43 protein-coding genes are annotated in these 40429 nt (G+C 66.5%); 18 read left to right on the top strand and 25 right to left on the bottom strand.

Annotation, left to right across the window (positions count from 1 at the left end; genetic code table 11):
• Positions 1-146 precede the first annotated feature (146 nt).
• The 6 genes from AC6EI8_RS06900 to AC6EI8_RS06925 form a co-directional block, all read right to left on the bottom strand.
• Positions 147-617 (bottom strand): VOC family protein, encoded by a 471-nt coding sequence (locus AC6EI8_RS06900; RefSeq protein WP_149320214.1) that lies wholly within the window; start codon positions 615-617, stop codon positions 147-149.
• Between the two features lie 117 nt (positions 618-734).
• On the bottom strand, positions 735-1169 hold the full coding sequence (locus AC6EI8_RS06905; RefSeq protein ID WP_149320215.1) for a YciI family protein: 435 nt from the start codon (positions 1167-1169) through the stop codon (positions 735-737).
• 46 nt (positions 1170-1215) lie between these two features.
• The gene (locus tag AC6EI8_RS06910) at positions 1216-1662 is read right to left on the bottom strand and encodes a YybH family protein (protein WP_226109573.1); all 447 of its coding nucleotides are present in this window, start codon (positions 1660-1662) and stop codon (positions 1216-1218) included.
• Positions 1663-1729: 67 nt separating this feature from the next.
• The gene (locus AC6EI8_RS06915) at positions 1730-2104 is read right to left on the bottom strand and encodes a YciI family protein (RefSeq protein WP_150084083.1); all 375 of its coding nucleotides are present in this window, start codon (positions 2102-2104) and stop codon (positions 1730-1732) included.
• 92 nt (positions 2105-2196) lie between these two features.
• Positions 2197-2562, bottom strand: coding sequence for a YciI family protein (locus AC6EI8_RS06920; protein WP_226109574.1), 366 nt, complete (start codon positions 2560-2562; stop codon positions 2197-2199).
• Between the two features lie 290 nt (positions 2563-2852).
• The gene (locus tag AC6EI8_RS06925) at positions 2853-4166 is read right to left on the bottom strand and encodes an RNA polymerase sigma factor (RefSeq protein WP_149320219.1); all 1314 of its coding nucleotides are present in this window, start codon (positions 4164-4166) and stop codon (positions 2853-2855) included.
• A 457-nt stretch (positions 4167-4623) separates the two neighbouring features.
• On the opposite strand from AC6EI8_RS06925, the gene AC6EI8_RS06930 reads away from it, so the two are divergent.
• Positions 4624-5949, top strand: coding sequence for an Nramp family divalent metal transporter (locus AC6EI8_RS06930; protein WP_265632474.1), 1326 nt, complete (start codon positions 4624-4626; stop codon positions 5947-5949).
• Between the two features lie 108 nt (positions 5950-6057).
• On the opposite strand, the gene AC6EI8_RS06935 is transcribed toward AC6EI8_RS06930, so the two are convergent.
• Together AC6EI8_RS06935 and AC6EI8_RS06940 are read right to left on the bottom strand one after the other, a co-directional pair.
• Positions 6058-7008: a manganese catalase family protein gene (locus tag AC6EI8_RS06935; RefSeq protein WP_149320221.1), complete on the bottom strand. Its 951-nt coding sequence runs from the start codon at positions 7006-7008 to the stop codon at positions 6058-6060.
• A gap of 338 nt (positions 7009-7346) precedes the next feature.
• Complete coding sequence (locus AC6EI8_RS06940; protein WP_498381583.1) at positions 7347-8240, bottom strand: c-type cytochrome; 894 nt, start codon at positions 8238-8240, stop codon at positions 7347-7349.
• A gap of 205 nt (positions 8241-8445) precedes the next feature.
• On the opposite strand from AC6EI8_RS06940, the gene AC6EI8_RS06945 reads away from it, so the two are divergent.
• Positions 8446-9234 carry a hypothetical protein gene (locus AC6EI8_RS06945; RefSeq protein ID WP_498381584.1) on the top strand — a complete coding sequence of 263 codons (789 nt, stop codon included), beginning with the start codon at positions 8446-8448 and terminating at the stop codon, positions 9232-9234.
• A 235-nt stretch (positions 9235-9469) separates the two neighbouring features.
• Here AC6EI8_RS06945 and AC6EI8_RS06950 read toward each other — a convergent pair whose 3' ends face one another.
• The 4 genes from AC6EI8_RS06950 to pdxR all read right to left on the bottom strand — a co-directional run bounded on the left by AC6EI8_RS06950 (position 9470) and on the right by pdxR (position 15940).
• Positions 9470-10444 (bottom strand): Bug family tripartite tricarboxylate transporter substrate binding protein, encoded by a 975-nt coding sequence (locus AC6EI8_RS06950; RefSeq protein WP_498381585.1) that lies wholly within the window; start codon positions 10442-10444, stop codon positions 9470-9472.
• Positions 10445-10624: 180 nt separating this feature from the next.
• Positions 10625-11548, bottom strand: coding sequence for an alpha/beta fold hydrolase (locus tag AC6EI8_RS06955; protein ID WP_226109579.1), 924 nt, complete (start codon positions 11546-11548; stop codon positions 10625-10627).
• 231 nt (positions 11549-11779) lie between these two features.
• Positions 11780-14209, bottom strand: a complete 2430-nt coding sequence (locus AC6EI8_RS06960; protein WP_498381586.1) for a DUF3772 domain-containing protein — start codon at positions 14207-14209, stop codon at positions 11780-11782.
• 315 nt (positions 14210-14524) lie between these two features.
• A complete protein-coding gene (pdxR, locus tag AC6EI8_RS06965) occupies positions 14525-15940 on the bottom strand; it encodes a MocR-like pyridoxine biosynthesis transcription factor PdxR (protein WP_498381587.1) in 1416 nt (471 codons plus the stop codon).
• 141 nt (positions 15941-16081) lie between these two features.
• Here pdxR and AC6EI8_RS06970 point away from each other — a divergent pair, with 141 nt between their 5' ends.
• Genes AC6EI8_RS06970 through AC6EI8_RS06980 form a run of 3 tightly spaced genes read left to right on the top strand, consistent with a single transcriptional unit; the run spans position 16082 to position 17679 of the window.
• Entirely contained in the window at positions 16082-16537 is a 456-nt protein-coding gene (locus AC6EI8_RS06970; protein ID WP_498381588.1) for a cupin domain-containing protein, read from the top strand.
• Positions 16534-16989, top strand: a complete 456-nt coding sequence (locus AC6EI8_RS06975; protein ID WP_149320229.1) for a carboxymuconolactone decarboxylase family protein — start codon at positions 16534-16536, stop codon at positions 16987-16989. The genes AC6EI8_RS06970 and AC6EI8_RS06975 overlap by 4 nt, the downstream gene beginning before the upstream one ends.
• Positions 16990-17034: 45 nt before the next feature.
• Entirely contained in the window at positions 17035-17679 is a 645-nt protein-coding gene (locus AC6EI8_RS06980; RefSeq protein ID WP_226109584.1) for an HD domain-containing protein, read from the top strand.
• Between the two features lie 74 nt (positions 17680-17753).
• Here the strand turns inward: AC6EI8_RS06980 and arsH are convergent, their stop codons facing one another.
• From arsH to AC6EI8_RS07010, 6 genes are all read right to left on the bottom strand, one after another.
• The gene (arsH, locus tag AC6EI8_RS06985) at positions 17754-18518 is read right to left on the bottom strand and encodes an arsenical resistance protein ArsH (RefSeq protein ID WP_226109586.1); all 765 of its coding nucleotides are present in this window, start codon (positions 18516-18518) and stop codon (positions 17754-17756) included.
• Positions 18515-18943 (bottom strand): arsenate reductase (glutaredoxin), encoded by a 429-nt coding sequence (gene arsC, locus AC6EI8_RS06990; RefSeq protein ID WP_226109633.1) that lies wholly within the window; start codon positions 18941-18943, stop codon positions 18515-18517. The genes arsH and arsC overlap by 4 nt, the downstream gene beginning before the upstream one ends.
• A gap of 20 nt (positions 18944-18963) precedes the next feature.
• Positions 18964-20040 carry an ACR3 family arsenite efflux transporter gene (arsB, locus tag AC6EI8_RS06995; protein WP_226109588.1) on the bottom strand — a complete coding sequence of 359 codons (1077 nt, stop codon included), beginning with the start codon at positions 20038-20040 and terminating at the stop codon, positions 18964-18966.
• Positions 20037-20549 carry an arsenate reductase ArsC gene (locus AC6EI8_RS07000; RefSeq protein ID WP_226109591.1) on the bottom strand — a complete coding sequence of 171 codons (513 nt, stop codon included), beginning with the start codon at positions 20547-20549 and terminating at the stop codon, positions 20037-20039. The genes arsB and AC6EI8_RS07000 overlap by 4 nt, the downstream gene beginning before the upstream one ends.
• 133 nt (positions 20550-20682) lie before the next feature.
• Positions 20683-21018 carry an ArsR/SmtB family transcription factor gene (locus tag AC6EI8_RS07005; protein WP_226109593.1) on the bottom strand — a complete coding sequence of 112 codons (336 nt, stop codon included), beginning with the start codon at positions 21016-21018 and terminating at the stop codon, positions 20683-20685.
• A gap of 71 nt (positions 21019-21089) precedes the next feature.
• On the bottom strand, positions 21090-21599 hold the full coding sequence (locus AC6EI8_RS07010) for a hemerythrin domain-containing protein (RefSeq protein WP_498381589.1): 510 nt from the start codon (positions 21597-21599) through the stop codon (positions 21090-21092).
• Between AC6EI8_RS07010 and AC6EI8_RS07015 the strand changes: the two genes are divergently transcribed.
• Positions 21586-21984: a hypothetical protein gene (locus AC6EI8_RS07015; RefSeq protein WP_149320234.1), complete on the top strand. Its 399-nt coding sequence runs from the start codon at positions 21586-21588 to the stop codon at positions 21982-21984. The two genes, AC6EI8_RS07010 and AC6EI8_RS07015, sit on opposite strands and share 14 nt — an antisense overlap.
• A gap of 167 nt (positions 21985-22151) precedes the next feature.
• Entirely contained in the window at positions 22152-22532 is a 381-nt protein-coding gene (locus AC6EI8_RS07020) for a hypothetical protein (RefSeq protein ID WP_498381590.1), read from the top strand.
• A 22-nt stretch (positions 22533-22554) separates the two neighbouring features.
• Here AC6EI8_RS07020 and AC6EI8_RS07025 read toward each other — a convergent pair whose 3' ends face one another.
• A complete protein-coding gene (locus tag AC6EI8_RS07025) occupies positions 22555-22704 on the bottom strand; it encodes a hypothetical protein (RefSeq protein WP_226109604.1) in 150 nt (49 codons plus the stop codon).
• On the bottom strand, positions 22704-23720 hold the full coding sequence (gene trpS / locus AC6EI8_RS07030) for a tryptophan--tRNA ligase (RefSeq protein ID WP_226109608.1): 1017 nt from the start codon (positions 23718-23720) through the stop codon (positions 22704-22706). Before trpS ends, AC6EI8_RS07025 begins: the two co-directional genes overlap by 1 nt.
• Positions 23721-24091: 371 nt before the next feature.
• On the opposite strand from trpS, the gene AC6EI8_RS07035 reads away from it, so the two are divergent.
• Positions 24092-25057 carry a Bug family tripartite tricarboxylate transporter substrate binding protein gene (locus AC6EI8_RS07035; protein WP_265632461.1) on the top strand — a complete coding sequence of 322 codons (966 nt, stop codon included), beginning with the start codon at positions 24092-24094 and terminating at the stop codon, positions 25055-25057.
• A gap of 11 nt (positions 25058-25068) precedes the next feature.
• Positions 25069-26526 carry an N-acyl-D-amino-acid deacylase family protein gene (locus tag AC6EI8_RS07040; RefSeq protein ID WP_498381591.1) on the top strand — a complete coding sequence of 486 codons (1458 nt, stop codon included), beginning with the start codon at positions 25069-25071 and terminating at the stop codon, positions 26524-26526.
• A gap of 11 nt (positions 26527-26537) precedes the next feature.
• Here the strand turns inward: AC6EI8_RS07040 and AC6EI8_RS07045 are convergent, their stop codons facing one another.
• Positions 26538-27443, bottom strand: coding sequence for a LysR substrate-binding domain-containing protein (locus AC6EI8_RS07045; protein WP_226109615.1), 906 nt, complete (start codon positions 27441-27443; stop codon positions 26538-26540).
• A 97-nt stretch (positions 27444-27540) separates the two neighbouring features.
• Here AC6EI8_RS07045 and AC6EI8_RS07050 point away from each other — a divergent pair, with 97 nt between their 5' ends.
• Positions 27541-29079: an amidase gene (locus AC6EI8_RS07050; RefSeq protein WP_498381592.1), complete on the top strand. Its 1539-nt coding sequence runs from the start codon at positions 27541-27543 to the stop codon at positions 29077-29079.
• Positions 29080-29271: 192 nt separating this feature from the next.
• On the opposite strand, the gene AC6EI8_RS07055 is transcribed toward AC6EI8_RS07050, so the two are convergent.
• A complete protein-coding gene (locus tag AC6EI8_RS07055; protein ID WP_226109617.1) occupies positions 29272-30045 on the bottom strand; it encodes an IclR family transcriptional regulator in 774 nt (257 codons plus the stop codon).
• Between the two features lie 92 nt (positions 30046-30137).
• Here AC6EI8_RS07055 and AC6EI8_RS07060 point away from each other — a divergent pair, with 92 nt between their 5' ends.
• From AC6EI8_RS07060 to AC6EI8_RS07090, 7 genes are all read left to right on the top strand, one after another.
• A complete protein-coding gene (locus AC6EI8_RS07060) occupies positions 30138-31106 on the top strand; it encodes a Bug family tripartite tricarboxylate transporter substrate binding protein (RefSeq protein WP_226109619.1) in 969 nt (322 codons plus the stop codon).
• 37 nt (positions 31107-31143) lie between these two features.
• Positions 31144-31827, top strand: coding sequence for an RraA family protein (locus AC6EI8_RS07065; RefSeq protein WP_226109621.1), 684 nt, complete (start codon positions 31144-31146; stop codon positions 31825-31827).
• Entirely contained in the window at positions 31827-32756 is a 930-nt protein-coding gene (locus AC6EI8_RS07070; protein WP_226109622.1) for a hydroxyacid dehydrogenase, read from the top strand. Before AC6EI8_RS07065 ends, AC6EI8_RS07070 begins: the two co-directional genes overlap by 1 nt.
• Before the next feature lie 177 nt (positions 32757-32933).
• Positions 32934-33878, top strand: coding sequence for a Bug family tripartite tricarboxylate transporter substrate binding protein (locus tag AC6EI8_RS07075; protein WP_226109634.1), 945 nt, complete (start codon positions 32934-32936; stop codon positions 33876-33878).
• A gap of 42 nt (positions 33879-33920) precedes the next feature.
• Positions 33921-34856: an SMP-30/gluconolactonase/LRE family protein gene (locus AC6EI8_RS07080; protein ID WP_498381593.1), complete on the top strand. Its 936-nt coding sequence runs from the start codon at positions 33921-33923 to the stop codon at positions 34854-34856.
• Entirely contained in the window at positions 34849-35688 is an 840-nt protein-coding gene (locus tag AC6EI8_RS07085; RefSeq protein WP_226109627.1) for an amidohydrolase family protein, read from the top strand. The genes AC6EI8_RS07080 and AC6EI8_RS07085 overlap by 8 nt, the downstream gene beginning before the upstream one ends.
• 78 nt (positions 35689-35766) lie before the next feature.
• A complete protein-coding gene (locus AC6EI8_RS07090) occupies positions 35767-36771 on the top strand; it encodes a Bug family tripartite tricarboxylate transporter substrate binding protein (protein ID WP_226109629.1) in 1005 nt (334 codons plus the stop codon).
• A gap of 94 nt (positions 36772-36865) precedes the next feature.
• Here the strand turns inward: AC6EI8_RS07090 and AC6EI8_RS07095 are convergent, their stop codons facing one another.
• Complete coding sequence (locus tag AC6EI8_RS07095) at positions 36866-37513, bottom strand: glutathione S-transferase (protein WP_226109635.1); 648 nt, start codon at positions 37511-37513, stop codon at positions 36866-36868.
• A 197-nt stretch (positions 37514-37710) separates the two neighbouring features.
• Between AC6EI8_RS07095 and AC6EI8_RS07100 the strand changes: the two genes are divergently transcribed.
• Positions 37711-38286 carry a TetR/AcrR family transcriptional regulator gene (locus AC6EI8_RS07100; RefSeq protein WP_498381594.1) on the top strand — a complete coding sequence of 192 codons (576 nt, stop codon included), beginning with the start codon at positions 37711-37713 and terminating at the stop codon, positions 38284-38286.
• 313 nt (positions 38287-38599) lie between these two features.
• Here the strand turns inward: AC6EI8_RS07100 and AC6EI8_RS07105 are convergent, their stop codons facing one another.
• Both AC6EI8_RS07105 and AC6EI8_RS07110 read right to left on the bottom strand, forming a co-directional pair.
• On the bottom strand, positions 38600-39907 hold the full coding sequence (locus AC6EI8_RS07105) for a cation:proton antiporter (protein ID WP_498381595.1): 1308 nt from the start codon (positions 39905-39907) through the stop codon (positions 38600-38602).
• A gap of 142 nt (positions 39908-40049) precedes the next feature.
• A partial coding sequence (locus AC6EI8_RS07110; protein WP_498381596.1) for an alpha/beta fold hydrolase occupies positions 40050-40429 on the bottom strand: 380 nt, incomplete at its 5' end.

Raw genomic sequence — 40429 nt, forward strand, 5'->3', positions numbered from 1 at the left:
CCCCAGAACACCCCAGATCTCCCAAGGTCTGGGGTGTTTTGCGTTGCGGCGGCGGCGACGGCTCCGACGAAATTCGCTCCGGGCCGACTTAAAAAGCCATAAAAAAAGCGGCCACACGGGCCGCTTTCATGCCATCTACCGCCTGATCAAGCGCCGCAGCCGTGCTCAGCTGCCTTGGCCAGCTCTTCGGGCGGTACGTCGCGCACATGCGTGGCCACCGACCAGCGATGCCCGTACGGATCTTCGAGCTGGCCGTAGCGGTCGCCCCAGAACATGTCCTGCACCGGCATCGTGACCTTGGCGCCGGCGTCGACGGCCCGAGCCACCGCCGCGTCAACATCCTCGACGTACAGGTGCAGCACCACCGGCGTTCCCTTCAATGCCTTCGGTCCCAGGCTCTGCCATTCGGGCATTTCCTCGGCCATCATCACCGGCGAATTGCCGATGCGCAGCATCGCGTGCATCAGTTGGCCCTGCGGCGTGGTGAGCCGGAATTCCTCGACCGCGCCGAACGCGCGCTTGTAGAACTCGATCGCTTCCAGCGCGTTGGCGCAGACGATATGCGGCGTCAGCGTGGGCATCCCATCGGGAATCGGCTTGACTTGCGTTTGTGCCATCTTGGTTCTCCTGTCTAATCGTATTGCTCGTACTGTTTGAACTCTTCGAACTGTTCCAACTGTCTTCGACCGTCTTTTTGCGCGTGATCGCGTCGTTATTGCATCGTTATTGCATCGTTATTGCGATTGGGACTGCTGTCGCTGCTGGATGGGTTCCAATTCGCGGAAGCGCTCGATGCCCTCGCTCGGCGGAAAGTCCTCGAGGTCGTACAGCTGCCGCACCTCGATCTCGCAGTGGTTATCGTCGGTTTGCGGATTCGGAAAGCGCCGGGTCCATTCGAGCGCTTCCTCGCGCGACTTGACCTGAATGATCGTGTAACCGGCGATCAGCTCCTTGGTCTCCGCGAACGGCCCGTCGGTGACGGTCCGTTGCTGGCCCTGATAGCGAATTCGCCAGCCCTTGGCGCTGGGTTGCAGCCCGGACGCATCGACCAGGACGCCGGCCTTGGCCAGCTCCTCGTGATAGGCGGCCATCTCGCTGATGAGCGCCTCCTCCGGCATCACGCCGCTCTCGGTCTTTTGCGTGGCTCGGACCAGAATCATGAAGCGCATTGCGGTATCTCCTGTCGGTAGATCAGTCTAGGCGTTGCGACGCCGCTCAGGGCTGCAGTTCGAACAGCGCCTTGCCGCTCTCCACGTCGAAGGGCGCCGAGAAATGTTCGTGGGCGATCTTCCAGCCGTCGCCGGTATTGCGCAGCCCGACGGTGACTCGCATCCACGAGCTCTTTTCGGTGCCGTTTTCTTCATGCCCGCAGCGCAGCAGATAGTGGCCGTAGCCAAACTGCTGATCGACGAACAATCGCAGCTGGTTCATCTCGAACACCATCGGCCCGGGGCACATCTCCATGCATGCGGCCCAGTGCTTGCCGTAGGCGTCGACGCCCTTGAACTGCAGCTGCATCACGGCATCGAAGGCGACGATGTCCGGCGTGTAGTGCGACACGATGCGCGGCACGTCGCGGGCGACCGCGGCGTCTCGCCAGGCCGACAGCATGGCGCGGATCTGGGTCTCGGCGGCGGTCTGGGATTGCGGGGCATTGCTCATCTTGAGTCTCCTGAAAGGAAAGGCGGATAGCGGGTTGGAGATGCGAGGTCGTGGTCGGGTCCGGCCGTCACTGCGCGGGCGGCGTACTGCCGACCGCCAGCGACATCACCGGCCGCACTTCGATGCTGCCCAGCCGTGCGGCGGGAATCCCCGCCGCCGCGTGCAGCGCCTCGTGCAGGCCTTCGGCCTCGATCAGATAGAAGCCCGCCAGCTGTTCCTTGGTTTCCGCGAACGGCCCGTCGGTGAACGATACCTTGCCGGCGCGGACCCGCAGCGTGGTGGCCGTCGTCGCGCTTTCCAGCGCTTCGCCGGCCAGGTACATGCCGTCGCGCTCGAGCGTGGCGCGCAAGCGCAGGCACTGTTCCACCAGGCTGCGCCATTCCGGCTCGGGCATCGCTTGCAGGACACGCTCGTCGGTATAGATCAGGCACAGGTATTTCATCGTCGCCGCTCCTCGGATTCGGTGGCTGTTCGGACTTCCTGTTACCTAGTCGTACGGCGAACGCGCCGATCGACAATGCCCCGCAAAAAAATTTACGTCCCGCTTGCGCCAGGCAATTCGCGGATCGGCCGGATCTCGACGCTGCCATGCCGCGCCGGCGGGATCTTCGAGGCGACCTGGATCGCCTCGTTCAGGTCGGCGGCCTCCATCAGATAGAAGCCGGCCAGCTGCTCCTTGGTCTCGGCGAACGGCCCGTCGGTGACGGTCACCTTGCCGTCGCGCACGCGCAGCGTCTTGGCGGTCTCGACCGGCTGCAGCGCCTCGCCGCCGATGTAGTGGCCGCTGCTGCGCACCTTGTCGCCGAAGCGCAGGCATTCGCCGACCAGCGAATCCCATTCTTCGGGCGGCATGCTGTAGACCTGCTTCTCCTGGTAATAGATCAGGCAGAGATATTTCATCTGGGGCTCCTCGGTAGGGTGGTGTTGGCGGGCCAGCAAGCGGCGCGGCAACGAAACAGCAACGAAACAGCAACGAAACAGCAACGAAACAGCAACGAAACGGCACGGAAAATCAGCATAGACGGCGCCGGCGACGACGCCATGACGCCGGCAGGGCCATGGCCCTGTCAGTGGATAGTCGTTCGGGATCGGGCGAAATCGACAGAGGCGTCCGACAGAGGGAATCGAAAGAAACCATCGGCAGAGGCCATCGACGGCAGACGAGCCTGCCGCAGTCGCGCTCGCCCCCTCTATTGCGGCAGCGCAGCAAGCCGGCGTTCGATGAAGCGCCGCTCCGGGCCCTGGCGGACCAGTTCGAGCACGGTCCGATACGCGTCCCGGGCATCGGCGTAGCGGCCCAGGCGCCGGCACAGATCCGCCCGGGCGGCATGGGCCAGGTGGTAATCGCCCAGATCGCCACGGGCCAGGATCGCGTCGACCAGCTGCAGTCCCGCCTCGGGACCGTCCCGCATCGCCACGGCGACCGCACGGTTCAGTTCGACCACGGGCGAGGGTTGCAGCGCCAGCAACACGTCATAGAGCGCGACGATCTGCGGCCAGTCGGTCGACGCAGCGCTGTCCGCTTCGGCGTGTACCGCCGAAATCGCGGCCTGCAGCGAATACGGCCCGAAGCGGCGCGACGACAGCGCCCGCTCGACCAGCGCGGTGCCCTCGGCGATCAGCGCGCGATCCCAGCGGCTGCGGTCCTGCTCGTCGAGCAGCACCAGTTCGCCGTCGGGCGAGGTGCGCGCGGCCCGGCGCGACTCGTGCAGCAGCATCAGCGCCAGCAGTCCCATGACCTCGGGCTCGGGCAGCAGCTCGAGCAGCAGCCGCGCCAGCCGGATCGCCTCGCCGGACAGGTCGTGGCGGGTCAGCTGATCGCCGGAGCTGGCCGAATAGCCCTCGTTGAAGACCAGGTAGACCACGCGCAGCACGCTGTCGAGGCGCTCCGGCAGGTCCTGGCGGTCGGGCACCTGATAGGGAATGCGCGCGTCACGGATCTTGGCCTTGGCGCGCACGATGCGCTGGGCCAGCGTCGACGGCGCGGTCAGGAAGGCGTGGGCGATATCCTCGGTGGTCAGGCCGCAGACCTCGCGCAGCGTCAGGGCGACCTGGGCGTCGGGCGCCAGCGCGGGGTGGCAGCAGGTAAAGATCAGGCGCAGCCGGTCGTCTTCCAGACAGGTGTCGTCGAAGAGCTCGTCGAAGGCGCGCGTCGCGCTCTCGTCGACGATCGCTTCGACCTGTTCGGTGACGTCGTCGAGCGGGCGAAAGCGCGCGTGGCGGCGGATGCCGTCGATGGCCTTGAAGCGGCCCGCCGAGATCAGCCATGCGCAGGGATTGGCGGGCACGCCGTCGCGCGGCCATTGTTCGAGGGCTGCCTTGAAGGCGTCGTGCAGGGCTTCCTCGGCCAGATCGAAGTCGCCCAGCAGGCGGATCAGCGTGGCCAGCACGCGGCGCGATTCGGCGCGATAGATCTCGCCGACGGTGGCCTCCGACGCCGCAGGGGCGTGTTTTTCCGACGGTGTGGCGGGAGTTTCGGACGGTGCGGCGATGGGATCTGGCATCGGTCGTTGTCGGCGAAGCCGCCGCGGACCGCGGCCGGCAGGCGTGCGCTGGCGCACGGGCATGCCGATTCTGCGGCGGATGAGTGCCGATGGCAAGGCGAGCCGGGCCGTTGTAACAAAGTGCCACAGGGCAGGGCGGTGCGCCGGAGAAGCGCCAGTCGAACAAGGCGTGCCGGTGACCCGAATGGAACCGCAATCGGGCTCCATTCGGACGCCTGTCGTGTTCAAACCGCGCGGGCATGGCTCGTGCTTGATATGGCGGCCGCGCGCCGAGCCGAGCGCGCGCGAAAACGAGGAGACGCGAAGCCATGGAACGAATCCGGCGCGACTGGCGTGACCATCCTGTCCGGCTGCTGCTCGGCCTGACCATCAACGGCGGCGGCCTGGCGGTGCTGCTGACCCGGCTGCTTGCCGATGTCTGAGCGGCGGCTCCGGCGCGGCCGGCATGGGGGGCGCCATGCCGCCTGACACGACCCCGCCGCCGGATGCCGGCGCGCAGGCCGCGGGGCCGCTTGGCACCTGGCGCCGCCCCCCGGGCGGCAAGCTGCATTGGCGCCGTCTGCTGGCCTTCCTGGGGCCCGGCTACCTCGTCGCGGTCGGCTATATGGACCCCGGCAACTGGGCCACCGATCTCGCCGCCGGTTCGGGCTACGGCTACGCGCTGCTGTGGATCGTGCTGATGTCCAGCCTGATCGCGATGCTGCTGCAGACGCTGGCGGCGCGGCTCGGCGTGGTGTCCGGCATGGACCTGGCGCAGGCCTGCCGGCAGCATTCGAGCAAGCGCTCGGCGCTGGCGCAATGGCTGCTGTGCGAGCTGGCGATCTGCGCCACCGACCTGGCCGAGGTCATCGGCACCGCGATCGCGCTGAACCTGCTGTTCGGCATTCCGCTGACCTGGGGCGTGGCCGCGACGGTGCTCGACGTGCTGCTGATCCTCGCGCTGCAGCAGCGCGGCTACCGGCAACTGGAAGCGGTGGTCATCGCGCTGCTCGCGGTGGTGTTCCTCTGCTTTGCGATCAACCTGGTACTGGTGCAGCCGCAATGGGGCGACGTCGCGCGCGGCTTCGTGCCGAGCACGCGGGTGCTGACCGACACCAACATGCTGTACATCGCGATCGGCATCGTCGGCGCGACAGTGATGCCGCACAACCTGTATCTGCATTCGTCGATGGTCGGACCGCAGCGGATCCGGCGCGGACACGAGAGTATCGCCACCACGCTCGCCTATTACACGGTCGACATCATGCTGGCGCTGGTGATCGCCTTCTTCATCAACGCCGCCATCCTGGTGACCGCCGGCGCCGTGTTCCATACCGGCGGCATGCACGAGGTCAACGACCTGCGCGCCGCCTACCAGCTGCTCGGGCCGCTGACTGGCACCGCGATCGCCAGCGTGCTGTTCGGGGTCGCGCTGCTCGCGTCGGGACAAAGCTCCGCGGTGACGGCGACGCTGGCCGGGCAGATCGTGATGGAGGGCTTCGTCAAGCTGCGGCTGCCGGCGTGGGCGCGGCGGCTGCTGACGCGCGGCATCGCGGTGGTGCCGGCGATGTTCGTTGCGCTGGCCTATGGCGAAGCGGGCATCGGCCAGCTGCTGGTGCTCAGCCAGGTCATCCTGAGCCTCCAATTGCCGTTCGCGGTGGTGCCGCTGATCTGGCTGACCAGCCGCCGCTCCGTGATGGGCGCCTACGTCAACAAGCCCTGGGTCACGGTATTGGCGGTGATTGCGGTGACGCTGATCATCGGCATGAACGTGACGCTGCTGGCGACGACCGTGTTGCCATAGCCGGCGAGACCAGAGCCGCGCGGTAGCGCCCGCCGCAGCGTCCATAAAAAGAGGCGGCCATTGCGGCCGCCTCGTCCTTCATCGTTAAGCCGTCCGGCGAACCGGCGCTCAAGCCTTGCCCGGCGGCACCTTGGGGGACCCCGGTGCCGCGCCGCCGCTCGCGCCGGGCGCGCCGGGGTCGGTCGGCAGCTCGGCCTCATCGACGCTGCCCAGGTCCGCTCCCGTCACCGGATCGCTGTTGACGTCCGATTCGGTGCGCATCGCCGCCGCTTCCACCGCGCTGGCCTGGTTGGGCTCGAGCTGGACTTCGGGCATGCCGCTGCCGCCATCGACCGCCGGCGTCGGACTCTCGACGAACTCGAAGGTCGAATCCGAATTCCACGGACCGCGCAGCGCGTCGCCCTGCGACATCTTGTAGTAGACGCTGGCGAACTCGGGCATCGGCGGCGCCTTGCCCGGGGGGAAGCTGGGCTGGATCGAATACAGCGCCTTCTCGAACGACTTCTGGTGCGACACCTCGCGCGTCATCAGAAAGCCCAGGGCTTCCTGCACGCCGGGGTCATCGGTAACGTTGATCAGCCGCTCGTAGATGATCTTGGCGCGCGCCTCGGCGGCGATATTGGAGCGCAGGTCCGCGGTGGGCTCGCCGATCGTGTCGATATAGGCCGCGGTCCAGGGCACGCCGCCCGAATTGGTCAGCGGCGGGCCGCCGCCATACAGCAGTTGGGTTACGTGGCTGTCGTTGCCGGGGCCGGACAGCGAGCGATACAGCTCGGCTTCCTGTTCGATGCCCTCGGCAAGCTGGCCCTTGGCCCCCTTGTTGAGCATCGCGACGATCGAGCCGATTACCTCCAGATGGCTCAGTTCCTCGGTTGCGATATCCAGCAGCATGTCCTTGCGGCCCGGATCGTCCTCGGCCAGCGCCTGCGTGAAATAGCGCAGTGCGGCCGCCAATTCGCCCTGCGGACCGCCGAACTGCTCCAGCAGCAGATTGGCCAGACCGGGATCGGGCCGTGATACGCGTACGGTGTACTGCAATCGTTTGTTGTGCATGAACATGGGGATCCTCCGATCTCGGTCAACGGAACTCAAGCAGGGACTCAAGCGGTACTTCACTCCGCATGGGCGTGGGTTGCGCTGCAATGCCCATGCCCGGAGCAAGGATCGGTGGGACGAAACGCGGTCGTGAGTGCCTGCCGCCGGAAGAGGCGGCGCGAGAGCCGGGAAGGAGACGGGGTCTTATCGTAGTCGGCGTGCGGTGAAATTAGGCAAACGTGTAAAACTTTCGCTTATGGCGCCGGACCGGTCGGAGGAATGTCGCAGGCGTGCAACGCGCATCGGGAACCGCGCCGCGCATCGGGCATCGGGCAGTGCCGACCACCGCAACGCCAACCCGCTCACCGCGCGGCCTGCGTCACCGGCAACGCCTTCAGATGGAGATAGAGCGCGGTCAGGTCGGTATCGCTCATCTTGCGCAGGCTTTCGAACGGCATCACCTTGCTGACCTCGGTGCCGTCCGGCCGCACGCCGTTGCGCATCATCTCGATAAAGCGCTCCGGCGTGCGGTAGCGCAGCATCACGGCGCCCGGGCGCAGGTCGGCGGCCGGGGGCCAGTCCGGCGGCGCGCCGGGAATCTTGCCGCCGGCCAGATCGGCGCCGTGGCAGCCGATGCAGGCATTGGCGACATAGGCGCCATAGGCGGCGGTCGGCGCCGGCTGCAGCGGCGGCGACGGCGGGCGGGCGTGGTCGATCTTGGCCGCCGCGTCCTGGATCATGCCGAAGCCGTAGAGTACGCGCGCCATCAGCGGCAGGCGGATCTCGGTCATCCCGCTGAGCAGCGGCGGCAGGCTGCGCATATAGGCGACCAGCGCGGACAGGTCTTCGTCGCTGAGCTGGTTGTAGTCCTCGCTCGGCATGATCATCAGGGGCCGGCCCGATGGCGCGACGCCGTGACGGATCGCCAGGACCCAGTCCCGTTCGCGGTAGCGCGCGATATCGGGATTGCCGGCCGTCACGTTCGGCGTGCGCACGAACATGCCGGACGGGTCGTTGATCATCACGCGGCCGCGGCCGTCGGCGCCGTGGCATTCCATGCAGCCGCGCGACTCGTAGAGATACTTGCCGCGCGCGAGGGCTTGCGCGTCATCGCGATAGGCGACGCGAACCGCGGGCACGTGCACCTGCCGTTGGGCCTTGCGTTCGGCGAGCAGGATGCCGGTCGCCAGGACCAGGCCGGCGGCGACGATCAGCCCGGCGATCGTCCAACCCGCAATACGGATCACGCGCTTCATCGTCGCCCCTGTCGATGCGGAAAAGGCGATTTTGCGGCGATGCCGATGGTGGCGGTATGTGCGTGAGCGCACCGAGAGCGATGCGGGCACGATAGGCCGTGCGGCGCGTGACGTGATGCAAAAGCGAAAACCAGTTGGTTTCAGCGGTAGCGGCTTTGCGGTCAGCGGGCAAAGATGGCAGCCCCCATGACCTCAAGGAGTTGCCATGCCGTTCGTTTCTTTCGTCCCCGCCCAGCGGCCCATCGACATCCCGCCGCCAATGCCGCAGGCGAAGTCCCCCGACCAGCGGTTGTCGATGTCGCCGGAGGATGCCGCCAATGCGCTGCTGATGAACCTGCTGCTCGCTAACCTGAACGCCAACGCCTTCGCGCCGCGGAGATCGGCGCCGCTCCAGATCAATGCGATCGTGCTGGTCGACCGGGCCGGCAGGCTGTCGGCGGCGATCGTGGTGCTGTGGCCGGCGCGCAATCCCGAGCCCGAACCGACGCATCGCGATGATCGGCAAAGCGAGCGCGCCAAACAGCAGCATCATCGGCCCGAGCCGGCGTACAGCGCGCCGCCGCGGCAACGGCCAGAACCCGCGCACAGCGCGCCGCCGCGGCACCGGCCCGAACCCGCATACAGCGCGCCGCCGCAGGGGCCCGAACCCACGTACGGCGCGCCCCCGCCGCCGCGGCCCGAACCCACGTATAGCGCGCCCCCGCCGCATGGCCCGGAATCCACGCACAGCGCGCCGCCGCCGCAGAAACCCGCCGCTTCAGCAAACCCTTACGCGCCCGACGGATGGAGCTATGACCGCCTGCCGCACGAAATCCTGGGGCTGAATGCCGGCGAGACGGATCTGGCGAAGATCGGCAAGGCGTTCCGGGCGGCATCGCTGAAGGCCCATCCCGACAAGGGCGGCAGTCAGGAGGCGATGCAGGCCGTCGGCGCTGCCAGGGAGTTCATGCAGGCTCAGGCCGAACAGGCCACCGCCGGGTCGGCTGCCCACTGAGCTGCCCAGAATGCTGCCCAATAAGTTGCCCAATAAGCAGCCCAATAAGCAGCCCACCAGGCGGTAGAGACCGCAGGCGCCCAGAGGCGCCACCAACTGGCCCGTCCAGCGCGATATGCGGGGCGGGCCGGTTTCCTTTCAGTCCACCTGCGTTTAATGCCCCCGTTTAATCCACCCGTCTAATCCACCCGCTTTAACGTACCCGCTTTAATCCACCCGCTTTAATCCACCTGCTTTAATCCACCTGCGCGCCGGACGACTTGACGATGCGCGCCCACTTGTCGATATCGCCCTTGAGCTGCGTGGCGAACTGCTGCGGCGTGGCCGACAGCGCTTCGGCACCTTGCGCACCGAGCTTCTCGCGCAGCGCAGGGTCGGCCAGCGCGGCCTGCATGGTCTGGGCAAGCTTCTGCGTGATCTCCTTCGGCGTGCCCTTGACCGCGAACAGGCCGACCCACAGATCGCCGCTATAACCCGGCACCGTCTCGCCGATGGCCGGAATGTCCGGCGCGAACGGCGAGCGCCTGGCGGAGCTGACGCCCAGCGCGCGGACCTTGCCCGCCTTGATGTGCGGCAGCACCGAGGGCAGGCTGGCGAACGCCATCGGCACCTGGTTGCCGAGCACGTCATTGAGGGCCGGCGCCACGCCCTTGTACGGGACATGCTCCAGCTGGATGCCGGCCATGCTGTTCAGCATTTCGCCCAGCAGATGGTTCAGCGTGCCGTTGCCGGCCGAGGCAAAGCGATACTGGCCGGGCTTGGCCTTCGCCATTGCGAGCAATTCGGGCAGCGTCTTCGCCGGGAAGGCGGGATTGACCACCAGCACGTTCGGCACGGTCGCGACCAGCGCGATCGGCTCGAAGTCCTTGATCGGATCGAACGGAACCTGGCGGTACAGCGACGGGTTGATCGCCTGCGTGCTGCTGATGGTCATCAGCAGCGTGTAGCCGTTCGGCGTCGCGCGCGCCGCGAACTGCGTGCCGATATTGCCGCCGGCGCCGGGCCGGTTCTCGACCACGACCTGCTGGCCGAGTCGTTGCGACAGGTCGGCTGCCACCAGCCTGGCCACGATATCGTTGGTCCCGCCCGGTGCCTGCGGCACGATCATCTGAATCGGCTTGCTGGGCCAGTTGTCGGCCTTGGCCGGCGTGGCGCCGAGCAATGCCACCGCGGATACGGCGCAGGCCAGGGCCTGGCGAATGCCTTGCATGAGATCTCCTCCTTGTTGTCGCGTTGTTGTCACCCAGGCGGGGCGCGGCGGCAAACGCCGTCGGCCCCGTCCAATGCGCGAGCGACTTTACCGAAAGGAGAACCCCGGCGGGAAATTCAATCTGCGACTACGGCCATAAGCGCCGCTTATCGCAGCATGGCGCAGCATTGGCCGCCGACCTTATTGCTCCAGGAACGGCAGCGCTCGCGCCAACAGAGCGTCAGGCGCTTCCTCGGCAATGTAGTGCCCGCACGGCAACGGCCCGCCATCGACATCCTCCGCCACCCGCTGCCATTCCTGCAGCGGCTGGAAGCAGCGATGGACCACGCCCTGTTCGCCCCACAGCACCAGCAGCGGCATCGTCAGCTGCTTGCCGGCCTCGCGGTCGGCGCGGTCGTGTTCGAGATCGATGCCGGCCGCGGCGCGATAGTCCTCGCAGACGCCATGCGCGGCGCCGGGCAGGGCGGCGCAGCGTTCGTACTCGCGCAGCGCGCGCGGATCGAAGGGGCTCAGTCCCGCGCTGCGGCCGCCCATCAGGTCACGGATATAGCGCGACGGATCGGCCTCGATCAGCCGCTCGGGCAGGGGCGCCGGCTGGATCAGGAAGAACCAGTGCCAGTACGCGCGGGCGAAGGCCTCGGTGGTCTGCTCGTACATGGCCAGCGTCGGCGCGATATCGAGCAGCACCATCCGCTCGACCGCGGCGGGATGGTCCATGCCGAGCCGATGGGCCACGCGCGCGCCACGGTCGTGCGCCAGCACGCGAAAGCGATCGAAGCCCAGCGACTGCATCACGCGCAGCGTGTCGCGCGCCATCGTCCGCTTGCTGTAGTTGCCGTGGTCGCCGGTGCCGGCCGGCTTGGACGAATCGCCATAGCCGCGCAGGTCGCAGGCCACCACGGTGAACCGCTGCGCCAGTGCCGGCGCGACCTTGTGCCAGATCGCATGGGTCTGCGGATGGCCATGCAGCAGCAACAGCGGCGGCCCGTCGCCGCCGACGACGGCATGGATCGTGACCTCGCTGTCGGTCTCGACGTCGATGCTGCGGAATTGCGGAAAGAGGGAAAGGTCCACGGCGCGATCTCCGAACGGGAATCGCGCCATTCTAGTGCGTCGGCACCGGGGCATTGGGCGCCTGCCAGGCAACACAAGGCTAACTGGCAGGAAATAACGGCCGACCCCCGCCGGCATAACGGCGCCGCCGCCCCCCGCCCGGCCGCAGCCGAGCCACAGGCTCAGCCTCAGCGTCAGTCGCAGCCACTGCCGAGCCGCAGCTGCAGCCCTAGCCGCGGGAGCAGCCGCCGCTGCCGCGCGCCAGCCGCCGCAGCCGCGCCATCAGGCCGCCAGCACCTCCGAATTGACCAGCCGCAGCGTCTGCGGATGCGTCAGCGGAATCTCCGCCGCGCGCAGCCGCTTCAGGATGTCGAACAGCAGATCGCTCTTGGTGCCGCCGGCAATGCGCGGGCTGGAGACGAAGCCCGTCACCGTCAGCGTGATGCCGTTCGGCGCCAGTTGGCTGAAGGTCACCGACGGCGCGGGATGGTCGAGGATGGCCTGGTTGTCCGCGTAGGCGGCCAGCAGCATGTCGCACACTTCCTCCGGGTCGATGTTCAGCGGGAAGGTCAGCGTCAGCGAGGCCACGCCGAGCGTGCTGTTGTTCATCGTGACATTGCGCACGCTCTGCGAGATCAGCTGCGAGTTCGGCACGATCATCGTCGAGCGGTCGCCCAGCTGGATCTCGGTGGCGCGCACGCTGATGCGGCGGATATCGCCCTCGACGCCGCCGATATTGACCATGTCGCCGACCTTGACCGGCCGCTCGGTCAGCAGGATCAGCCCCGAGATGAAGTTCTTGACGATCTCCTGCAGGCCGAAGCCGATGCCGACCGACAGCGCGCTGACGATCCAGGCCAGGTTGTCCCAGCGCACGCCCAGCAGCGACAGCGTCATCAGCACCAGCAGCACGTAGCCGATATTGCTGAACAGCGTCACCAGGGAGGCGCGCATGCCCGGCTCCATGCCGGTCTTGGGCAGCAGGTCCGCATCGAGCCAGCGGCGCACCGAGCGCAGGATATAGACGCCCACGCCGGTGGCGATCACGGCATTCAGGATGCGCTCCGGCATGATGTTCATCGCCCGCAGCCGCTCGCCGCCCAGCACCATCAGCAGGCTGTCGAGCAGGTCCTTGGGCGTGGTGCCGAAGCCGCCGGTCAGCAGCGCGATCACGGCCAGCAGCAACAGCAGGCTCGAGCCCAGCCCCGACAGCACGGTCGACACCTGATCGAGATGGCTGTCGCCGAGCCCGAACAGCTGCTTGATGATGCGGCCGCTCGAATAGTGCACCGAGAACAGGCTCTCGCAGGCATCGCGCGTCAGCTTGGTCAGCAGATACAGGCTGCACAGCACGATGTCGAACCAGACGATCTCGTAGGTCAGGAAGCGCGCGAAGGTGATATAGCCGGTCACCAGGGCCACCAGCGTCACCACGATGGTGGCGGTCAGGCCGGCCAGCACGATGCCGGTCAGCGTCGAGCCGCTGCCCGGCCGCTCGCCGGCGGCGACCAGCGCGGCGCGCACGCGGTTGGCCCGCAGCAGCCCGGTGCCGATCGTCAGCGTGACCACCAGCGAGACCAGGCCGCGCCCGAACAGCGTGACCTGGACGCTGGTATCGATGGTCCGGTTCAGCTGCTCGACGGTGCCGGCCAGCAACAGCAGGCCAGCCAGCACGATGGGGAAGGGCCGCAGCGCGCGGGCGATGTCGTCGTGCAGCGACGGCAGGCGCCAGGTCGGATGGCGCGTGCACAGCAGCGCCCGGCCCAGGCCCGCGATCAGCGCGCTGGTCATCGTCAGCTTGATCAGCTCGTCCGCCAGGTCGCGCATCGGCTCGGACAGCTCGTAGTCGCGCGTGAAGGCGAACAGCACGATGCGCACGGCCAGCGCGGTGGTCAGCACCGTGGCCAGCGCGGTCGACAACGCCAGCGCGCTGCGCCGCAGCCGGTGCTCCGGCAGCCGGTGCAGGCAAACCCAGGCCATGCCGCGCTCGATCAGCCGGCGGCCCAGCGACCAGATGGCAAAGGCCAGCGCCAGCAGCATCACCGTGCCGGTCCGGTGCTCGGCGTCCCAGGCCTGTTTCGCCATCGGCGTGACCAGCGAGCGCAGCGATTCGAAGCGCTGGCGGTCCTGCGGGCTCGGGTCGAATGCCGGCATCCAGAAGTCGCCGCTGAGGATGCTGTTGGAGCGCAGGGCGACCTGGTCCTTCAGATGGCCGCGCTGCAGCTTGCCGATCTGATCGGCCAGATTGCCGAGGCTTTCCTTGTCTTCCTCGGCCTTCTTCAACTGCTCGTCGAGCGCCTTGGCGCGTCCGTTCAAGTCTGCGCGCTGGCGGGCGACGGCGGGCGCCTCCGACGCGCTGCCGTCGGCCGGCGGCGGGCCCAGCAGATCGATCTGTGCCTGCACCTTGGCGCGCTCGGCCACCAGCGTGCCGGTCAGCGTGTCGACGTCCGCCAGCAGCCGGTGCACGGCATCGTCGAGCTCGGTCAGCTGGTTGCCGGTGGTGTCCTTGGAGGCCTGCTGCTTGATGCGGTCCTGCTCGGTCTGCAGCCGTTTCAACTCCGCGCTGGCCGCGGCGGCGGAGAACGGGGCGGCGGGCTTGTCCGCGGTCTGGGACGGTTCGTCCGCGCCAAAGGCCGCGGGTGCCGCGGCGGGTAACAGATGCAAAAAGACGATCAGCAGCAGGCTGAACGCCATTCCGGGAAATCGACGCATGAGGGGAGCACCTTTCGAGCCGGCGCCTGCGGGCGCCGGACGTTGCCGTGGAGTCATCCGATGCGTGCCGGGCGTCGCGCCATGCCGCGGGGAAGTGGGCAGGGCCATGACGGGGCGTCGCAGCCAACGCGAGTGGACACCGCCGGCACCGGAAAGCCCGGAATTATACATACGTCGGCGAACACGATTTCAAAAGTGGCTAATTAGCCGCTATCGTGTCGCGACATCGGGCTTGGCGGCCGTCGCCAAATCGCCGTCGCCAATGGCCGTCGCCAATGGCCGTCGCCAATTCGCCGTCGCCGGGTCGCCGTCGCACTATCTCGGCCGGAAGCGCTCCACGACCTCGAGCAGGCGATCGCAGGACGCCGCCACCTGCATCGGCGGCGCGGTCGCAATGCCGAGCAACAATCCGGACTTCGCGCTCGCGGCGGACGCATACCAGACCGACAGCGGCGAGGGCGCGATGCCGAAGCTCGCCGTTTCCTTCACGATCGACACGTCGTCGGTGCCGTCCGGCAGCCGCAGCAGCACCGCCAGCCCGGTCGGATCCGCCGCCGCGCCGACGCGCGGACGCAGGCAGGCCAGCAGCCCATCGCGCTGCGACGCATAGAGCCGCTTGGTGCGCCGCAGGTGCCGCAGGTAATGGCCATCGTGCATGAACTCGGCGGTGGCGAGCTGGATCGACGGGGCCGGGGCGGGCGCGAGGCACGCCGCCATCTCGGCAAACCGGGACACCAGCGATGGGGGCACGACCACGAAGCCCAGGCGCAGCGCCGGGCTGATGGTCTTGCTGAAGGAGCCGATATGGATCACGCGTCCGGCGCGGTCCAGCGAGGCGAGGGCGGGCGCCGCCCGGCCCTCGAGCCGCAGCTCGCTGAGGTAGTCGTCTTCGATGACCCAGGCGCCTTGCGCCGCAGCCCAATCGAGCAGCTGCAGGCGCCGCGGCAGCGACAGCGTGCCGCCGAGCGGAGCCTGTTGCCCGGGCGTCAGCACGACCAGTGCCGCATCGGGGGCGTGCCTCAGGCCGTAGTCGACATCGAGACCGTCGGCGTCCACCGGCACCGGCACCGGCGCCAACCCCGCCAGTTCCAGCCCGCGCCGCGTGTACGGAAAGCCGGGGTCCTCGGTCCATACCTTGCGCCCGTCCGGGCCGAGCGCCCGCAAGGCCAGCCCAAGCCCGCCGGCGAATCCGCCGGTGATCAGGATCTGCGACGGCGAACACTGGATGCCACGCGCGATGGCGAGGTAGGCAGCGATTTCGCGCCGCAGCGCCGGCTCGCCGCGCGGGTCGGGATAGAGCGAGGCGGCGCCGAGTTCCGCGCGGGCCGCGTGGGCGCGCACCCGCGAGAACAGCCTGGCGGGCAGGCTCTCCTGCGCGGGCACGCCCATCTGGAAGATGGCCGGCCCAGCCATGAATTCGAGATACCGGTCCATGAACGAGCCGGGATCGGGCCGCTCGTCGGCGCCGGCGCGCAGCGCGGGACGTTCTGCGACCCGGGTGCCGTTGGCGCGCGATGCCACGACCAGCTGCGCATCGGCCAGCTTTTCATAGGCCGTCTTGACGGTGCCGCGCGCGACGCCGAGCTGGGTGGCAAGGTCCTGCCAGGACGGCAGCCGCGCGCCGGGTGCCAGCACGCCGTTTTCGATGGCGGTGGTGATGCCGCAGCGGATCTGTTCGGCCAGCGGCGTCCGGGCGGTCCGGTCCAGGGAGAGTTGCAGGCGCTGCGTCATGGCTGGGTCATGGTGCGGTCATCGGGCACGGGCACCGGCACGTTAACGCCGGCCGGCCTGGTACATAAAAATCGATGATTCTTGGTTCTTTTATTTGTACCAGCGCAAGACCAGAATGGGAACACCCATCTGGAGAGCCTCATGAACATTCGATCCGTGATTGGCGTCGCCTGCGCCGCCACTTATGCCGCCGCCGCCATCGCCTGGGCCATGCCGGCCTTCGGCCACGCCGCCGGGGAGAAGGTCACCCCCAATTTCAATCAACCGATCCCCAACATTCCGGGCAAGTCGCTGGTTGCCGTCGTGGTCGACTACGCGCCCGGCGCCGCCTCGCCCTCGCATGTGCATGCGAAATCCGCCTTCATCTACGGCTACGTCGTCTCGGGCGCCATCGAGTCGCAAGTCAACGACGGACCGAAACGCGTCTACCGTGCCGGCGAGAGCTTCAGCGAGTCGCCGGGCTCGCGCCATGCGGTCAGCCGCAATGCCAGCACCACCAAGCCGGCCAAGCTGCTGGCCGTGTTCGTCGTCGACACCGACGACAAGGAACTGACCACCCCTGTCCATTCCTCCGCGAAGAAGGAGTCCATGCAATGAGCAAACGTCTCGACTACAACCAGATTGCGCCCGCCGGCATGAAGGCCCTGGGCGGCGCCTATGGCTACGTGATGCAGTCCAACCTGTCGCCGGTGCTGGTCGACCTGGTCTACCTGCGCGTGTCGCAGATCAACAATTGCGCCTACTGCCTCGACATGCATACCCGCGACCTGCTGAAGAAGGGCGTGAAGGTCGAAAAGCTCGCGCTGGTCCAGGCCTGGGCCGAGGCCGGCGATCTGTTCGACGAGCGCGAGCGCGCCGCGCTGGCATGGGCCGAATCGGTGACACGCGTGGCGCAGACCGGCGTGCCGGACGCCGACTACCAGGCGGCGAGGGCGGTGTTCGACGAACGGGAGTTGGTCGACCTGACCATCGCGATCGGCGTGATGAACCTGTACAACCGCATGGCGATCAGCTTCCGCAATACGCCGCAGGCCGCGCTGGCGCAGTAATTGTTTTATCGAGCCACTTCTGGCCTATCCCCGAGGAGTACCGCCATGGCCACCGACGTCATTGCAGGCATCACGATTCCCGACAGCAAGCTGGCCCGCGAGGCCACCGAGCTGATCCGCGATACCGAGAGCGACCTGCTGTATCACCACTCCGTTCGCGTCTATTTCTGGGGCAGTCTGCTCGGACGCCGGCGGCAGCTGCGTTTCGATCCGGAGCTGCTGTACATCGCGTCGATGTTCCACGATCTGGGGCTGACTTCCCGCTATCAGCAGAGTCAGCTGCGCTTCGAGGTCGACGGCGCCAATGCCGCGCGCGACTTCCTGCGCAGCTGCGGCGTGGCCGAGAGCGATATCGCGACGGTGTGGGCCGCCATTGCCTTGCATACGACGCCGGGCATTCCGGAACACATGCATCCGGAGATCGCGCTGATCCAGGCCGGGGCGGGAATGGACGTGGCCGGGCGCGGCTATCAGGACCTCGGCGACGACGAGCGCCAAGCCGTGATCGCCGCCCATCCGCGCGGCCACGACTTCAAGCACGGCATCATCGATGCGTTCTACGAGGGCATGAAGCACCGGCCCGACACCACCTTCGGCACCTTCAACGACGATGTGCTCGCGTTCAAGGATCCGAACTTCAAGCGCGCCGACCTCTGCAGCATCATCCTCGCCTCGCGCTGGCCGGACTGAAACAGGTACCGACACCCCGCATGACGAGCGGCGCGGCCCCAAGGCGCGGCGGCCCGGCCGGGACCGCGCCGCCTCTATTCGACCTCGCCGTCGTCGGTGTCGCCGACCTTGGCGTCCTGCTCGTGGCGCATTGCCGCGGCGGTCAGCGTCGTCGCTACCGGCGGCGCGGACTCCTTGCGCTCGCTGTAGCGGTCGGTCAGGTAGTCCGAGCGGTCGCGCGTCAGCAGCGTGAACTTGACCAGTTCCTCCATCACGTCGACCACGCGGTCGTAATACGACGACGGCTTCATGCGGCCATTCGCGTCGAATTCCTGATACGCCTTCGGTACCGACGACTGGTTCGGGATCGTGATCATCCGCATCCAGCGGCCCAGCACGCGCAGCGCATTGACCGCGTTGAACGACTGCGAGCCGCCGCAGACCTGCATCACCGCCAGCGTGCGTCCCTGGGTCGGGCGAATGCCGCCGCTTTCCAGTGGCAGCCAGTCGATCTGGTTCTTGAAGACCGCGGTGAGCGTGCCATGGCGCTCGGGGCTGCACCAGACCTGTCCCTCGGACCATTCGGACAGCTTGCGCAGCTCGGCGACCTTGGGATGGTTCGCCGGCACGCTGTCGGCGATCGGCAGCGCGTGCGGATCGAACACGCGCGTTTCGGCGCCAAGGCGCTGGAGGATGCGTTCGGCCTCCAGCGTCAGCAGCCGGCTGTACGAGGTCGGGCGCAGCGAGCCGTAGAGCAGCAGGATGCGCGGGGCGTGGGTGCTGGTCTTCGCCGGTTCCAGTTTGCGCAGATCGGGGATGTCGAGCAGCGACGGCACGACGTTGGGCAGCTCGGCGCTCATTGGCCAACCCTCCGGCCGTCGGCATCGATGACCAGCTTGCCGTCTTCCTTGGCAAACGGACCTTGTTGCGGCGACGGCAGGATGTCGAGCACCACCTCGGAGGGCCGGCAAAGCCGAACGCCGAGCGCGGTGACCACGAAGGGGCGATTGATCAGGATCGGGTGCGCCATCATCGCGTCGAGCAGCTGGTCATCGGTCAACGATGGGTCGTCAAGGCCCAGCTCGGCATAGGGCGTGCCGTTTTCGCGAATCGCTTCGCGTACGCGCAAGCCGGCCTGCCGGATCATGCCTTGGAGTTCGCCGCGCGTCGGCGGCGTCTTCAGGTATTCGATCACCGTCGGTTCGATGCCGGCGTTACGGATCATTGCCAGTGTGTTGCGGGACGTGCCGCAGGCGGGGTTGTGATAGATCGTGACAGTGGACATGACAGCGGACATGACGTTTCTCAGCGGGCTTCGTACCAGCGTTGCGAGCGATTGACCACGCCCACCACCAGCAGCATGATCGGCACCTCGATCAGCACGCCGACCACGGTGGCCAGCGCCGCGCCGGATTCGAAGCCGAACAGGCTGATCGCGGTGGCGACGGCCAGCTCGAAGAAGTTGCTGGCGCCGATCAGCGCGGACGGGCCGGCAACGCAATGGGCCACGCCCAGCTTGCGGTTCAGGAAATAGGCCAGGCCCGAGTTCAGCACGACCTGGATCAGGATCGGCACCGCCAGCAGCAGGATGATCAGCGGCTGCTCGACGATCGCATTGCCCTGGAAGCCGAACAGCAGCACCAGCGTCGCCAGCAGCGCGGCGATCGAATACGGGCCCAGCGCGCCGGTTACGCGCCGATACGTCGCTTCGCCGCGCGCCAGCAACAACTTGCGGATGGCCTGGGCGATCACAACCGGGATGACGATGTACAGCACCACCGAGACGATCAGCGTGTCCCATGGCACCGTGATCGACGACAGCCCGAGCAGCAGCCCGACCACCGGCGCGAACGCTACCACCATGATGGCGTCGTTGACAGCGACCTGGGACAGCGTGAAATACGGATCGCCCTTGCACAGCTGCGACCAGACGAAAACCATCGCGGTGCAGGGCGCCGCCGCCAGCAGGATCAGGCCCGCCACATAGCTGTCCAGCTGTTCGGCCGGCAACCAGGGCGCAAAGACATGCCGAACGAAGATCCACGCCAGCAGCGCCATCGAGAACGGCTTGACCAGCCAGTTGACGAACAGCGTCACGCCGATGCCGCGCCAGTGGCCCGCGACCTGGCCCATCGCGCCAAAGTCGATCTTGATCAGCATCGGGATGATCATCACCCAGATCAGCAGCCCGACCGGCAGATTGACCTGCGCGACTTCCATCGCGCCGATTGCCTGGAAGACGCCAGGAAACCACTGGCCGAGCAGGATCCCGGCCACGATGCACAACGCGACCCACAGGGTCAGATAGCGCTCGAAAAAACCGATGCCACTGGCCGGCGATACCGTCGCGGTCTGTTGCGTAGTCCGCTCCGCCGCCGTCATGCCTTCGGCTCCACCGCCTGCCCGCCGATTGCGCGCATTTCCTTCTGAATCGCGTTGCGGTCCAGCACGTGGAGCGGCAGGTTCACGAACTGGCCGACGCGGCCCATGATCTGGCGGAAGACCTTGTCGAACAGCTTGCGTTTCTCCTCGTCCGTTCCTTCGAAGGCGGCCGGGTCCTGGAATCCCCAATGGGCCGTGATGGGCGTGCCCGGCCAGATCGGGCAGACCTCGCCAGCGGCCTGGTCGCACACGGTGATGACGAAGTCCATCTTGGGCGCATCCGCCGCTGCGAATTCGTCCCAGCTCTTGCTGCGCAGCGCCGACACGTCGTAGCCGATCGACTGGCATCGCTCCGCGGCGAACGGGTTGACCTTGCCCGAGGGATGGCTGCCGGCGCTATAGGCCCGGAAGCGGCCCTTGCCGAGCACGTTGAACAGGGCTTCGGCCATGACGCTGCGTGCCGAATTGCCGGTGCACAGCACCAGCACGTTGAAGGTCTTGTCGGACATGGGGAGACTCGGGAAGGAGTGGGGCGCCGGAGCGCAGCCGGCCCGGCGCAAGGTGGAAACGATCAGGTTCGGTCGGGTCGGTCGGGTCGGGTGTCCGCCAGCTCGGCGACGCCGCCGTGGATAAGCACGCGCCTCATCGCGACGACTCCGACACGGTCGAGCAGCCGGACACAGGGGAGCACGGATTGCCGCCGCAGCAGTTCTCCGTCAGATAGCCGAGCAAGGCGTTCATGGTCTCGAAGCGGGCCATGTAGATGATCGAGCGGCCATCCTGGCGGCTGCGCAACAGGCCGGCGCGATGCAGCTCCTTCAGGTGGAAGGACAGCGACGAGGCCGGCATTTCCATCGATTCGGCGATCCGTCCCGCCGGCAGGCCTTCCGGGCCGGCCTGGACGAGCATGCGGAAGACGGCCAGCCGAACCGAATGGGCGAGGGCGGACAGGGCTTCGAGGGCGGTATCGGTTTCCATGTTTCGAATATAGTAGAAACATGGAATTGTGGCAAGCCGGTGTGATATGCGGCTCGAAGGAACGAGGTGCTTCAGGCCCCGCGGCGCTGCGCCATCCGTTGGCCGATGGCCCGCAAGGTCGGCTCGGGCAGGCGGGTCGCGAAGGGAAAGACCTCGCGCTCCTCGCGCTCGACATGCCGCAGGTAGTGCGCGGCGAACTGCGCGAGGGCTTCCGGCGGGGCGTCGGCGGAGCCCTGCTGCACCGCCTCCAGCCATGGCCGGGCCTGCTCCCACAGCGCATCAAGCGTGTCGTGATCGTCCTCCAGGGCCTGCATCGCGGCCGTCAGCGTCTCGTCGCCGAGCGCGCGCAGGGCGGGGAACAGGTCCGCTTCTTCATCCTCGTGATGCAAGGGCGCGGCAATCGTGAAGTACCGCACGATGCCGGCCGCCGCGGTGCGCGCCTGGTCGTCGGCGCCATGCCGGGCGGTGTGTTCGGCGAGGCGGCCGCACAGCGAGGCAAAACGGCGGACCTTGTCGTGGCAGGCGGTCAGCAGTTCGATCGGGGATTCAAAGGAAGGAATGGTGGGCGTGTTGGGCAACATGGCGTGCCCATTATCGCGCGGTCCGCTGGCCCTCGTGATCGAGCGCCATTTTTTGGGGCGGCCGGCAATCTTTACCGCCCTTTATCGCGGTCTGGCGCCAGATCCGGCTCGTGGGGCCGATGTCACCGCATTTCCCGCGATGGCGCAAGGCTTGCTTGGCGTGATTGGATTCCGGTCCATTCCATTGCCTTTGACACCTTCACGGGAGACCAATATGTCCGACGGAAAACTCGGTATTGCCGGTACGACGTTTATCGCCTTTGCCGTGGCAGGAGTGGCCCTGGCCGCCTCGCTCTATCTGGCCTATCTGGCCGCGCCGCCGAAGGGGCGTGCCTTGATCCGGGACGTGCTGGATCACGATTCGGGCTCGGGTCCGCAAGGCTGATCGAGCTGGCGCGGGGCCGGGCCTCGAACTTTGGCGGCAGCTGCAATGTCTATCTGCGACATTGTGGGGCGCTCGCGCCGCCGTCGTTGCGACCACAGCGAATCGGCACATCAGCGCAAGGCCCCATTCTCCAAGGCTGGCCGTATTACCGTACTTTCCCGATCCCGATGAAGGCGTTGCGCAACCCCCGGTGCCTGCTGCTGGAAAGCCGCTGGTTTGTCCCGCGGCATTTCGACGGCATCAGCCTTGGCCCGATCGTGCTGCTTCGACCCGGCGTGTCGGCCGGGCTGATCGCGCATGAACTGGTTCACGTGCGCCAGTTCTGGCGCCGGCCGTTCACGCACGGGCCGCGATATCTGCTGTCGAAGGCCTATCGGCAGGCCTGCGAGGTGGAGGCCTACCGGGCGCAACTCCAAGCCGCGGAAAGCACGCCCGCGCGCATTGCCCATCTGGCGCGCTACCTCGCGACGAAGTATCGCCTCGACATCGACCAGGAGACGGCGGTGCGGCTGCTTTCCGCAGTCTCCACCGACGATTCCCCACGCTGATCCGGTGTGGTCGCCGCAGTCATCAATGCCAGGACGTGCGCTGCGTCATCGTCATCACCATCCGAATCCGCACGTCGCCCGATTTCATTCGCCGATACGCCTGCATCGCATTCTCCAGCGGCATCACCTCGAGCGACGCAGTCGGGATGACGGCCTGGATTGCACCCGCCATCAGTTGCCGAAGTAGTTCAGCCCCAGCGCGCCCTTGACCTCGCTCAGCGTCGCGCCCGCGGTTTCCCGCGCGCGCATCGTTCCTTGCCGGAGAATCTCCAGCACGCCGGCGCGGTCGCGGTCGAATTCGAGGCGCCGTTCACGAATCGGTGCGATCAGCGCCTGCAAGCGCTCGTTGAGCCGGCGCTTGACGATGCTGTCTCCCAGGCCGCCACGGCGATAGTGGGCCTTGAGCTCGTCCACGGCCGCCGTGTCCGGTTCGAAGGCATCGAGGAACATGAACACGACATTACCCTCCACCTGGCCCGGGTCGCTGACGCGCAGATGGTTCGGGTCGGTGTACATCTCGTGGACCGCCTTCGAGATCTCGTCCGGCGTGGCGCCGAGCGAGATCGCGTTGCCGAGCGACTTGCTCATCTTCGCCTTGCCGTCGATGCCAGGCAGGCGCGGCACGTGTGACAGCACCGCTTCGCATTCGACCAGCACCTCGCGCCCGACCGTCAGGTTGAAGCGGCGCACCAGCTCGTTGGTCTGCTCGATCATCGGCTGCTGGTCGTCCCCGACCGGCACCAGCGTCGCCTTGAACGCCGTGATATCGGCGGCCTGGCTCACCGGATAGGTCAGAAAGCCAGCCGGGATGTCGCGCTCGAATCCGCGCAGCCGGATTTCTTCCTTGATGGTCGGATTGCGCTCCAGGCGCGAGACCGTCACCAGGTTCAGCAGGTATTGCGTCAGTTCCGCCAGCTCGGGCACCTGCGACTGGATGAAGATCGTCGACTTGTCCGGGTCGATACCGACGGCGAGATAGTCGAGCGCGACCTCGAGGACGTTCTCGGTGACCTTCTGATGGCGGCCGACGTTGTCGGTCATGGCCTGCGTATCGGCCAGCAGCAGGAATTGCTTCGCTTCGTGTTGCAGCTGCACGCGCGAGCGCAGCGAGCCGATGTAGTGGCCGAGGTGAAGGGGACCGGTGGTGCGGTCGCCGGTCAGGATGATGGGTTGGGTGGCGTGCGTCATGGGATGGTGTTCCGGTGATCTGTTCCGGTTATCGACACCACCAGCCACTGTGCGCAGAAACGAAAATGCCGCCAGGAGGCTGGCGGCATCGCGTTTTCGAGGTGCGTGTGGAAACGGGCCGCCTGGGTCAGGCGCGCCACCAATATTGCCGGGTCGGCGAGTTGGGCTTCGTATCCATGGGGGTGAGTATAGCGCATCGGCTCGGGGTGCATTGCGCCTGAACATGCCGCAGAGCGGACGCGCCGGACCGGGGCGATCCGCCGGCGATACATTCCACGCTGGAATACATCGCCGAAAAATCTTCACGCCGCGCGCGGCGCGGTCCTCCATACTGGCTTCATCATTGAACCGCAGCGATGGGGAGGAGCACCGTGAAACAGGCATTGGCATGGATATTGGTGGCGGGCGCGATCGGCATGGCCATGCCGTCGGCACAGGCGGCGTGGCCGGAAAAGCCGATCAAGCTGATCGTGCCCACGGCGGCCGGAGGCGCGCCCGACATCGTGGCGCGGCTGTTCGGCGATGCGTTGTCCAAACGGCTGGGCCAGGCCATCGTGGTGGAGAACCGGCCCGGCGCCGGCGGCAACATCGGCATGCAGGCATTGCTGCAGGCACCCGCCGATGGCTACACGATCGCCTATGGCAACAACGCGACGCTGGCGACCAACCGGTTCCTCTATAGCCGGCTGCCGTACGACCCGGACAAGCTGGTACCCATCGTGGGGCTGGCGACCACCTTCAACATCCTGGCGGTCAACAACGCGCTGCCGGTCAAGTCGGTGCGCGAACTGATCGCGTACGCGCAGGCCAATCCCGGCAAGCTGTCGATGGGCTCCGCCGGCAACGGCACGACCAGCCATCTAGGCGGCGAGCTGTTCAAGACGCTGGCCCATCTCAATATCGAGCACGTGCCGTACAAGGGAAGCACCCCTGCGCTGCAGGATCTGGTCGGCAACAACGTGCAGCTGATGTTCGACAACGTGCCGTCGATCGGGCCCTACGTCAGCAGCAACAAAGTCCGCGCGCTGGCCGTGACATCGACCCGGCGCTCGCCGCATTTCCCGCAGGTGCCGACCATGGATGAAGCCGGGATCAAGGGCTACGAATTGACCGCGTGGGCCGGGCTGGTCGGCGCACCCGGCATGCCGGCGGAGGTGGTGGACCGGCTCAATCGCGAGGTCAACGCGGTGATCCGCGACCCCGGCTTCCGTGCGCAGCTGGACCGGCTTTCCTTTGAGCCGCTGGGCGGATCGCCGCGCGATTTCCAGGCGCTGGTGACGTCCGAAACCGTGAAGTTCGGCGAGCTGGTGCGCAAGAGCGGCGCCAAGGTCGATTGAGGGCGAAGCGCATGCCATCTCATTTCGATCTGATCATCCGCCACGGCGACCTGATCGACGGCAGCGGCGCGCCGCGGCGCGCTGCCGACGTGGCGGTGCGCGATGGCGTGATCGCCGCCATCGGCATCGGTCCGGATGCCACGGCCGATGAGGTCGTCGATGCCACCGGCATGGTTGTCACGCCAGGATTCATCGACACCCATACGCACGACGACTGGATGGTGTTCCAGTCCCCGCAGATGCTGCCCAAGGTGACGCAGGGGGTCACCACCATCATCGCGGGCAACTGCGGCATCAGCCTGTTCCCGCTCGTGACCGATACCATCCCGCCCGCGCCGCTCGACATCATGCGCGGCGGCTTCGTGTTCGAGTCCGTGCGGGCCTACCGCGACGCATTCGCCGCCAGGCCCGCCACCGTGAACGTATCGGTGCTCGTCGGGCAATCGACGCTGCGCGCGCGCCGCGTCGCGCAGCTCGGACGCCCGGCCAGCGACGGCGAGATCGACAGCATGCGGCGCGACGTGGAGCAGGCCCTGCTGGAAGGCGCCATCGGCGTCTCCACCGGTACCTTCTATCCTCCCTCGGCAGCAGCACCGGAGGAGGAAATCCTGCGCATGTGCGAGCCGATGCAGCGGCTGGGGGGCGTGCTGGTCTCGCATATGCGCGATGAAAGCGACAAGGTCGCCGAGGCGATCGACGAGACTGCGCGCCTGGGCAAGGCGCTCAATGTGCCGACTGTGATTTCGCACCACAAGCTGGTCGGCAAGCGCAACCACGGCCGCAGCCGGGAGACGCTGGCGCAGGTGCGGGAGCTCTCGCGCACCATGCCGCTTTGCATGGACTGCTATCCGTATGCGGCGTCGTCCACCATGCTGCGTCCGGAACGGGTGGACCAGTGCGACCGGATCCTGATCACGTGGTCGGCCTCGCATCCGGAAGCGGCCGGCCGCTATCTGGAAGATCTGGCGCAGGAATGGCAGCGCTCGCGGCGCGAGGTGGCGCAGGCCTTGCTGCCGGGCGGCGCGGTGTACTTCATCATGGACGAGGACGATGTGCGCGACATCCTCGCCTACCCGGACACGATGATCGGCTCCGACGGCATTCCGTCGGACGAAACGCCGCATCCTCGCCTGTGGGGCACTTTTCCGCGCGTGCTGGGCCTGTACTCGCGCGAGCTGGGCCTGTTCCCGCTCGAGCGGGCTGTCCACAAGATGACGGGCCTGCCGGCGCAGCGCTTCGGGCTCGAGGGAAGAGGGCATCTGGCCGTGGGCAAGGTCGCCGACATCACGGTGTTCGACCCGGCGACCATCCGCGATTGCGCCACGTTCGATGCGCCAACACAGCCCTCGGTCGGCGTGCGCGACGTGTTCGTTGCCGGACAGGCTACGCTGCGCGGCGGCACGCCGACGGGCAACCGGCCCGGACGCTTCGTGACGTCGACCCTCGTCAGGTCACGCACGCCGGCATGAGCCCATGCCAGTCAGCCTGCGTCGGCATTGGCGGTTTGCAGCAGCCAGTCGACGAAGGTCACCAGCGTCGGGTTGGCGCGCTTCTCTTCGAGGCAGACGAAGTAATACGACTTCGGCGACAGATAGCTCGTGTCGGACAGCCGCACCAGCCGGCCGGCCCGAAGATCGTCGCCGGCGACATAGTCGGGCAGCAGCGCCACGCCCATGCCGCTGATGGCGGCCTGCAGGCCCATGGTCAGCAGGCCGTAGCGTGGCCCGTCGCCGGGCCTTGCCACCTTGGCGCCAATCTGTGCGAGATAGGCCGGCCACGCGTCCAGCGCCGTCTGTTGATGGAGCAGGGGCAGGTGCCGCAGCGCCTGGGACAGCGTACCGCGGCGCGGCAGCCTGTCCGGGGCGCATACGGGGAACAGCTCGAGCGGCATGACTTCGACGCCGAAGTGTCCCGGCGGCGGCCCGCCGCAGTACATGATGGCGGCGTCCAGGCCGCTGTGGAGCAGGTCGACCGGACCGACTTTGGTCGTGATGTTGAGCTGGATCTGCGGATGCTGCTTGGCAAATTGCAGCATGCGTGGCAGCAGCCAGATATTCCCCAGCGAGACCGGCACCGACACATCGAGGCGGCCGCCGGATGCGCGGCCGGTGAGGACTTCCAGCGTGGCTTCCTCGAGGAGATTCAGTGCCTGCCTGACGCGCTTCAGGTATTCCACGCCGGTCGCCGTCGCGACGACGCCCCCCTTGCGCCGATCCAGCAGCCGCACGCCGAGAAAGGTCTCCAGTTCCGTCAATTGCTTGCTGACGGCGCTCTGCGTCAGGCACAGTTCCTCGGCCGCCTCGGTCAGGCTTCCCTTGCGCACGGTGGCTTCGAGCGCCACCAGGTTGGCAAGGGCGGGCAGGTTCCGGCTGGTGGTGCTTTTCATCGGGACATCCTCGGGCGGTCGGCGGGACTCGGTGCGGTGGCCGCGGGCACTGCGTGCGCCATTGTCGTTCATGTATTCCGTGAGGGAAAGTAACACGATGACTGACGACACGAACCCGCTGGCTGCGCCGGCGTCCCCTGGCAAGCTCGCGCCGGCATGCGATGTGTTCGAACTGCCGATCGCCGAACTGGCGCGCCGCATGGATGCCGGCACGTTGACGGCTGAAGCGCTGGTGGCGGGGCATCTGGCGCGCATCGAGGCGTTCGACCGTTCCGGGCCGTCGATCAACGCGGTCAGCCAGTTGCATCCCGATGCGCTGCATGACGCGGTGCGGCTCGACCGCGAACGCCGGCTGCGGGGGGCGAGGGGCCCGCTGCACGGCATCCCGATGGTGGTCAAGGACAATATCGACACGGTCGGATTGCCGACCACGGCCGGTTGCGCCGCGCTGCGCGACGCGATGCCCGCCGCCGACGCGCCGGTCGTGACGCGGTTGCGCGCCGCGGGTGCGATCGTGCTGGCCAAGGCCAATATGTCGGAGCTCGCCGCGTCCAATGGGCGCTTCGGCTACAGCTCGGCCAGCGGCCTGACCTTGAATCCTTACCGGCTCTCCCGCAATGCCAGCGGGTCCAGCAGCGGCACGGGGGCGGCGGTGGCGGCCGGTTTCGCGGTGTTCGGACTCGGCACCGATTCATTCGGCTCGGTGCGCGGCCCCGCCTGTGTGCATGCCCTGGTCGGGCTCAGGCCGACCCACGGCTTGCTCGAGGCGGACGGCGTGCTGCCCCTGGCGCAGTCCTTCGATACCGTCGGGCCGCTGGCGCGCACGGTGGACGACGCGGCGCTGGTGCTCGCGGCGCTGGCGCCGGGGGCGGGCATCGATAGCCCGATGGAAGGTGTTGCCGGTCGCCGCCTTGGCATCGTGATGGACTTCAACGGTGGCAATGACGAGATCGATGCGCTGTTTTCGCGAGCGTGCATGGATCTGGCCGACGCCGGTGCGCAGACCGTGCCGGTCGCGCTGCCCGCCGATGCGCGGCATCTGTACGAGCGGGTGCTGGGCGATATCGCGCGCAGCGAATGGGCGGTGCAGCTCGACCGCTATCTGGCGGCGATGCCGTCGTCTTGCCCGAGGGATGCCGCAGCGCTATTGGCGCGCATCGATGCGCAAATTGGCGATGGATTGGGCGATGGATTGGGCGATGGATTGGGCGATGGAGCAGGGCGCTCGCCGAACCCGCTGACGATCGCCGCGCTGCGCCATGCGGTGGAAACTCGCGACGAGCCCGCACGCCCGGGCCTGTCCGCGGCCCGCGCGTTCGGCGCCGCGCTTGCCGGCCTGATGCAGGCCAACGGCTGCGCCGCGCTGATTTTTCCCACGCTGGCGTGCCCGGCGTCGCCGCGCTTCGATCTGGACGACCCCAGCTACCGCTGCCGGGTTTCCAATCCTCTGGCGCCGATGCACATGGCGAGCGCCGCCGGTTTTCCGGAGATCAGTGTGCCGATGGGCTGGACCGAGTCCGGCGTGCCTGCGGGACTGTCCTTGCTGGGCCGCCCTGGCGACGAACGCCTATTGCTCGGCATCGCGCGCGACTACGAGGCGGCGACGGGGCATCGTCGTGCGCCGGGGTTGGGGTAGCGGCCGACTGGGTCAGGGCTCCTGCGAACAACAACGGCTGGAGGAACGCGTTTGCGCCTCGCCGCGCGGCGCCAACCCGCGCATCCTGTTTGAAGCGCCGTTCCTGAAGGCGGGAATCCAGGATCTCACTGGTTGTATCGGCGCGGACCGCTACCTGGGCGGTCCTTCACGCGGCCGCTTGGTCGTCAATCGTCACGGATGCCAGGTCGAAGGCCGCTCCATGCGTGCCTCCGGCCACTGACTTCCTGCCATGGCATAGGACAGCCGGTTCGCTGCTTCCACAACCGTCTGCGCCAACTCGAGAAGGCGGGCTTCTCCAAGGCGAGCGGTTGGACCCGATATGCACATCGAGCCCAGCAAGCGCCAATGCAGCCCAAAAACGGGCGCTGCCACACTCGAGACTTCCGGCTCGCGCTCGCCCATGGACAGATGAAAGCCGCGTTGGCGGATCAGTTCGTACGGCTCTCCCGATGCGCCGGAAAAAGCCAGGATGACGCGACCCGGCGCGCCACTGTCCAGCGGCAGCGTCGCACCTATCCGCACATGATGACGGATGGCTTGCGGACCTTCGACGCGCAGCAGACACGTTCTCTCCTGACCCTCGCGCACATAGAAGGACGCGCTTTCGCCAGTCTTGATGGAAAGCTCGCGCAACGTGGGTTCCACGACTTCCTGCACGTTGAAGGTGGCCTGATAGCAGGCGCCCAGCCAACCCGCGGCCCGTCCGAGCCGCCAGTTTCCGTCTTCCTTCTGCACCAGGTAGTTGAACGTGGCGAGCGTCCTCGCAAGACGCAGCACGGTGGTCTTGTGGATGCCTGTGCGCCGGCTGATGTCCGCGAGCGAGAGTTCGGGGTCGGTCACATCGAATGCGCCCAACACCTGGAGTGCCCGTTTGACGGCGATGACGCCCCCACTGCCTTCGTCGCCGCGCGAGCGGGCGGATGTTGGGCCGTTTTCCTGGTTCATGCCTTGAAACGAGTTGCGTGGTGTGAAACGGCATTGTACGGCTTGAAACGATGCACAACAATCCGCTCCACAACAACACTGTGGAGACACCCATGCATCCCCTACGCCGTTTGTCAGCCGTCATCTGCATGGCGGCTGCACCCCTCGCCTTTGCCGCTTCCCCATACCCGGCCAAGCCCATCCGCGTCCTGGTTCCGTTCCCCGCCGGCGGCGGTACCGACATCATTGCGCGGGAAGTCACCAATCGGGTGGCACTGTCGACGGGATGGACCTTCGTCATCGAGAACAAGCCGGGCTCCGGCGGCAATCTCGGTATCGACGCGGTCGCAAAGGCCACCCCTGACGGCTACACGATCGGCATGGGCCAGACGAGCAATCTGGCCATCAATCCCACGCTGTACCCACGTCTGCCGTACGACCCGCTCAAGCATCTGGTCCCCGTCGGCATGGTGGCGAGCGCGCCGCTCGTTCTCGCGACGTCAGTGTCGTCGCCCTACAAATCGCTCGCGGACGTCATCACAGCCGGCCGTGCCAAGCCCGGGACCATCAACTTCGCCTCGCCGGGGAACGGCACCGTCGCGCATTTGGCTGGCGAGCAATTTCAGCGCACGGCTGCGCTCCAGCTGACCCACATTCCTTACAAGGGCGCCGCGCAGGCGGTCAATGACCTTATCGGGGGACAGGTCGACCTCTATATGGCGTCCGTCCCCAGCCTGCTCGGCCATATCCGCAGCGGCAAGTTGCGGGCTCTGGCGGTGTCCTCTGCTGCCCGGGTGTCGGACCTGCCTCAGGTGCCCACCTTCGCCGAATCCGGCGTCAAGGGCTTTGACGCCGCGACATGGTTCGGCTTTGTCGCGCCCGCCGGCACGCCCACGGACATCGTGATGCGCTTGAACGCCGAGTTCAACAAGGCCCTGAAGGTGCCGGAACTGGCCAAAAAACTGAACGACCAGGGCGCCACCGTACTGGCGGGTACGCCCGATCAATTCGGCGCGTTGATCAGACAGGACATCACGCGCTGGTCGGCGGTCATCAAGGCGTCCGGCACCAAGCTGGACTGACTCCACTCCATTCCTTCCCGTCTTTCTGAGCCACATCATGAGCTTGCCCAATATCGTCAAATCGTTCGAACGTGTGCCCGCTGACCTCGTCGCCCGCGCCGCCAAATTCCAGCCTGCCATCCTGGCCGACGTTGCCGGCCGTCGTGGTGCCTTGCATGGCCGTATCAAGGCCCTGCGGCCAAACATGAAGGTGGCTGGACCGGCCTTCACCGTGGAAGTCCGCCCGGGCGACAACCTGATGATCCATGCCGCGCTGGCACTGGCGCAGCCGGGCGATGTGCTGGTCATCGACGGGAAGGGCGATCAAACGTCGGCCCTGATGGGGGCCATCATGATGAATGCGGCGCGACAGCGTGGCCTGGCGGGCGTGGTGATGGACGGGGCCGTGCGCGACAGCCTCGAGATTGAAGAACTCGGCTTTCCCGTGTTCTCCGTCGGTACCAACCCGAACGGTCCCACCAAGGAAGCGGGCGGCCGCCTCGGCCACCCGGTTTCGGTAGGGGGCGTGACGATCAAGCCAGGCGACTATATCTGCGGCGACGCCGATGGCGTGGTCGCGGTCGAGCGCGAGAAGATCGAAGCGTTGTTGCCGCTGGCTGCCCACAAGGAGGAGGCCGAGGCGCGCCGCATCGCCCAGATTCGCGAGGGCAATACCAACGCGCCGTGGCTGCTTGCCTCGCTTGTCACCGCCGGCGTGATCAAAGACGGTGAGGTGCTCTGATGTCCCGGCCCAGCATTCTGGTTACGGCTGCCGACCTCGCACCCCAGGCCGTGGCGCTGCTGCGCGACTATGAAGTGATCTTTGCCGGCAAGACGCCGCAGCCCGATGACCTCATTGCCCTGGCAAAGCAGCACAATCCCGTGGCGATCATTGTTCGATACGGCAAGGTCGGCCCGGAGATCATGGATGCTGCCCCGGCGTTGAAGGTCATCTCCAAGCACGGCAGCGGTATCGACGTCATTGACCAGAAGGCCGCCGCAGCGCGCGGTATCGCCGTCAAGGCGGCAGTGGGCGCAAATGCGGCGGCTGTGGCGGAACACGCGTGGGCCCTGATTCTGGCCTGCGCCAAATCGGTCCCGCAACTGGACGACCGCATGCGGGCCGGCCACTGGGACAAGGCCACTCACAAGGCCATCGAACTGTCAGGCCGCACGCTGGGCGTCGTTGGCCTGGGCGAGATCGGCCGGCGCGTTGCCGTCATCGGCCGGGCAATGGGCATGCGCGTCCTGGGCTTCGATCCGTTTGCCAGCGCCGTCCCCGAGGGAGTTCAGCTGGTGGAGCTGACGCAACTGTTCCGCGACGCGGACGTGGTGTCCCTGCATTGCCCGCTGACCGACGAGAACCGGCGCCTGCTGAACCGCGAAACGATTGCATCCTTCAAGGACGGCGCCATCCTGGTGAACACGGCCCGGGGCGGCCTCATCGACGAAGCTGCTCTCGTCGACGCCATGCGCAGCGGAAAGCTGTATGCCGCTGGCCTGGACAGCTTCGAGAACGAACCGCTCCCTTCGCCTCATCCGTTCCGCGACGTGCCGAACCTGATCCTGTCGCCGCACATTGGCGGTGTCAGTGACGCAGCCTACGTGAACATGGGCTTGGGCGCCGCGAGGAACGTACTGGCCGTGCTGGAGAGCGCGAGCGTCGCCTGAGCCGCCGCCCTCCGATATGCGCGCTGTGCTCTGCATAGACGCGCTTCCGAATTGCCTTCGAATCAATTGCCGCGGCGCGCATGCTGCCCCCGCATGCAGCCCCGTTTACGAGGGGCAGTGAGCCGACCGCTGCCATAGGAGACCGCAGTGAACACCGTTCAATCCCTTGTTGCGACGATGGTCGGCGCACTGGCGTTTGCGATGACGAGCCAGTCGGCCGTTGCAGCCTATCCTGACAAGCCTGTCCGCATCGTCGTGCCGAACCCGCCGGGCGGTGCGGTAGACGTGGTGACGCGCAAGGTCGCGCAACAGCTGTCTATCCAGTTGGGCCAGAGCTTCGTCGTCGAAAACAAGCCCGGTGCGTCGGGAACCATTGGCACGAGTGTGGTCGTCAATGCGCCAGCCGACGGCTATACCTTGCTTGCGAACGATAATTCCTACACGACGCTGCCCTATGTCTTCAAGAAGCTCAACTGGGACCATGCGTCGGCGCTGATTCCCATCGCTCCCTTCGCCTTTTCACCGGTCGTTCTGGGCGTCAAGGCCGACTCGCGTTTCAAGGACCTGGCTTCGCTGGTTGCCTATGCCAAGTCCAATCCCGGCAAGGTCACGTTCGGGACCGGTGGACCCGGCAGTGCGCCTCACTTCGCCACGGAGGCGTTCCAGCAAGCAGCGGGCATCGAGTTGATGCATGTTCCTTACAAGGGGGCAGGCGATGCCGTTGTGGGCTTGCTGTCGGGCAGCGTCGACCTGCTGGTGCTGTCGACGCCCAGTGTGCTGTCACAGGTCAAGGGCAAGCAAATGCGTTTGCTTGGCATCAGCGGCAAGGAGCGGGTTGCGGCGCTGCCGGACGCACCGACATTCGCGGAAGGCGGCGTTCCCAACTTCTCTCTCTTCAACTGGTCCGGACTCGCGGCGCCGAAGGGAACGCCACCGGACGTGGTCCAGAAGCTCCAGCAAGCCGTCAAGAAGGCGTTGGAGTCGCCCGATGTGAAAGCCTTCCTCGAGAACATGGGATCGCAGCCAGGGAAGCTGGACAGCCATGGCTTTGCGCAACTGATCCAGCGTGAAACGGCACAGTGGGCATCGGTGGCACAGAAGGCCAACATCGAAAAGCAATAGTCCAAGCAAGATCCAGGCGCATCCAAACCAGGAGTCGAACCCATGTATCTGTTGCAACCGCCCGCGCTGCGGGACGCCGAAGTCTTCACGATGATGCCGGATGCCTTGCGCCGTCGTCATGTGGATACGGACTGGGCGCGCGCCAATCGCGGTGGCGCGCGTATCGATGCGTTCCTTGAGGGGCCGGTATGGGCAGATGGCCACCTATGGGTGTCCGACATTCCTTTCGGACGGATATTCCGCATCTCTGCTACAGGAGAATGGGAGCTGGTTGCCGAGTATGACGGAGAACCCAACGGCATGAAGCGGCTGTCCGGCGACCAATTCCTGATCACCGACTACCGCGACGGGTTGATGGTGCTGGACGCGCGGACCGGTACGGTGCGGCCTTGGCTGGAGCGCCGGAACAGCGAGCGGTTTCGCGGACTGAACGACCTGACCTTCGACGCCCGCGGCAACCTTTACTTCACCGACCAGGGGCAGACCGGCATGCACGATCCCACCGGGCGGGTTTACCGGCTGACACCGGATGGCCGCCTCGATGTGCTGATCGCAAACGCTCCGAGCCCGAACGGCTTGGTACTGTCGCCGGACGAGAAGGTGCTCTTCGTGGCCATGACCCGGGGCAATTGCGTCTGGCGGGTGCCGCTGCAGGACGATGGCTCCGTCAGCAAGGTAGGGCAGTTCTTTACGAGCTACGGGCCGAGCGGGCCCGACGGCCTGGCCATGCGCGCCGATGGTCATCTCCTTGTCGCCAACCCGGGCCTCGGCTATGTCTGGGTGTTGAACGCGCGCGCCGAACCGATCGAGATCATCCGCGGCCCTGCTGGAGCCTCGGTGACCAACCTCTGTTTCGGTGGGGAGGATGGGAAGACGCTGTTCATCACGGAATCCACCGGCAGCAGCATATTGCGTATCGACATGCCGGAATCGGGCGCTCCGGTTCATGGCGGCAGGGCAGGGGAATACCGTGCGTGAGCCGGACGCGGTGTTCGCCAACGCGTGTGACTGCCATATGCATGTCTATGACAGCCGCTATCCGGCAGCGCCGGGCGCGACGCTGCTGCCGCCCGATGCCACCGTATCGGCGTACCGTGCCGTGCAGCGGCGCCAGGGAACCACGCGCACCGTGGTGGTAACGCCGTCCACCTACGGGCTCGACAATGCCTGCACGCTCGATGCAATCGCGCAATTGGGCGGTGAGGCGCGTGGCGTTGCAGTCGTTGGTCCAGATGTTGGCGAGACGGAGCTCGACACACTTCATCGTGCCGGCATTCGCGGCATCCGCTTCAACCTCACCATGCCGGGCCCGCTCGACCTTTCTGCGCTGCCCGGACTTGCCGCCCGCATCGCTCCGCTGGGCTGGCACGTTCAACTCAATATCCCCGCCGGCTGGCTTACCGACATCGCGGCGACCCTCCGCGCCCTCCCTGTCGCCGTGGTTTTCGACCACTACGGACATCTTCCATTCGGCAGGCCCGAAGGAGAGAAGGGGTATGCCGTGATCGCGGACCTAGTTCAGTGCGGCAAGGCATGGGTCAAGCTGTCCGCACCCTACATCGAAACCCTCGACGGGCCGCCGGCATACCGGGACGCGGCGCGACTGGCATCGCGATACACGCGCCTGGCGCCCGATCGCATGGTGTGGGGCTCCGACTGGCCGCATCCCACCGTGCAGGCTGCGGGTGGCGATCCCATCGATGATCGCAGCATGCTCGCGCTTTTTCGCGAATGGTGCGCCAGCGATGCGGTGGCCCGGCAGGTGCTGGTCCACAACCCCAAGGCGCTTTACGGCTTCGACGACGGATAGTCCTCGGGCGCTCGCACCGCGGCGCGACGAGCCAAGGCCAGTCTGCAAATCGACAACATAAACATATGGAGATACCTGATGCCCCAACTGTTTTCCCACTTCCGTGGTAACCCCTTGTGCGCCCTCATCGTGGCGCTGACCGCCGTCGCCGCCGGGGCGCCTGTCGCAGCGACGGCGCAGTCGGACTGGCCGAACAGGCCCATCACCTACGTCGTCCCGTATCCCCCCGGTGGCACTACCGATATCGTGGCCCGGCTGATCGCCCAGAAGCTGGGACAAGCCCTGCATACAACAGTGGTGGTCGAAAACAAGCCAGGCGCTACCGGCGCCATCGGTTCCGCATTCGTCGCCCGGGCTGCGCCCGATGGATACACGCTGCTCGGCGCGTCCACGGCATCCCACGCCATCAACCCTGCATTGAATCCCAAGCCGACCTACGACGCGGTCAAATCGTTTGCGCCGGTGGTTCTGGTTGGAACCATTCCGAGTGTTCTGGTCGTCGGGGCAAATAGTCCCTATCGCGACGTCCGTGGTCTGCTGGCGGCGGCAAAGCGCGAGCCGGGCAAACTGAGCTACGGCTCCGGTGGTACCGGCACCATCCTTCAGATGTCTGCGGAATTGCTGCAGCAGCAGCAAGGCATACGCATGACCCACGTACCTTACAAAGGGGACGTTCCCGCGATTCAGGACGTCATGGCGGGCCATGTCGACTTCATGTTTGCGCCCACCGCGCCGATCCTGCCGCTCGTAAAAGCCGGCAAGCTGCGGGCGCTTGCCGTCGCCACGAAGGCACGGGTTCCGGGCTTTCCGAACGTTCCAACGATGGCAGAGGCCGGTGTGCCTGGCTTCGAGGCCGAACAGTGGCAGGGCATTTTTGCCCCCGCGGGTACCCCGACAGCGGTGATCCAGAAACTCAATGCCGAGATCAACCGCGCGTTGAACGACCCGGAGGTACGGGCTCAGTTCGACGGCTTGGGGATCAAACCGGCGGGTGGTGCGGCCCAGGCGCTTGCCGATTTACAGAAAGAAGACATTGCGAAGTGGACGCGCGTCGGTAAAGCAGGGGGCATCGTGCTGGAGTAGGGCGAAAAGAGGCCCCCGGCTTCATCGTTACGCCCCGAGCGTTTGGCCTGGCAAGGCGCTTCATGCATCGTTTCGACGAGATGTGCCTGTCGATCTAAGCCCTCGCTCGAAACACCGGTTGGTGCCTTACGCTGTCGCGCTCGAGCATTCGCCGGTACCAGGCTGCAAGGGCCGCGCATTCCGCGGGCACCGGCAGCTTCACCAGCGACGCAAAGATCAATCCCCCGATGACTGTGATATCGGCCATCGAAAACGATTCGCCGGCGACATGCGGTTGTTGACGCAGAACGGCATCGAAGTACCGCATGCCTCGCAGTGCCTTGTCGCGTTGCCGCGCTCCCCACTCCGGGTTCTGATAGATCTCAACCTTGGGACCCAATCCCGGCGTGCCGTGGTGGAAATAGACACTGATGGGATCGAGCAGCTCCAGTTCGGCGCGCTTGCTCATCATGTGGATCACGCCTTTTTCCCGCGCGGTGCGACCGGTGAGTATCGGCGCGCCGTCCAGCGCGTCGAGATACTCGGTAATGGCCGTGCATTCCGCAATGCAGGTTCCATCCTCCAGTTCGAGCACCGGCAGCGTGCCGGAATAGTTCTTGTTGGCGAGAAATTCGGGGTCCTTGTGCTCGCCCTTGTAGAGATCGACCGTGACGAATCGCACGCGCGATTGCAGGTTCTTTTCCGCCAGCGCGATGCGGACGCGGGTTGGATAGGGCCCGGTCGGAAAGTCATGGATCGTCATGGTGGGCGGCTGGATTGTCTGGACACTGCCATTGGCGTTCATTCGTGTAGTTCCTCGGTCGGTGGAAGTGGAACGGAACCAGGGCGATCGTCATGTACGTTTATTTGATTCGTTAGCCTACCTAACGTTCGTTAGGGTAAACGTACAAGGTACAATACGGGGTGTCAACATCCATTCCGGTCCCAGAGGTGGAAGCCATGACCAGTGACGCGAGACAGAACTCCAGAGAGAAAATCCTTGCGGCCGCCACCACCATTGCGCAGGCCCATGGCTATGGCGGGCTGAATTTTCGCGATCTGGCCGAGGTGGTCGGCATCCGGGCCGCCAGCATCTACCACCATTTCGACAGCAAGGCCGATCTCGGCGCGGCGGTAGCCCGGCGCTATTGGGAAACCGCGGCGGCGCACCTGGACGCCTCGCTGGCCAAATCGAAGAGCCCCCTGGACAGCCTGCATCGTTATCCCGACATGTTCCGCAAGGCGCTCCAGAGCAGCAATCGCATCTGCCTGTGCAGCTTCATGGCCGCGGAAACCGACGATCTGCCCGAGGTGGTCAGGAAGGAGGTCCGGACCTTTGTCGACGTCAATATTGCCTGGCTGACCAAGGTGCTGGCCGCGGCAGGCGTGGCCTCGGGCAAGGAAGGGCGAGCGCGGGCTCGCGCGATCTTTGCCGCGATCGCCGGCGCCCAGCTCATTGCCAGGAGCCAGTCCGACATCTCGGTCTACGACTCGCTGATCGAAAGCTATCGGAAGGCCGGCCTTTTGCCGGCCTAGCAAGCCGCCAAGCCGGACGAACCCCGATCCGCTGCAGACACTGGCCAGGCTGCATTACGTGGAAGGCGGAACGGAGGCAAAGGGCGATCCGATCCTTCTCATTCCGGGATGGCCACAGAGTTGGTACGCCTGACAATTTCCGGCGCTGGTCACTTCGTGCTCGAGAGAGTCTGTCGGAGGTAGCGCAGGCCGTACTGAAATTCGTGCGAGCGGAGCCACCGGCCGGCCGATAGCGCGTCGGCCACGTCGCGGACCTCCTGTCGTTGGCGTTGAGGCGCCGCGACAGGCGCGCCAGGCGCCGACCGCCGGGCGGTCACTGCCGGACCCGCTGGTACCTTGCCATCAGCGGTGTAGCGGTCGAACCATGCAGCACGATGGACACCACGACCGTGCACAGGGTGATCTGAAGCAGCAGGTCGGCATGGGCCATATCGGGTGCATGTGCCAGCGAATAGGCCAGGTAGTACAGGGAGCCGATGCCGCGAATGCCGAACCATGCGGTGAGCCGGCGTTGCGCCGGCCGCAAGCGCATGCCGATCGTGGACAAATAGACGGAGAGCGGGCGGATCAGCAGGATGAGCAGCAGGGCAGTGCCCAAAGCTGGAACGCTGAACGTTGCCCGCGTCAGCATGGTGCCGATCAGCAGGGTGACGCACAGTTCGGCCAGCCGCTCCACATCGAAGGAGAACTCGGAAACGGTCTGCGTCAGATACGCGGCAGCCTTGTTCTCGTGCGTGGCGATCTGTTCGAGTCCCTTTGCGGGAAGGGCGCCGAGCACTTCTTCCGGCGACCTGTTCGGGTTCTCCTCGCGTTCGACCTGGCGCATTGCCACGCCCGCCGCGAACACCGCCAGGAAGCCATAGGTGCTGGCCAACAAGGCGGCGCCATAGGCCACGCCGATCAGGCCCAGCGTGAAATGGCTCTCCAGCCCGACAGCCTCATGGAAACGCATGCGCAAGGCGAGGATGGTCTTGCTGGCCAGCAAGCCAAGCGCGGCGCCGATTCCAAACCCGCCCAGCGTTGCCCAGACGAGGTCGACGGCAATCCATCGCGTCAGCCCGGGACCCAGTTCGTGATAGCCGAGCAGGCCCAGGCCAAGCATCGCAAACGGGAACGCCGTGCCATCGTTGAGGCCGCCTTCCCCGGTCAGGCCAAAACGAACGATGTCCCGGTCTTCGGTGTTCGCCATTTGCACGTCGGACGCCAGCACGGGGTCGGTCGGCGCAAGAATGGCGCCGGCCAGTATCGCGGCACCGAACGGCAGACCCAGCCAACCGACCCCGACCGCGCATAGCCCCGCGATGGTGAGCACCATCGCCACGCTGGCAAGCTGGATCGGCATCCGCCATATCGACAGCGCCATGCGGACACGCAAACGCAGCCCAACGCCGAACAGGGAGATCAGCACGGCCACTTCGGTGACGATCTCCAGCAGCCGGACATGGCCAGGGTCGTGGAGATCCAGCGTGATCATCCCGGCGCCAATGGGTCCGAGCGCCACGCCAAACAGCAGGTATAGCGCGGAGGGCGAGATCGGCAGGCGTTTCACCACCGAGCCGATCAGCCCCATCGTCACCATCAGGCCGCCGATCACCAACGCCCAGATCGCGAGCACAGTCATCTCCCCCTCAAGGCGGTTTTCCAGGCGGATGAAACCGGGCGGCACCGATCCCACACGGGGCGGCTGTGGGCCAGTTCCTGCTTACCGGCGATCCGCGCTGCACTGTCCGGCCCCAAGCCGCCAAGCTGGCGACCGCTTCCGGCTAGCGATTTGCCGCGGAGACAAAGCCCGCCAGATCGCGGGTGAATCGCTGCGGCTCTTCGAGAAAGGGCGCATGGCCTGAATTATCGTACAGGCTCACTCGAACGCGCGGGTTGAGCGCCCGGGCACGTGCAATGGCCGGTTGGGGCATGACCAAGGCGTCCCTGGCCCCATACAACAGCAGGATCGGCACCTGCGCCTTGGGCAGTCCTTCCGCGACGGCCACCGTCATCGACGGCGTCGCGCGTGTCATCGTCCACGAAGCCATTGCCGCATTGGCCAGCAATCGCTCCATCGTTGGCGCATCCGGCTGCGTGTGAAAGCACAGCCGCAGGCCGGCGCGATGATCACGGAAGGCGGGCAGCATGACGCCTGAGCCGG

It is taken from the genome of Cupriavidus sp. R6-3, from assembly GCF_059772245.1.

Excerpts from the sequence above, each read along its gene's own strand:
- AC6EI8_RS06900 (WP_149320214.1), bottom strand. The coding sequence starts at position 617 with ATGGCACAAACGCAAGTCAAGCCGATTCCCGATGGGATGCCCACGCTG.
- AC6EI8_RS06905 (WP_149320215.1), bottom strand. The coding sequence starts at position 1,169 with ATGCGCTTCATGATTCTGGTCCGAGCCACGCAAAAGACCGAGAGCGGC.
- AC6EI8_RS06910 (WP_226109573.1), bottom strand. The coding sequence starts at position 1,662 with ATGAGCAATGCCCCGCAATCCCAGACCGCCGCCGAGACCCAGATCCGC.
- AC6EI8_RS06915 (WP_150084083.1), bottom strand. The coding sequence starts at position 2,104 with ATGAAATACCTGTGCCTGATCTATACCGACGAGCGTGTCCTGCAAGCG.
- AC6EI8_RS06920 (WP_226109574.1), bottom strand. The coding sequence starts at position 2,562 with ATGAAATATCTCTGCCTGATCTATTACCAGGAGAAGCAGGTCTACAGC.
- AC6EI8_RS06925 (WP_149320219.1), bottom strand. The coding sequence starts at position 4,166 with ATGCCAGATCCCATCGCCGCACCGTCCGAAACTCCCGCCACACCGTCG.
- AC6EI8_RS06930 (WP_265632474.1), top strand. The coding sequence starts at position 4,624 with ATGCCGCCTGACACGACCCCGCCGCCGGATGCCGGCGCGCAGGCCGCG.
- AC6EI8_RS06935 (WP_149320221.1), bottom strand. The coding sequence starts at position 7,008 with ATGTTCATGCACAACAAACGATTGCAGTACACCGTACGCGTATCACGG.
- AC6EI8_RS06940 (WP_498381583.1), bottom strand. The coding sequence starts at position 8,240 with ATGAAGCGCGTGATCCGTATTGCGGGTTGGACGATCGCCGGGCTGATC.
- AC6EI8_RS06945 (WP_498381584.1), top strand. The coding sequence starts at position 8,446 with ATGCCGTTCGTTTCTTTCGTCCCCGCCCAGCGGCCCATCGACATCCCG.
- AC6EI8_RS06950 (WP_498381585.1), bottom strand. The coding sequence starts at position 10,444 with ATGCAAGGCATTCGCCAGGCCCTGGCCTGCGCCGTATCCGCGGTGGCA.
- AC6EI8_RS06955 (WP_226109579.1), bottom strand. The coding sequence starts at position 11,548 with ATGGCGCGATTCCCGTTCGGAGATCGCGCCGTGGACCTTTCCCTCTTT.
- AC6EI8_RS06960 (WP_498381586.1), bottom strand. The coding sequence starts at position 14,209 with ATGCGTCGATTTCCCGGAATGGCGTTCAGCCTGCTGCTGATCGTCTTT.
- pdxR (WP_498381587.1), bottom strand. The coding sequence starts at position 15,940 with ATGACGCAGCGCCTGCAACTCTCCCTGGACCGGACCGCCCGGACGCCG.
- AC6EI8_RS06970 (WP_498381588.1), top strand. The coding sequence starts at position 16,082 with ATGAACATTCGATCCGTGATTGGCGTCGCCTGCGCCGCCACTTATGCC.
- AC6EI8_RS06975 (WP_149320229.1), top strand. The coding sequence starts at position 16,534 with ATGAGCAAACGTCTCGACTACAACCAGATTGCGCCCGCCGGCATGAAG.
- AC6EI8_RS06980 (WP_226109584.1), top strand. The coding sequence starts at position 17,035 with ATGGCCACCGACGTCATTGCAGGCATCACGATTCCCGACAGCAAGCTG.
- arsH (WP_226109586.1), bottom strand. The coding sequence starts at position 18,518 with ATGAGCGCCGAGCTGCCCAACGTCGTGCCGTCGCTGCTCGACATCCCC.
- arsC (WP_226109633.1), bottom strand. The coding sequence starts at position 18,943 with ATGTCCACTGTCACGATCTATCACAACCCCGCCTGCGGCACGTCCCGC.
- arsB (WP_226109588.1), bottom strand. The coding sequence starts at position 20,040 with ATGACGGCGGCGGAGCGGACTACGCAACAGACCGCGACGGTATCGCCG.
- AC6EI8_RS07000 (WP_226109591.1), bottom strand. The coding sequence starts at position 20,549 with ATGTCCGACAAGACCTTCAACGTGCTGGTGCTGTGCACCGGCAATTCG.
- AC6EI8_RS07005 (WP_226109593.1), bottom strand. The coding sequence starts at position 21,018 with ATGGAAACCGATACCGCCCTCGAAGCCCTGTCCGCCCTCGCCCATTCG.
- AC6EI8_RS07010 (WP_498381589.1), bottom strand. The coding sequence starts at position 21,599 with ATGTTGCCCAACACGCCCACCATTCCTTCCTTTGAATCCCCGATCGAA.
- AC6EI8_RS07020 (WP_498381590.1), top strand. The coding sequence starts at position 22,152 with ATGAAGGCGTTGCGCAACCCCCGGTGCCTGCTGCTGGAAAGCCGCTGG.
- AC6EI8_RS07025 (WP_226109604.1), bottom strand. The coding sequence starts at position 22,704 with ATGGCGGGTGCAATCCAGGCCGTCATCCCGACTGCGTCGCTCGAGGTG.
- trpS (WP_226109608.1), bottom strand. The coding sequence starts at position 23,720 with ATGACGCACGCCACCCAACCCATCATCCTGACCGGCGACCGCACCACC.
- AC6EI8_RS07040 (WP_498381591.1), top strand. The coding sequence starts at position 25,069 with ATGCCATCTCATTTCGATCTGATCATCCGCCACGGCGACCTGATCGAC.
- AC6EI8_RS07045 (WP_226109615.1), bottom strand. The coding sequence starts at position 27,443 with ATGAAAAGCACCACCAGCCGGAACCTGCCCGCCCTTGCCAACCTGGTG.
- AC6EI8_RS07050 (WP_498381592.1), top strand. The coding sequence starts at position 27,541 with ATGACTGACGACACGAACCCGCTGGCTGCGCCGGCGTCCCCTGGCAAG.
- AC6EI8_RS07055 (WP_226109617.1), bottom strand. The coding sequence starts at position 30,045 with ATGAACCAGGAAAACGGCCCAACATCCGCCCGCTCGCGCGGCGACGAA.
- AC6EI8_RS07060 (WP_226109619.1), top strand. The coding sequence starts at position 30,138 with ATGCATCCCCTACGCCGTTTGTCAGCCGTCATCTGCATGGCGGCTGCA.
- AC6EI8_RS07065 (WP_226109621.1), top strand. The coding sequence starts at position 31,144 with ATGAGCTTGCCCAATATCGTCAAATCGTTCGAACGTGTGCCCGCTGAC.
- AC6EI8_RS07070 (WP_226109622.1), top strand. The coding sequence starts at position 31,827 with ATGTCCCGGCCCAGCATTCTGGTTACGGCTGCCGACCTCGCACCCCAG.
- AC6EI8_RS07075 (WP_226109634.1), top strand. The coding sequence starts at position 32,934 with ATGGTCGGCGCACTGGCGTTTGCGATGACGAGCCAGTCGGCCGTTGCA.
- AC6EI8_RS07080 (WP_498381593.1), top strand. The coding sequence starts at position 33,921 with ATGTATCTGTTGCAACCGCCCGCGCTGCGGGACGCCGAAGTCTTCACG.
- AC6EI8_RS07090 (WP_226109629.1), top strand. The coding sequence starts at position 35,767 with ATGCCCCAACTGTTTTCCCACTTCCGTGGTAACCCCTTGTGCGCCCTC.
- AC6EI8_RS07095 (WP_226109635.1), bottom strand. The coding sequence starts at position 37,513 with ATGACGATCCATGACTTTCCGACCGGGCCCTATCCAACCCGCGTCCGC.
- AC6EI8_RS07100 (WP_498381594.1), top strand. The coding sequence starts at position 37,711 with ATGACCAGTGACGCGAGACAGAACTCCAGAGAGAAAATCCTTGCGGCC.
- AC6EI8_RS07105 (WP_498381595.1), bottom strand. The coding sequence starts at position 39,907 with ATGACTGTGCTCGCGATCTGGGCGTTGGTGATCGGCGGCCTGATGGTG.